71 protein-coding genes and 1 tRNA gene (1 of these 72 running past the window's edge) are annotated in these 52,043 nt (G+C 70.6%); 25 read left to right on the plus strand and 47 right to left on the minus strand.

Going from position 1 to position 52,043, the window contains the following annotated elements; genetic code table 11:
- Nucleotides 1-327 precede the first annotated feature (327 nt).
- From ACFOYY_RS32660 to ACFOYY_RS32820, 33 genes are all read right to left on the minus strand, one after another.
- Nucleotides 328-588, minus strand: a complete 261-nt coding sequence (locus tag ACFOYY_RS32660) for a hypothetical protein (protein ID WP_386194927.1) — start codon at nt 586-588, stop codon at nt 328-330.
- Nucleotides 585-863 (minus strand): hypothetical protein, encoded by a 279-nt coding sequence (locus ACFOYY_RS32665; protein WP_386194929.1) that lies wholly within the window; start codon nt 861-863, stop codon nt 585-587. The genes ACFOYY_RS32660 and ACFOYY_RS32665 overlap by 4 nt, the downstream gene beginning before the upstream one ends.
- Nucleotides 860-1,948: a DNA polymerase III subunit beta gene (gene dnaN / locus ACFOYY_RS32670; RefSeq protein WP_386194931.1), complete on the minus strand. Its 1,089-nt coding sequence runs from the start codon at nt 1,946-1,948 to the stop codon at nt 860-862. Before dnaN ends, ACFOYY_RS32665 begins: the two co-directional genes overlap by 4 nt.
- Nucleotides 1,926-2,057 (minus strand): hypothetical protein, encoded by a 132-nt coding sequence (locus ACFOYY_RS32675; protein ID WP_386194933.1) that lies wholly within the window; start codon nt 2,055-2,057, stop codon nt 1,926-1,928. Before ACFOYY_RS32675 ends, dnaN begins: the two co-directional genes overlap by 23 nt.
- Nucleotides 2,054-2,578 carry a WhiB family transcriptional regulator gene (locus ACFOYY_RS32680; protein WP_386194935.1) on the minus strand — a complete coding sequence of 175 codons (525 nt, stop codon included), beginning with the start codon at nt 2,576-2,578 and terminating at the stop codon, nt 2,054-2,056. The genes ACFOYY_RS32675 and ACFOYY_RS32680 overlap by 4 nt, the downstream gene beginning before the upstream one ends.
- Nucleotides 2,491-3,639 carry a ParB/RepB/Spo0J family partition protein gene (locus ACFOYY_RS32685; protein WP_386194937.1) on the minus strand — a complete coding sequence of 383 codons (1,149 nt, stop codon included), beginning with the start codon at nt 3,637-3,639 and terminating at the stop codon, nt 2,491-2,493. Before ACFOYY_RS32685 ends, ACFOYY_RS32680 begins: the two co-directional genes overlap by 88 nt.
- Entirely contained in the window at nt 3,636-3,950 is a 315-nt protein-coding gene (locus ACFOYY_RS32690) for a hypothetical protein (RefSeq protein ID WP_386194938.1), read from the minus strand. The genes ACFOYY_RS32685 and ACFOYY_RS32690 overlap by 4 nt, the downstream gene beginning before the upstream one ends.
- A complete protein-coding gene (locus ACFOYY_RS32695; RefSeq protein WP_386194940.1) occupies nt 3,950-4,399 on the minus strand; it encodes a hypothetical protein in 450 nt (149 codons plus the stop codon). The genes ACFOYY_RS32690 and ACFOYY_RS32695 overlap by 1 nt, the downstream gene beginning before the upstream one ends.
- Nucleotides 4,399-4,923, minus strand: coding sequence for a hypothetical protein (locus ACFOYY_RS32700; RefSeq protein ID WP_386194942.1), 525 nt, complete (start codon nt 4,921-4,923; stop codon nt 4,399-4,401). The genes ACFOYY_RS32695 and ACFOYY_RS32700 overlap by 1 nt, the downstream gene beginning before the upstream one ends.
- On the minus strand, nt 4,920-5,336 hold the full coding sequence (locus ACFOYY_RS32705; protein ID WP_386194944.1) for a DUF4326 domain-containing protein: 417 nt from the start codon (nt 5,334-5,336) through the stop codon (nt 4,920-4,922). The genes ACFOYY_RS32700 and ACFOYY_RS32705 overlap by 4 nt, the downstream gene beginning before the upstream one ends.
- A complete protein-coding gene (locus tag ACFOYY_RS32710; RefSeq protein ID WP_386194946.1) occupies nt 5,329-5,850 on the minus strand; it encodes a hypothetical protein in 522 nt (173 codons plus the stop codon). The genes ACFOYY_RS32705 and ACFOYY_RS32710 overlap by 8 nt, the downstream gene beginning before the upstream one ends.
- Nucleotides 5,850-6,047 (minus strand): hypothetical protein, encoded by a 198-nt coding sequence (locus ACFOYY_RS32715; RefSeq protein ID WP_386194947.1) that lies wholly within the window; start codon nt 6,045-6,047, stop codon nt 5,850-5,852. Before ACFOYY_RS32715 ends, ACFOYY_RS32710 begins: the two co-directional genes overlap by 1 nt.
- On the minus strand, nt 6,044-6,166 hold the full coding sequence (locus tag ACFOYY_RS32720; protein WP_352016026.1) for a hypothetical protein: 123 nt from the start codon (nt 6,164-6,166) through the stop codon (nt 6,044-6,046). Before ACFOYY_RS32720 ends, ACFOYY_RS32715 begins: the two co-directional genes overlap by 4 nt.
- Nucleotides 6,163-6,312 (minus strand): hypothetical protein, encoded by a 150-nt coding sequence (locus ACFOYY_RS32725; RefSeq protein WP_386194950.1) that lies wholly within the window; start codon nt 6,310-6,312, stop codon nt 6,163-6,165. The genes ACFOYY_RS32720 and ACFOYY_RS32725 overlap by 4 nt, the downstream gene beginning before the upstream one ends.
- Entirely contained in the window at nt 6,305-6,892 is a 588-nt protein-coding gene (locus ACFOYY_RS32730) for a hypothetical protein (protein WP_386194951.1), read from the minus strand. The genes ACFOYY_RS32725 and ACFOYY_RS32730 overlap by 8 nt, the downstream gene beginning before the upstream one ends.
- On the minus strand, nt 6,892-7,728 hold the full coding sequence (locus ACFOYY_RS32735) for a DNA adenine methylase (protein WP_386194953.1): 837 nt from the start codon (nt 7,726-7,728) through the stop codon (nt 6,892-6,894). The genes ACFOYY_RS32730 and ACFOYY_RS32735 overlap by 1 nt, the downstream gene beginning before the upstream one ends.
- On the minus strand, nt 7,728-7,967 hold the full coding sequence (locus tag ACFOYY_RS32740; protein WP_386194955.1) for a hypothetical protein: 240 nt from the start codon (nt 7,965-7,967) through the stop codon (nt 7,728-7,730). Before ACFOYY_RS32740 ends, ACFOYY_RS32735 begins: the two co-directional genes overlap by 1 nt.
- On the minus strand, nt 7,964-8,641 hold the full coding sequence (locus ACFOYY_RS32745; protein WP_386194957.1) for a hypothetical protein: 678 nt from the start codon (nt 8,639-8,641) through the stop codon (nt 7,964-7,966). Before ACFOYY_RS32745 ends, ACFOYY_RS32740 begins: the two co-directional genes overlap by 4 nt.
- Nucleotides 8,638-8,859 carry a hypothetical protein gene (locus ACFOYY_RS32750; RefSeq protein WP_386194958.1) on the minus strand — a complete coding sequence of 74 codons (222 nt, stop codon included), beginning with the start codon at nt 8,857-8,859 and terminating at the stop codon, nt 8,638-8,640. The genes ACFOYY_RS32745 and ACFOYY_RS32750 overlap by 4 nt, the downstream gene beginning before the upstream one ends.
- On the minus strand, nt 8,856-9,308 hold the full coding sequence (locus tag ACFOYY_RS32755) for a hypothetical protein (protein ID WP_386194960.1): 453 nt from the start codon (nt 9,306-9,308) through the stop codon (nt 8,856-8,858). The genes ACFOYY_RS32750 and ACFOYY_RS32755 overlap by 4 nt, the downstream gene beginning before the upstream one ends.
- The gene (locus tag ACFOYY_RS32760; protein ID WP_386194962.1) at nt 9,272-10,099 is read right to left on the minus strand and encodes an exonuclease domain-containing protein; all 828 of its coding nucleotides are present in this window, start codon (nt 10,097-10,099) and stop codon (nt 9,272-9,274) included. Before ACFOYY_RS32760 ends, ACFOYY_RS32755 begins: the two co-directional genes overlap by 37 nt.
- Nucleotides 10,096-10,350, minus strand: a complete 255-nt coding sequence (locus ACFOYY_RS32765; RefSeq protein ID WP_386194964.1) for a hypothetical protein — start codon at nt 10,348-10,350, stop codon at nt 10,096-10,098. Before ACFOYY_RS32765 ends, ACFOYY_RS32760 begins: the two co-directional genes overlap by 4 nt.
- Nucleotides 10,350-11,528, minus strand: a complete 1,179-nt coding sequence (locus ACFOYY_RS32770; RefSeq protein ID WP_386194966.1) for a recombination directionality factor — start codon at nt 11,526-11,528, stop codon at nt 10,350-10,352. Before ACFOYY_RS32770 ends, ACFOYY_RS32765 begins: the two co-directional genes overlap by 1 nt.
- A complete protein-coding gene (locus ACFOYY_RS32775; RefSeq protein ID WP_386194968.1) occupies nt 11,528-12,520 on the minus strand; it encodes a hypothetical protein in 993 nt (330 codons plus the stop codon). The genes ACFOYY_RS32770 and ACFOYY_RS32775 overlap by 1 nt, the downstream gene beginning before the upstream one ends.
- Nucleotides 12,517-12,651, minus strand: a complete 135-nt coding sequence (locus ACFOYY_RS32780) for a hypothetical protein (RefSeq protein ID WP_386194970.1) — start codon at nt 12,649-12,651, stop codon at nt 12,517-12,519. Before ACFOYY_RS32780 ends, ACFOYY_RS32775 begins: the two co-directional genes overlap by 4 nt.
- Nucleotides 12,648-12,797 carry a hypothetical protein gene (locus tag ACFOYY_RS32785; RefSeq protein WP_386194972.1) on the minus strand — a complete coding sequence of 50 codons (150 nt, stop codon included), beginning with the start codon at nt 12,795-12,797 and terminating at the stop codon, nt 12,648-12,650. The genes ACFOYY_RS32780 and ACFOYY_RS32785 overlap by 4 nt, the downstream gene beginning before the upstream one ends.
- Nucleotides 12,794-13,042 (minus strand): hypothetical protein, encoded by a 249-nt coding sequence (locus tag ACFOYY_RS32790; RefSeq protein ID WP_386194974.1) that lies wholly within the window; start codon nt 13,040-13,042, stop codon nt 12,794-12,796. Before ACFOYY_RS32790 ends, ACFOYY_RS32785 begins: the two co-directional genes overlap by 4 nt.
- Entirely contained in the window at nt 13,039-13,254 is a 216-nt protein-coding gene (locus ACFOYY_RS32795) for a hypothetical protein (RefSeq protein WP_386194976.1), read from the minus strand. The genes ACFOYY_RS32790 and ACFOYY_RS32795 overlap by 4 nt, the downstream gene beginning before the upstream one ends.
- Nucleotides 13,254-13,637 carry a hypothetical protein gene (locus ACFOYY_RS32800; protein ID WP_386194977.1) on the minus strand — a complete coding sequence of 128 codons (384 nt, stop codon included), beginning with the start codon at nt 13,635-13,637 and terminating at the stop codon, nt 13,254-13,256. Before ACFOYY_RS32800 ends, ACFOYY_RS32795 begins: the two co-directional genes overlap by 1 nt.
- Entirely contained in the window at nt 13,634-13,870 is a 237-nt protein-coding gene (locus ACFOYY_RS32805; protein ID WP_386194979.1) for a hypothetical protein, read from the minus strand. Before ACFOYY_RS32805 ends, ACFOYY_RS32800 begins: the two co-directional genes overlap by 4 nt.
- Entirely contained in the window at nt 13,867-14,241 is a 375-nt protein-coding gene (locus ACFOYY_RS32810) for a hypothetical protein (protein ID WP_386194981.1), read from the minus strand. Before ACFOYY_RS32810 ends, ACFOYY_RS32805 begins: the two co-directional genes overlap by 4 nt.
- A gap of 96 nt (nt 14,242-14,337) precedes the next feature.
- A complete protein-coding gene (locus ACFOYY_RS32815) occupies nt 14,338-14,553 on the minus strand; it encodes a helix-turn-helix domain-containing protein (protein WP_386194983.1) in 216 nt (71 codons plus the stop codon).
- A 1-nt stretch (nt 14,554) separates the two neighbouring features.
- Entirely contained in the window at nt 14,555-14,809 is a 255-nt protein-coding gene (locus ACFOYY_RS32820) for a hypothetical protein (protein ID WP_386194984.1), read from the minus strand.
- Nucleotides 14,810-15,103: 294 nt separating this feature from the next.
- Between ACFOYY_RS32820 and ACFOYY_RS32825 the strand changes: the two genes are divergently transcribed.
- The 3 genes from ACFOYY_RS32825 to ACFOYY_RS32835 all read left to right on the plus strand — a co-directional run bounded on the left by ACFOYY_RS32825 (nt 15,104) and on the right by ACFOYY_RS32835 (nt 17,224).
- Nucleotides 15,104-15,463: a hypothetical protein gene (locus ACFOYY_RS32825; protein ID WP_386194986.1), complete on the plus strand. Its 360-nt coding sequence runs from the start codon at nt 15,104-15,106 to the stop codon at nt 15,461-15,463.
- A gap of 124 nt (nt 15,464-15,587) precedes the next feature.
- Nucleotides 15,588-15,953 (plus strand): hypothetical protein, encoded by a 366-nt coding sequence (locus ACFOYY_RS32830; RefSeq protein ID WP_386194988.1) that lies wholly within the window; start codon nt 15,588-15,590, stop codon nt 15,951-15,953.
- Nucleotides 15,954-15,985: 32 nt separating this feature from the next.
- Nucleotides 15,986-17,224 (plus strand): tyrosine-type recombinase/integrase, encoded by a 1,239-nt coding sequence (locus ACFOYY_RS32835; RefSeq protein ID WP_386194990.1) that lies wholly within the window; start codon nt 15,986-15,988, stop codon nt 17,222-17,224.
- A gap of 80 nt (nt 17,225-17,304) precedes the next feature.
- Here ACFOYY_RS32835 and ACFOYY_RS32840 read toward each other — a convergent pair.
- Nucleotides 17,305-17,378, minus strand: a tRNA-Pro gene (locus tag ACFOYY_RS32840).
- A gap of 32 nt (nt 17,379-17,410) precedes the next feature.
- Nucleotides 17,411-18,334, minus strand: a complete 924-nt coding sequence (locus ACFOYY_RS32845) for a metallophosphoesterase (RefSeq protein ID WP_352011024.1) — start codon at nt 18,332-18,334, stop codon at nt 17,411-17,413.
- A gap of 80 nt (nt 18,335-18,414) precedes the next feature.
- Between ACFOYY_RS32845 and ACFOYY_RS32850 the strand changes: the two genes are divergently transcribed.
- The gene (locus tag ACFOYY_RS32850; protein ID WP_352011023.1) at nt 18,415-18,870 is read left to right on the plus strand and encodes a GatB/YqeY domain-containing protein; all 456 of its coding nucleotides are present in this window, start codon (nt 18,415-18,417) and stop codon (nt 18,868-18,870) included.
- 237 nt (nt 18,871-19,107) lie between these two features.
- On the opposite strand, the gene ACFOYY_RS32855 is transcribed toward ACFOYY_RS32850, so the two are convergent.
- Complete coding sequence (locus ACFOYY_RS32855; RefSeq protein WP_362912420.1) at nt 19,108-21,333, minus strand: transglycosylase domain-containing protein; 2,226 nt, start codon at nt 21,331-21,333, stop codon at nt 19,108-19,110.
- 308 nt (nt 21,334-21,641) lie between these two features.
- Between ACFOYY_RS32855 and ACFOYY_RS32860 the strand changes: the two genes are divergently transcribed.
- A complete protein-coding gene (locus ACFOYY_RS32860) occupies nt 21,642-21,938 on the plus strand; it encodes a WhiB family transcriptional regulator (protein ID WP_012887233.1) in 297 nt (98 codons plus the stop codon).
- Between the two features lie 158 nt (nt 21,939-22,096).
- Here ACFOYY_RS32860 and ACFOYY_RS32865 read toward each other — a convergent pair whose 3' ends face one another.
- Nucleotides 22,097-23,245 (minus strand): ArsA family ATPase, encoded by a 1,149-nt coding sequence (locus ACFOYY_RS32865; protein WP_352011021.1) that lies wholly within the window; start codon nt 23,243-23,245, stop codon nt 22,097-22,099.
- The gene (locus tag ACFOYY_RS32870; RefSeq protein WP_362777905.1) at nt 23,242-24,246 is read right to left on the minus strand and encodes an ArsA-related P-loop ATPase; all 1,005 of its coding nucleotides are present in this window, start codon (nt 24,244-24,246) and stop codon (nt 23,242-23,244) included. The genes ACFOYY_RS32865 and ACFOYY_RS32870 overlap by 4 nt, the downstream gene beginning before the upstream one ends.
- Nucleotides 24,247-24,404: 158 nt before the next feature.
- Between ACFOYY_RS32870 and ACFOYY_RS32875 the strand changes: the two genes are divergently transcribed.
- From ACFOYY_RS32875 to ACFOYY_RS32890, 4 genes are read left to right on the plus strand one after another with little or no spacing between them, the layout of a single operon-like run.
- On the plus strand, nt 24,405-24,560 hold the full coding sequence (locus ACFOYY_RS32875; protein WP_221460272.1) for a DUF4177 domain-containing protein: 156 nt from the start codon (nt 24,405-24,407) through the stop codon (nt 24,558-24,560).
- On the plus strand, nt 24,557-25,015 hold the full coding sequence (locus tag ACFOYY_RS32880; RefSeq protein ID WP_362777909.1) for a RidA family protein: 459 nt from the start codon (nt 24,557-24,559) through the stop codon (nt 25,013-25,015). Before ACFOYY_RS32875 ends, ACFOYY_RS32880 begins: the two co-directional genes overlap by 4 nt.
- 56 nt (nt 25,016-25,071) lie before the next feature.
- Complete coding sequence (locus tag ACFOYY_RS32885; RefSeq protein ID WP_386194993.1) at nt 25,072-25,911, plus strand: NUDIX hydrolase; 840 nt, start codon at nt 25,072-25,074, stop codon at nt 25,909-25,911.
- Nucleotides 25,908-26,705 (plus strand): MBL fold metallo-hydrolase, encoded by a 798-nt coding sequence (locus ACFOYY_RS32890; protein WP_386194994.1) that lies wholly within the window; start codon nt 25,908-25,910, stop codon nt 26,703-26,705. Before ACFOYY_RS32885 ends, ACFOYY_RS32890 begins: the two co-directional genes overlap by 4 nt.
- A gap of 3 nt (nt 26,706-26,708) precedes the next feature.
- Here the strand turns inward: ACFOYY_RS32890 and ACFOYY_RS32895 are convergent, their stop codons facing one another.
- Together ACFOYY_RS32895 and ACFOYY_RS32900 are read right to left on the minus strand one after the other, a co-directional pair.
- Nucleotides 26,709-27,389 (minus strand): Crp/Fnr family transcriptional regulator, encoded by a 681-nt coding sequence (locus ACFOYY_RS32895; protein ID WP_086567499.1) that lies wholly within the window; start codon nt 27,387-27,389, stop codon nt 26,709-26,711.
- Between the two features lie 277 nt (nt 27,390-27,666).
- The gene (locus ACFOYY_RS32900) at nt 27,667-29,091 is read right to left on the minus strand and encodes an APC family permease (RefSeq protein WP_352011016.1); all 1,425 of its coding nucleotides are present in this window, start codon (nt 29,089-29,091) and stop codon (nt 27,667-27,669) included.
- Nucleotides 29,092-29,227: 136 nt separating this feature from the next.
- Here ACFOYY_RS32900 and ACFOYY_RS32905 point away from each other — a divergent pair, with 136 nt between their 5' ends.
- The 6 genes from ACFOYY_RS32905 (at nt 29,228) to ACFOYY_RS32930 (ending at nt 34,194) form a co-directional block, all read left to right on the plus strand.
- The gene (locus tag ACFOYY_RS32905; protein ID WP_352011015.1) at nt 29,228-29,854 is read left to right on the plus strand and encodes a TetR/AcrR family transcriptional regulator; all 627 of its coding nucleotides are present in this window, start codon (nt 29,228-29,230) and stop codon (nt 29,852-29,854) included.
- Nucleotides 29,851-30,948, plus strand: a complete 1,098-nt coding sequence (locus ACFOYY_RS32910; protein WP_362912428.1) for a DmpA family aminopeptidase — start codon at nt 29,851-29,853, stop codon at nt 30,946-30,948. Before ACFOYY_RS32905 ends, ACFOYY_RS32910 begins: the two co-directional genes overlap by 4 nt.
- A 20-nt stretch (nt 30,949-30,968) precedes the next feature.
- Nucleotides 30,969-31,871, plus strand: coding sequence for a TrmH family RNA methyltransferase (locus tag ACFOYY_RS32915; RefSeq protein WP_386194997.1), 903 nt, complete (start codon nt 30,969-30,971; stop codon nt 31,869-31,871).
- Nucleotides 31,872-31,925: 54 nt separating this feature from the next.
- Nucleotides 31,926-32,666: an rRNA methyltransferase gene (locus ACFOYY_RS32920; protein ID WP_386194998.1), complete on the plus strand. Its 741-nt coding sequence runs from the start codon at nt 31,926-31,928 to the stop codon at nt 32,664-32,666.
- Between the two features lie 48 nt (nt 32,667-32,714).
- Entirely contained in the window at nt 32,715-33,479 is a 765-nt protein-coding gene (gene nth, locus ACFOYY_RS32925) for an endonuclease III (RefSeq protein ID WP_352011011.1), read from the plus strand.
- 73 nt (nt 33,480-33,552) lie between these two features.
- Nucleotides 33,553-34,194: an NUDIX hydrolase gene (locus ACFOYY_RS32930; RefSeq protein ID WP_352011010.1), complete on the plus strand. Its 642-nt coding sequence runs from the start codon at nt 33,553-33,555 to the stop codon at nt 34,192-34,194.
- On the opposite strand, the gene ACFOYY_RS32935 is transcribed toward ACFOYY_RS32930, so the two are convergent.
- A complete protein-coding gene (locus ACFOYY_RS32935; protein WP_352011009.1) occupies nt 34,144-34,734 on the minus strand; it encodes a HEAT repeat domain-containing protein in 591 nt (196 codons plus the stop codon). The two genes, ACFOYY_RS32930 and ACFOYY_RS32935, sit on opposite strands and share 51 nt — an antisense overlap.
- A gap of 73 nt (nt 34,735-34,807) precedes the next feature.
- On the opposite strand from ACFOYY_RS32935, the gene ACFOYY_RS32940 reads away from it, so the two are divergent.
- Nucleotides 34,808-36,007 carry a MarP family serine protease gene (locus ACFOYY_RS32940; protein WP_352011008.1) on the plus strand — a complete coding sequence of 400 codons (1,200 nt, stop codon included), beginning with the start codon at nt 34,808-34,810 and terminating at the stop codon, nt 36,005-36,007.
- Between the two features lie 331 nt (nt 36,008-36,338).
- Here ACFOYY_RS32940 and ACFOYY_RS32945 read toward each other — a convergent pair whose 3' ends face one another.
- From ACFOYY_RS32945 to acs, 5 genes are all read right to left on the minus strand, one after another.
- Nucleotides 36,339-36,797, minus strand: a complete 459-nt coding sequence (locus ACFOYY_RS32945) for a DUF309 domain-containing protein (RefSeq protein WP_386195001.1) — start codon at nt 36,795-36,797, stop codon at nt 36,339-36,341.
- Nucleotides 36,794-37,717 carry an alpha/beta fold hydrolase gene (locus ACFOYY_RS32950; RefSeq protein ID WP_352011006.1) on the minus strand — a complete coding sequence of 308 codons (924 nt, stop codon included), beginning with the start codon at nt 37,715-37,717 and terminating at the stop codon, nt 36,794-36,796. The genes ACFOYY_RS32945 and ACFOYY_RS32950 overlap by 4 nt, the downstream gene beginning before the upstream one ends.
- Nucleotides 37,714-38,202 carry a phage holin family protein gene (locus ACFOYY_RS32955; RefSeq protein WP_352011005.1) on the minus strand — a complete coding sequence of 163 codons (489 nt, stop codon included), beginning with the start codon at nt 38,200-38,202 and terminating at the stop codon, nt 37,714-37,716. Before ACFOYY_RS32955 ends, ACFOYY_RS32950 begins: the two co-directional genes overlap by 4 nt.
- A complete protein-coding gene (gene nhaA / locus ACFOYY_RS32960; protein WP_386195004.1) occupies nt 38,199-39,455 on the minus strand; it encodes a Na+/H+ antiporter NhaA in 1,257 nt (418 codons plus the stop codon). Before nhaA ends, ACFOYY_RS32955 begins: the two co-directional genes overlap by 4 nt.
- A gap of 274 nt (nt 39,456-39,729) precedes the next feature.
- Nucleotides 39,730-41,715: an acetate--CoA ligase gene (gene acs, locus ACFOYY_RS32965; RefSeq protein ID WP_352011003.1), complete on the minus strand. Its 1,986-nt coding sequence runs from the start codon at nt 41,713-41,715 to the stop codon at nt 39,730-39,732.
- Nucleotides 41,716-42,039: 324 nt separating this feature from the next.
- On the opposite strand from acs, the gene ACFOYY_RS32970 reads away from it, so the two are divergent.
- From ACFOYY_RS32970 to ACFOYY_RS33010, 9 genes are all read left to right on the plus strand, one after another.
- Nucleotides 42,040-42,813 carry an oxidoreductase gene (locus ACFOYY_RS32970; protein ID WP_386195007.1) on the plus strand — a complete coding sequence of 258 codons (774 nt, stop codon included), beginning with the start codon at nt 42,040-42,042 and terminating at the stop codon, nt 42,811-42,813.
- Nucleotides 42,814-43,802: 989 nt separating this feature from the next.
- On the plus strand, nt 43,803-44,849 hold the full coding sequence (gene ssd / locus ACFOYY_RS32975; protein ID WP_386195009.1) for a septum site-determining protein Ssd: 1,047 nt from the start codon (nt 43,803-43,805) through the stop codon (nt 44,847-44,849).
- Nucleotides 44,846-46,174, plus strand: a complete 1,329-nt coding sequence (locus tag ACFOYY_RS32980) for a TadA family conjugal transfer-associated ATPase (protein ID WP_386195011.1) — start codon at nt 44,846-44,848, stop codon at nt 46,172-46,174. The genes ssd and ACFOYY_RS32980 overlap by 4 nt, the downstream gene beginning before the upstream one ends.
- Nucleotides 46,171-46,890: a type II secretion system F family protein gene (locus ACFOYY_RS32985; protein ID WP_386195013.1), complete on the plus strand. Its 720-nt coding sequence runs from the start codon at nt 46,171-46,173 to the stop codon at nt 46,888-46,890. The genes ACFOYY_RS32980 and ACFOYY_RS32985 overlap by 4 nt, the downstream gene beginning before the upstream one ends.
- A 368-nt stretch (nt 46,891-47,258) precedes the next feature.
- The gene (locus tag ACFOYY_RS32990) at nt 47,259-47,843 is read left to right on the plus strand and encodes a type II secretion system F family protein (RefSeq protein ID WP_352010998.1); all 585 of its coding nucleotides are present in this window, start codon (nt 47,259-47,261) and stop codon (nt 47,841-47,843) included.
- A gap of 158 nt (nt 47,844-48,001) precedes the next feature.
- Nucleotides 48,002-48,250 carry a DUF4244 domain-containing protein gene (locus ACFOYY_RS32995; RefSeq protein WP_352010997.1) on the plus strand — a complete coding sequence of 83 codons (249 nt, stop codon included), beginning with the start codon at nt 48,002-48,004 and terminating at the stop codon, nt 48,248-48,250.
- 44 nt (nt 48,251-48,294) lie between these two features.
- Nucleotides 48,295-48,645 (plus strand): TadE family type IV pilus minor pilin, encoded by a 351-nt coding sequence (locus ACFOYY_RS33000; protein WP_352010996.1) that lies wholly within the window; start codon nt 48,295-48,297, stop codon nt 48,643-48,645.
- Nucleotides 48,646-48,771: 126 nt separating this feature from the next.
- Nucleotides 48,772-49,347, plus strand: coding sequence for an Rv3654c family TadE-like protein (locus ACFOYY_RS33005; protein ID WP_386195017.1), 576 nt, complete (start codon nt 48,772-48,774; stop codon nt 49,345-49,347).
- Between the two features lie 703 nt (nt 49,348-50,050).
- Nucleotides 50,051-50,707 carry a 3'-5' exonuclease gene (locus tag ACFOYY_RS33010; protein ID WP_352010994.1) on the plus strand — a complete coding sequence of 219 codons (657 nt, stop codon included), beginning with the start codon at nt 50,051-50,053 and terminating at the stop codon, nt 50,705-50,707.
- Nucleotides 50,708-51,620: 913 nt separating this feature from the next.
- Here ACFOYY_RS33010 and ACFOYY_RS33015 read toward each other — a convergent pair.
- Nucleotides 51,621-52,043, minus strand: the end of a protein-coding gene (locus tag ACFOYY_RS33015; RefSeq protein WP_386195018.1) for a DEAD/DEAH box helicase. 1,920 nt of this gene lie beyond the right edge of the window; 423 of the gene's 2,343 nt are visible here — the last part of the coding sequence; its start codon lies off the right edge, out of view — the gene reads right to left on this strand; the stop codon is at nt 51,621-51,623.

A 52,043-nucleotide genomic window follows, 5' to 3' on the forward strand; every position in this document is an offset into this window, starting at 1 on the left:
TATGGGGGTAAGTGGCCGGACGCCGAGGTTGGCGTACAGGCCTTCCGCCCGGCCTCGGCCGAGTCGTGAGCTGGTCATGTGGCCTCCTTGGGGGGCGAGGCGGCGTGCTCGAACGGGATGTCGTCTTGTTTTGCCGAAGCCGACGTCGTCGGCGAGAAGCCGGGCTCCGGCTGGCCCGCGAGCGCGGCGGGCGTGTGGCGGGGGCATCGGAGCCCGGCGATGAAGGGCCTCACGCCGTCCCTCGCGCCGCAGCGGCGCGCCTCCGTTGGGATCCAGTACCTGCAGGCCCGGCCGCGGGTGGCGGCCGGGCTGGAGGCGGTGGTCCGGTCAGGCACGCGGGTCCTTGCGGTCCCAGACGGCGTCGCAGGCGGTGTGCACGTCCTGCCACAGCTCGCGTCGTGCGGCGAGGTCGGCGTCGGCCCAGCGGTCGCGCATCCGGTCGACGGCGTGCACGAGCTGGCGGACCTCGGACGGAAGGTCGGCGAGCGGGTCGGTGAGCTGGTTGAGGGTGGAAGACCAGCCGTAGTCGACGCCGGGGTCGCCAGGTGCGGTCAGGTCGGCCCAGAGGGCGCGAAGGCGGCGAATCACAGCGTCGCCTCCCCGCCGTGGTTACGGATGGTGGTGCGGGCGAGGTCGTCGAGCGCCTCCGTCAGGCCGTCGGGGATGGGCCCGTCGACGGCGACGTGGGCGATGCCGCCGGTGACCGGCATGGTGGCGTGGTGCAGGGCGGTGGGCGGGGGCTGCTCGGCGCCGTTGTAGACGAGGTAAGGGGGGACCGTCGGGCGGGCGGCGTTGTCCGGCAGTGCCGCGAAGACGTTGGCCTGCTCTTCCAGCCAGGCGACGGCCGGGTCGAGGCCGCTCATGCGAGCCTCAATGCCATGACGAGGTAGCGGAAAGCCGGGTCGTCGTCGGCCTCGGTGAGCAGGGCGGGCTTCGCCGGTTTGGTCGTGTGGATGCGCACCTGCTCCCCGGCGATGCCGACCAGCCCGTCGAGGAGGAACTGCGACTGGAAGGCGATCTCGATGTCGCCGCCGGACAGCTCGGCCTCCAGCACCTCGGTGCCCCGGCCGGTATCGCCGCCGCCCGCTTCGACGAGCACCTGTCCCTGGCGGAAGGTGAGCCGGATCGCGGTGTTCTTGTCGGCGACCAGCGCGACCCGCTTGACGGCGGCGATCAGCGGGGCGACGGCGACGTCGGCGTGGATCGGCCAGTCGTCGGCCAGTCGTGCCCGGTAGTCGATGAACTGGTCGTCGAGCAGCCGGACGGTGGTGGTGCGGCCGACGCTTTCGAACCCGGCGACCCCGTCGCCCAGGCCGATGGTGACGTCGCCGGGCTGCAGACTTTTGGCGATGTCGGCGAGGACCCGGCCGGGGATCATCGCGCGGGTGGTCGTGTGCGGCGTCCAGGGCAGGGTGCGGGCGGCGATGCGGTACCGGTCGGTGGCGGCGAGGGCCAGCTGGTCGCCGGTGGCGTCGAAACGGATGCCGGTCAGCATCGGGACGGTCTCGTCGCGGCTGGTGGCGGGCGCCACCTGGGCAACGGCGGAGGAGAAGGCTGCGGCGTCGACGGTGCCGATCGCCGGTGGGGTGACGGGCAGGGTTGGGTAGTCCTCCACCGGCAGGGTGGGCAGCCTGAATTCGGCGGCCCCGCAGGTCAGCACCGCCTCCGACTCGTCGGCGACGAGTTCGACGGGCTTGCCTTTGGGGAGGGCTTTGGCCACCTCGACCAGGACTCGGCCAGGCAGGAGGAGCTGGCCGGGGTGGAGGACGTCGGCGGAGGTGCGGGCTTGCCGGGAGGTGTCGTAGTCGTAGGCGGACACGGTCAGGCCGCTGTCGCCTGCTTCGAGGAGGAGTCCGGACAGGACGGGGACGGCGGGGCGGGTTGTCAGGGCGTGGGCGGTCCAGGCGACGGCGTCGGCCAGGCTGTCACGGTTGAGGCTGGTCTTCACGGGTGTCCTCGGGGGTGATGTCGAAGATGGTGAGCTGGCCGGGGGTGTCAGGGCCGTCCAGAGGGGCGGGCAGGGGTGTGCCGCAGGTGGGGCAGGCGGGCGGTGTCATGCCGGCACCTCCGCGGTCTGGTCCTGCTCGACCGCCCACGCCCACGCGCGTGCCATGGCGTCGGGGTTCATGCGGCGGCCGGAGCCAAGCTTGCTGACGAGGGCCTCGGTGACGCCGAGGGCGTCGGCGACCTGACGCCACGTCCAGTCGAGCCGCTCACGGCAGGCGTTCAGGGCCTGACGGAGCTGGAGAGCACCAACGTCAGGAGCGGACGCGCGGGGGCCGCGGAGAAGTTCGGCGCGCTCAGCCGGGGTGAGGCCACCCCAGATCCCGTCGGGTTCGGCCGCTTCCAGGGCGTAGGTGCGGCATTCGTCCAGGATCGGGCAGCTGGAGCAGACCACCTTGGCTGCGTCCACCGCAGGGCGGATGGTGTAAGAGACCGGGAAGAACAGCTCAGCGTCAACCCGCCGGCACGCGGCCCGCTCGACGCCTTTCACGAGGCGCTCCCCTGGTGCTCGGCCTCGGTGGCGATGACGACACGCTCGTCGCCCCTGATGACGGTCTCCCAGCACTGGCCACACGCGACCTGCCCGATCCGGCGGCGGGCGGTGTGCTCGCGGGCCTGGCACAGCCGGGAGGCCTTCTTCGCGAGCGGGTGAGTGGTGGTCAGGTAGTCGGGCTCCCACGACCACGCCGGAACCGCGGAGGACCCGGCGGCGCGGGCTTCGCGGGCCTTCTTGCGCAGGCGGCGGACGGCGGCGACGGCGTCGGTGGCGGTCAGCTCGCCGGTACGGACCCTCTCCTTGGAGGCGTCGTCGAGCTCCAGGAGCGCCAGGAGGTAGGAGACGGTGCCGGAGGCTATGCCGGTGCGGGCGGTGATGAGGGCGCCGGAGTAGCCCTGGTCGCGCAGCGCGCCGAGGGCTTCGGCTTTCTCGATCGGGTTGAGGTCGCGGCGCTGGACGTTCTCGACCAGCATCACCTCGATCGCCTGGGTGTCGGTGACGTCGTGGCGGATGACGGCCGGGACGGTGGTGAGGCCTGCCTGGAGGGCGGCGGCGCGGCGTCGGTGGCCGGCGAGCAGTTCGTAGTGGCCGGGCTTGGCCGGGTGGGGGCGGACGGTGAGGGGCTGCAGGAGGCCTTGGGCGGCGATGCTGGCGGCGAGTTCGTCGAGGTCGCCGACGTCGTCGCGGATGTTTCCGGGGTGGTCGTGAATCTTGCTGAGGGGCAGGTCGACGGCGAGGGGGCCGTTGACGGCGGCGGCGCCCTTGACGGGGCGGGGGCTGCTGGCGGCGGGGGGCTTCGGGCGCGGTGCAGCGGCCGGGGTCGGCTTCGGCGGGGCGGCCGGTGTCGCGGGGGTGGGTGCCTGGAACTGGATGGTGCGGGGGGTTCCGTCGAGAAGGCTGCGCGCCCAGGTGAGGTCCTCGGTGGGTACGTCGTCGGGGACCTGGACTTTGTACTTCGGTTTGCTGGGGTCGTAGACGCGGCCGTTCTTGTCGATCATCCAGCCCTTTTGGCCGTTGGCGAGGCCGCGGACGGCGGAGATGGGCCAGCCGGTGTGTTCGGCGACGGCGTGGATGGTGTGGCCGGCGGCGAGGAGGGCGAGGGCCTTGCTCGTGTCGGGTCGCATGGCGGTTGCGGTCATGCGGCGGCGCTCCTTTCGGTGGTCTGGGTGTGGCGGTGGGCGGCGGCGTAGCGCTGGATCTGCCGCTCGCCGAGGGACAGCTCCCACCGGATGCGGGCCGGGGAGGCTTTCGCGGCGAGGAGCGCGGCGTACTGCGCCAGGAGGCGGCGGCCGCGGGCGCTGACGGGGGTCCAGGCGGCGGCGGCGCCGAGAGTGCGCGGGTATCGGTCCAGGGTGTGGTTGACACGGTGGCGGGTGTAGCAGGCGGTGGTGAGGCCACGGGCCTTGTGGTTTCCGGGCCTGCCGCAGCAGGCGCAGGTCACGGTCGGCATCACGACACCCCTGCCAGCAGTCCGGGGAGCTCGACGACCTCGTACCGAATCGGCCGCTTCGGCTGCCTCGGGTTGCGCTCGGGGGCGTGGGCGACGTCGCGGCGGTGGTCGCAGGGGCAGGTGCACTGCCAGCGGCACCGCCTGTCGGCGATCCACACCATCGCCAGGTGCGAGGGGTGCCAGCCGGTCGCGCTCGCGGTGGGGTGCCGGTACGGCGTCGGGAACGCGGCGACCGCCTGGCCTCCGCGGACCTCGATGACCGTCTCGTAGTAGGACATGGCGACGCCCATGTGGCATACCTCGTGCACGCCGGGACGGGCGTCGTTCAGGCAGGGGCCGTTCCACTGGCAGGAGCAGGTCAGGTAGAAGCCCGGGACTTCCTTGTAGGTCTTGCGCATGGCGCCGGTCCAGGCGTGGTCACGGACCCAGGTGGCTTCGGCCGTGGTCATCATCGGCCCACCGCCTCGGGATCGAGCGGCTGTCCGTATCCGATCCCACGCAGCAGGAGGCTGGCGTGGGCGAGCTGGACACGGACGGGGAAGTCGGGTCCGGCGGGGTGGACGGTCATGACGTGCTGGGCGCGGAGGTAGGCCCACCAGCGGTCGGCGTTCTTCGGGCCGACGCCGTGCCGCTGCAGGACAAGGACGCCGATGTCGGCGCCTGCGTTGCGCCGCTCGACCTCGGTTTCGGCCATCCAGGCGGCGATCTGCTCGTCGGACGGCGCCTTGGTCTGTCGTCCGCCCTTGACCTCCCAGACGATGCCGGGGGTGCCGGTGATGTCGCCCAGGTCGTAGGCGCCGGCCAGCGCACGGCGTTCGGCGTGGGGGAATCCGAGCTGGGTCAGGGTGCGGACGACGGCGGTTTCGGCGGCGGTGCCGATGTCCTTCGGTCTGCGCCGGGTGCGCGGGGTGGTGCCCGCCGCCGGGCCCTGGTGGGGTAGGGCTCCGGCGGCGGGGGTCGTGGGGGCGGTCACCGGACGGCTCCGTCGTTCGCGATCTGGAGCAGGACGGCGGCGTGGCAGTCGTCGGGCTGGCCGGGCTTAGTGGGTAGGGGGCACCAGCAGGCCAGGTCTCGGCCGCCGAGTTCGCGCCGGATGTCGTCCAGGGACGGGTAGGCGGCGCCGTAGCGGCCGTTGAGCAGGTCCCATTTGAAGAACTTCGCGGCGAAGTACCGGGCCGTCTCGACGAGGCAGTAGGAGGGGCCGCCGTTGCGGTCGGTGGGGCTGCCGTGTACCCGGTACGCGAGGCGGCGGTCGCGGTCGCTGGGCTCGGGGGTGATGCGGACTGGGTTGCCCCACTTGGTGGGGCGTCCGACGTAGACGGCGCCTTCGGGCATCGTCCAGCCCCTCGTGCGGCGGCGTTGGATGCGCTTCGGGGCGTCAGCCACGGTCGGCCACCTCCTCGGCGGCCTCGATGGCCTCCAGGGCGGCGTAGTACTCGGAGAGCTTCGTCTTCTCCCAGATGGTCAGATCGACCTGCTTCTCGGGGATCGGACGGGGCCAGGTGACGTACAGGGCGCCACCCATGGGCCGCATGCCGCACGTCATGAAGGCGCCTTCGGCTATGCAGTTCTTCGGCATGCCCGGCACCTGGTCGCGCGGGTCCGGCCGGGTGAGGGCGCCCAGGCGGACGGACAGGAGCTTGCCTTCCTTGGTGGTGAGGCGAGGCACGAGGTAGCCGTGGGTGCGGTGGACACGCCACCCGTGTGGCACGTCGCTGTCGTTGTGGCCGACACCGCAGGGGCGGCCGAAGGCGGTATCGATGAAGACGGAGCGGCCCGTGAGGCCGTGCTCGTCGAGGAATGCGTCGATCTGGTCGTGCCAATCCCGGACGTCGGAGTTGGCGTCGTCCCAGATCTTGAGGATGTCGGAGCTGCTGCTGCGATAGACGGTCGTGGTCATCAGGCTTCCAGGACGGTGCGGGGCGCCGGGGCGGGCTCGGCGGCCGGGGCCAGGGTGAGGGCGGTGCAGGCTGCGGCGACGACGCAGACGGTGAGGGCGACTGCGGTGCCGCACAGGGTGCGGGCGCGGGTGGCCCAGATGGCGGTGGCGGCTGCGGAGACGGTGAGGGCGCTGTAGAAGGCGGTGGCGAGGCTCACTGGGTCCTCCGGCGGATGTCGTCGAGCGCGTCGGGGACGGGGATGCGGTCGGCAAGGTCGCGCATCTCGATGAGCGCGAGCTCGGCGTTGAGCTCGTCGAGGCGGGGCTGCTCGGTCACCGCCGCCTCCCCTCGCGGGCGAGCCGCCGCCGGGCGCGGTGGTTGATGACGGCCACGTGGAGGGCGACCAGGCCGAGGCCGGTGACGGTGAGGGCACAGATGACGGCGAAGGCCCACAGGAGGATCTGAAGGAGGAGGTCACGCACCGGGAGCCTCCTCGGTGTCGTCTGCGGCGACGTTCAGGAGGTCGACCGGGTCGAGGTGGTAGCCGTGGCGGTGGCTGCGCTCGATGAGGGGTTCGATGCGCCTCCAGCGGGCGGCGTCCTGGCGGGCGGCCTCCAGCTCGGCCAGGGCCTCGTCCCGTTCGGCTTCGGCCTGGCATGAAGGTGCGCAGTGGCCGACCTTGCCGAGCGCCCGATGGAGAGCCCCGGCTGTGACCAGGTAGATGCCGACGTAGCCGGGGTCGTCGGGGATGTCGCCGTAGGGGGTGGCGTGGGCGTCGATGTCGAGGATGTGAGCACGGAGCCGCTCGACCTCGGCCACCAGGTCGGGGATGTCTCGGTGGGCGTGGACCGCGAAGGCCAGGTCCTTCTCGCCGCGCGGGTTGTCGAGAGCCGGGACCAGGACGGCGGTGCGCTCCTCGCCTGCGCTGATGACGCTGGACATGTGCGGGTCGTCGCTCATGTCGAACGGCCAGCAGTACGGCCCGTCGAGCCGCCAGGGGCCGGGGGTGGTGGCGGTGTGGCGGGCGCGGATCTCCGCCAGGCGGGCGTCGGTGAGGGCCATCAGCCGGTCACCTCCTCGTCGAACAGGCTCGGCGCGACCGCCTCGAAGGGCCGGTTGGACCACAGGACCTCGACCCGCGTCGACCGGGCACCGGCCTGGGTGTTGACCATGCGGAACTCGTGGACGTGCCATCCGGCGTACAGCTCGCTGTAGAGCGGGCTGTGGTAGCCGGACAGGAGCACCGCCGCGGCGGTGGCGTTGAGCGTCGCAGCCAGTTCGCGGTGCTGGTCGTCGGTCTTCATCTCGTGCAGGTAGTGGCTGCTGTTGCGGGTGCCGAGCACGTATGGCGGATCGACGTAGAAGACCACCGAGGGGTCTGCGCCGTACCGGGCGATGATGTCGAGGGCGGGCAGGCATTCCAGGGAAACGCCGACCAGACGTTCGGCCGCGGGGATGAGCCGGTCGCGGTAGGCGTCGAGGTAGCCGGGCAGCGACAGGCCGTTCTCGGCGACCTGGTACCGCCAGCCGGTGCGGCAGTACAGGGCGTTGGAGCGGCCCTGGGCGAGCCGGATCCAGACGCGCCGGGCGATCTCCAGTTCGTCGCCGTCAGCCACGGGGGCGAAGGCGGCGTCGTGCTCGGCGCGCGAGTGCGGGGTGAGGGCGCAAGCTCGGGCCAGGTCCGCGGGGCGGTCGCGCAGGACGCGCCAGAAGGTCATGAGTTCCCGGGACAGGTCGTTGACGGTCTCCTGGGCGCTGGGGCGCTTGGCGAGCAGGACGGCGAGGCTTCCGCCGTAGGGCTCGATGTAGTGCTGGTGCTCGGGCAGCAGGGCGGCGATGGCCGGACCGAGGGTCTGCTTGGAGCCGTAGTACGGCATGGGAGGGGCGAGGCGGGCCATCACGCGCCTCCGGTCGTGTCGACGAGACGGAGCCCGTGCCGGGACGGCCTCGGCGGCAGCGTCTCTGCGGGCTCGGCAACGGCGCGCTCGGCCGCCGCGCGGAGCTGCCGTGCGCCGAGGAGGGCATCGACAGCGTCCAGCGGGGTTTCGATGCCGGCCAGGACGATGCGGCCGTCGATGATCTGGATGTCGAAGGGGCCGTGCTCGGCCGGGTCGGGCGGGGCGGGGGTGCGGGTCACAGGGCACCGTCCTGGGGCTCCTCGTCGAGGAGGTCGAACCAGCCGTCGAGCGGATTGGGCTGGGGCGCCTCACCGGTTCTGAGGATCGGCATGATGAGGGCGAGGAAGTGCTCGCCGAGGGTCGCGACGATGGCCTTCTTGTGTTCGCCGTGCATCCGGATTGCCATCGGCGCGCCTTCGTCGAGACGCCTGGCGGGTGCCAGGCGGGCGAGGTAGTCCGCGTTGATCAGGATGGGGTCGGCCGGGGTGGCCGTCGGCGTCAGGAATCGAGCGAGGACCTTCCGCCACTGGAGGTCCGAGTCGTGGCCCAGGATGACGGTGCGGTGGTCGCCTTCGCTGACGATCAGCCGGTCGATCTCGAAGGAGAGGGTCACGTCGGCGCGGCCCTTGAGGCCTTCGGCGAGGCGCTTGGCGTCCTGGCCGGGGATGGCGAGGGCGAAGTCCTCGGTGGCCGAGGTCAGCGCGGTTCGGGTGACGGCCATGGTGTAGCGGTCGGAGCAGATGAGGCGCAGCTCACCCGCGTGGATCTCGACATGGAGACGGGTGAGGTCGGGCAGTTCTTCGGCGTCCGGGCCGTCGGTGGCGAGGTGCGGCAGGACGGCGCCGAGGAGGTTCTTGATGTCGCGGCCGGATGCGTGGAGGAGTGCGGAGGGGCGGGTGACGGTGATGGTCATCGCGTGGTCCTTCCGGGTGCGTGGTGTGGCTGGCGGGGGTGGAGGGTGATGCCGCGGGCGACGGCGGCGAGGGTGGCGCGGGCCGTTCGGGCCCGGCGGGTGGCCAGCGCGGTGATGCGGTGGCGGAGGGCGGGCCGGTGGCGCAAGCTCTGGGTCGCCAGGGCGACGGTCAGCAGGGCGGCCAGCAGCCAGCCCGCGCCGGGCAGGAGGGCGATCACTGGTCGGCCCCCGGGTTCAGGACGGGGTGGACGCCGGTCGGGGTCGGGTCGATGTACGGCGGGTGACCGACCGCAGCGGCGCGGAGACCGAGCGGCTCCTCCTCGACCGGCGTGGCCGGCTCCTCGGCGGGCGGCATCGGCGACTGCTCAGCCTCCAGGGCGTGAGCGGTGGCGAGCGCCGCGGTGGCCAGTTCCCGCCACCAGGCGGGGTCCTGCGAGATGAGTTCTTCGGCCCATCCGAAGGTGACCAGGCCGAACAGGCCGCCGCCGTCGGCGGGGCGGACGAGGTCGCCCGCGACGGGGCGGGGCAGCTCTGCCCAGGTGCGGCGCACGAGGCGGCCGGTGGGGTTGTCGTGCACGTCGTTCTCCAGGTGTGAGGGGCCCCGCCCGGACGCGGCGGGGCCCGGGTCGTTCAGGAGGCGGGGGTCGGCGCGGCCTGGATCGGCCACTCGCCTGAGATCACCGCGGTGGGGTTGCGCTTCTCGCCCGCCTTCGGCGAGTGCAGCCACTCCTGGTAGCTGGCGGCCTGCTCCGCCGCCCACCGCTGCTGAGCCGCGTACAGGTCCGGCAGGCCCACCGCCAGGTCGTCGAACAGGTGCCGGTTGTCGGAGCGGCCGGACAGGCGGGGCCGCTGCTCGCGCGGCAGGTGCGCGAGCGCCCCGGTCCGCCACGCCACCCGGGCCGCGACCAGGGCGTCGTAGCGGGCGCCGTGCGCGTCCTCGTCCGCCCAGCCGACCTTGAACACCTGGGCGCAGGTCTTCAGGGTGTGCGGGCCCTGCTCGTCGCTGACCCGGCGGCGCCAGGGGTCGACGTGCTTGCTGAGGAGGTAGGTGTCGATGACCGCGCCCGCCAGGCCGCCGGTGTGGGCGGTCATCTCCTCCAGGGAGGGCAGGTCGTGGCGGGCCAGTTCGCGGGACAGGACGGTCAGGTCGTAGCTGATGCGGTGGCCGACCAAGGGGATGCGTTCGTTGACGGCGTCGGCGACTGCGGTGGCGATGATCCAGACGGCGGCGTCGGCCGGGGTGCCGTGCTTCCGCAGGTGCTCGGTGGTGTACCCGTGGATCGCGGCGGCTTCGGCGGGCACCTCGACGCCGGGGTCGACGAGCAGCGGGTCACGGTCGATGGGGTTGAGGCCGCCGCCGACGTAGCCGACGTAGGCCTCGACGATCCGGGCCTCCTGTGGGTCCTGGCCGGTGGTCTCGAGGTCGAACGGGGCGAGCCTCCCGAGGTGCCAGGTCATCGGCCCTCCTCACCTTCGCCGAGGGCGTGGCGCATCTCGGCCACGTCGGCGGGCAGGAGGACACCGCGGCGCTCCCACATCTCCAGCAGGGCCAGGGCAGCGGCCCGCTCGGCGTGGAGCTGCTGGTAGCCGTGGCCGATGAGCGCCAGGTGCAGGACGGGCATGGTGACCGCCTCGCCACCGGCCTCCCGTACGGCCTGGACGACTCTGGCCCAGTTGGCGGCGGTGCGGTCGTAGGTCGCGCGGCTCATCAGAACGGCACTTCCTCGGTGGCGGCGCCGATCTCGCCCGCGCGGAGCTTCTTCAGGAAGGCGTCGAGGTCGGCCGGGGCCGCGTCCTCGGGGGCGACACCGCCGGTGAACCGGGTGATGGCGTCGGCGAGGGCGGTCATGCCGCCGGGCCAGGTGGCGATGATCTGCTGCCACAGCAGGTCCACGTCCGCGCCGGGCGCCTCCGGGGCCGGGGCGGGCGGTGCGACGGCGGGCGGCTGCGGGTTGAGCAGCTGGTCGCGGCGGCGCATGAACGCGGCCGCGACCGGGTCGCCGGGGTTCTGCAACTCGTGGGCGAACCCGGCGCGCTGGGCGGCCTGCAGGTTGGTGCTGAGGTCCTCCAGCGTCGCCGACCCGGTGGCGGCGGCGATGAAGTCCTCCGCCGCCGGAGAGGCCGGGGCGGCTTCGATCGCCGTACGGGACCCGCCTTCCACCGCAGCCGCCTTCGGCGCCGGTTCGACCGACCCGGTGCCCACTGGCACGATCTGAGCCGCACCCGCCAGCACCTGACCGGCCGTCGACCCGCGCAGCTCCACCGCGACCACCGGGAAGTGCTTCGTCTTGCCCTGGGTGACGCGGGTGCGCTGCTCGATCCGCAGCCGGACCGGGATCATCGCCTGCTCCCCGATCGACCCCTTGAGCACGTCGACCGCGGCCGCCATCTCGTTGGCCGAGTAGAAGGAGTGCGTCTCGACGCGCCAGGCGCCGATGTCGGGCATCTCCGGCAGGATCACGTTGAGGCGGGTCGTCATCTTGCAGGCGGCGTCGCGGGGGGCGTTCTCCCAGAACTGGTCGCCCCACTGGGCGCGGCACACGCACGGCGAGTCCGTCAGCGCCTCGGTCATGCCGTCGCAGCGGCGCTGCACGCCGCCCCGCGACCAGGACTCGTACGCCTGCGACAGCGGGTCGCCGGGCGGCATGATCGCGTCCAGGCTGTCGGCGGCGGTAATGACGCGCCACTGGGGGGCGCCGTTGCCGAGCGGCTGCCACTTCTCGACCTGGCCGCCCCAGGCGTCGGCGGCGGCCTGCACGTAGTGCTCGGCGTGGCTGGTGACGATCCACGTCTTGCAGCGGACCGGCGCCTTGCCGTTGAAGAACCCGGTGCGCAGGCGGCCGAGCTCGCGGGCCTGGCGCTGCAGGGTGATGATGCGGGAACCCATCAGGCGGCTGCCTTTCTGCTGGTGGTGGGCGGGGTGAGGGCGGGGCCGACGATGGTTTTGGCCGGGCCGGTCTGGAACTCGGCCACCCGGCGGATGAAGGTGAACGTCTCGAACACCTCGTCGCCGCACCGGACCGGGTAGAGCCGGTATCCCTCGGGGCGCAGGTGCAGGACGACGCCGATGTCGTGGCGGGGCGGCATCTCGACCCGGGTGCCGTCGCGCAGCCACCCGAACCGGGCCTTCCGGTACGCGGACATCTGGACACCGGCCTCGGGGTAGACGCCCTTGACGCCTCCGTCGTAGGTGGTCTCGTCGAGTTCGCCGCCGGTCTTGGTGTCGCCGGGGATGTCCATGTCGGGCGGGCAGCCGAGCACCTGGGCGAGGAGGGGGGACTGCAGGAGGTAGTCGAGGGTTCCGGCGAACTTGTGGTGGTAGTCGGCGACGACCATCTCGGAGGCGGTGAAGGTGATGTGCCAGTCGGCGACGAACGCCTCGAAGTTCGCGATGTAGGGGGCCATCTCCGGGTTGGTGAGGATCGCCTCGGGCATCGGCTCGTTGAGGACCTTCGCCTCGATGATCTGGTGGACGGCGGTGCCGAGGTCGGCCCGCTCGTCCTTCTTCCTGGTGTGGGCGCGGCGCAGCCAGTCGTAGGCGTCCTTGGCGGCCTGCGGGTTGCGGCTGGCGCGCACGAGCTGGGGCAGGTGTTCCATGGCGGTTTCGGCGACGAGGTTCCCGGCCCAGTGGATGAGGGCTTCCTTCGGGGATCCCTGGGTGAGGATCGTGGTGACCGAGCGGAGAAGCTCGCCGGTGGCGGGGTCCTTGTAGAAGCCGGCCGTTGAACGGCGGGGGATGCGGGCGGTGCCGACGGGCTGGCCGGAGCCGGTGCAGGTGAGGACGCCTTGCTTGTGTTTGCGGAGGGCGCCGTCCTTGTTGACCTGCTGGTCGGTGCCGCAGTCGGGGCAGGTGGTCCGCGCGGCCAGGTCGGTGGTCACTCGTCGTCTCCGTCCTGCTCGTCGCGCTCGTCGTCGGTGGTGTCGAGGTGGCCGTCGTAGTCGGCCTGTTCGCCCCACCGGTAGGCGTCTTCTTCGTCGGGGGTGAGCTGCGGCTCGTCGGGGTGGCTCATCCGTTGCTCCCGTCGGCGTAGGGCTGGCGGGTGTCGGTGGGCCTGATCGCCGCGAGGTGCTCCGCGGCCTCGACCTCGACGGCGGTGTGGCGGGTGCGCCAGCGGGCGAGGTAGGCGAGAAGGGCCTGGGTCGTCCACGCCTTCACTGGGGGCCGCCCTTCTCCTGGGCGATGCGCTCCAGCTCGGCCCGCAGCGCGTCGAGGCGGCGCTGGCCGAGTCCGGGGAGAGCGAGCAGGCTGTCGTCGGTCTCCTCGGCGAGGCGGCCCAAGGTCGTGATCTCGGCGTCGGCCAGCGGCTTGCGGACGTGCCAGGTCAGGCCGGTCAGCGTGGCCCGGATGAGCACGTCGGGGTCGAGGCGGGTCTGGGCGATGAGATCGCGGATGCCGGTCACCGGATCCTCCCGGCCTGGCAGCTGCCAATGAGGTCGAGCTCGAACCCGGGCTCCACGGAGGTGATGTGGGCGGGGTGGTGGGCGCGGGCGTCCTGGTAGCGGACCGCCACCTGACCCTGGCCGGTGTGGGCGGACAGGATAAGGACCGGCTGACCGTCCTCCCAGGTGGGGCAGGAGACGACGAGACCGGCGTGCAGGTCGTGGGCGACCATCACTCACCTGCCTTGTGCAGCAGGGCGGTCAGCGGGGCGATCGCCACCTCGGCCGCCGTCTCGTCGCCGGACACCACGCCGTACAGCTCCAGCAGCTCGTCGCCGTCGCTGGCCGGGTACCAGTTCCACTGGTCCACTTCGATACCGCCGAGGGAGGCGCGTCCCATGTCCCTGGCGAAGTGCCCGGCGTCCACTTCGTAGCCGCAGACCTGGACGAGGTGCCAGCTGGTGACGGTGGGGGCGTACACCGGCCGCCCGTCGTGAGTGCCGACCTGCTCGCGGTCGCCCACCAGGACGGCCCACGCCAGCGGGAGGGTCGATCCGTCAGGGACGAGCAGGTCGAGCATGTTCAGCGGCAGGGTCGGGGTGATGGGGGCGTTCACTGCGCCACCGCCTGAACCTCGCGGGGACTGGCCTTCACCGGCTCGGTCGCGGAGTAGGTGCGCCACCACCCCAGCGACCGCACCTCGCGGGCGCCGTACTCCAGCGCCTCCTCACGGGTGGCCGGGATCAGGTGGGTGACCAGCATCTCCGTGCCGTCACGCAAGTCCAGCCAGTCACCGACCTCCAGGTCAGCGGCGGTCTTGATGGTCCGCAGAGCGGTCGTGGCGGTCACTTCTGGTCCCCGTCCTGGGCGTCGGCCGCCTCATGACCGAGCCCCGTGGCGATTCGCTCGATCGAGATGCCGGCACTGCCGAGGCAGGCTGCGGCGTCGGAAACGTCGTAGGCCAGATCCGGCATGCAAGGAGAGGTGGACTCGTCGTCGATGGAGATGACCTGGTCGTTCATCATGCGGGCGCAGGCCTGAGCAGCCTCGCCGATCGCGCCGAGCACTGCGGCGCGCTCCTCCGGAGCGATCGGGAGGGTCTTCAGCCGTGCGGCCTGAGCAGCGATTTCGCGGGCGGCGGTCACCGCTGCGCTCGGCGGAGCGGGGGTCTGGCGGTCGAGGTGGGCCGCCAGGCCGAAGTCGGGGATGATGGTGGTCACGATCTCCGTCCCTTCAGGATCGGGATTCGGTAGGGATGTGGGGTCGAGGGGGCCTGGCCGGGGCACGGCTGGGCCCCTGCGCATGTCAGGCGCAGGTCACGCGCTCAGCGCCTCGGGGATGACCCGCGGGCGGCTGGCGATGTAGGCGCGGAGCGCCTCCTCGGGGACTCGGAGACGAATCCGCTTCGCACCGGTGCGGGCGATGTCGACCGCCACAAGGTCGCCATCCGAGATGTAGTCGTAGACGGTGGTGCGGTGGACGCCGAGGCGTTTGGCCACCTCGGGGATCGACAGCAAAGTTGTGTCGTTCATCTCACTCTTTCGATGATTCATCAGAAACAGGGGGCCAGAAAAGGTCGGCGACGGCGACGTCGAACACGGCGGCGAGCCGCTCGGCGGTCTCCGCGTTGCACGTCTCCCTCCGGCCGTAGGCCAGGTGGGCAACGAGCTGCTTGGACCTGCCGATGGCCGGGCCGATCGTGGCGCAGGTTTCGCCGCGCCGCTCCATGAGGAGTCGTAGCAACAGGGGGCTACGCAGGTGGTAGCCGCGAGGAACAGGGGGTTGCACCTCCCCGCCTCCCTATGTAGTGGTGTGTCGGAGGGTGTGTTCTTATGATTCATCATAAGGCCGGTGGGGTCAAGTTTTGTTGTCCGGCGCCATGGGATGCCTCTGACATCCCTGGTGACAAGGCACCTGTGATTTGATTCTCCCAATGTTGTCCGCCCAGGGAGGGGGGACAACAGGAAGTGCTAGGTCCGGTGATTCATCACAGACCTGGAGCGCCGAGAGGCGAGGGCGACCACGAGAGGCGACTACGACATGCCGCCGCAACACGACAGCGAGGCAAGGCCTCGAACACCCTTGAGCGATCGGGTCAAGGGGTACCTGGAGCGCACCGGGATCAGCAAAAACCGCTTCGTGCGGGCCTGCGTAGACCCCATGCACCCCGAAAGGTCCGTGTACATCCAATGGCTCGACGCCCTCCTGGAAGGGCGCGGGCCGATGCCGGAGCTGTGGCGCCTGCGGGCGCTCGCCACAGGCCTCGGCGCCGACGTGGAGGAGGTGAAGCGGCTGGCCGCGATCCAGTGGCTGGACTACGACGTGGAACAGGTCAAGGTCGGCGACGACGTGATCATGGTGCCGCTTCGACGGCCGGTCAGCGACGCGACGAGGCGCCGCATCCAGAAGATCGCGGAAGCGCTTGCTGAGGAAGAGCTGTGAAAAATGTTGTCTGATTCATCGAAAACTCCTTCGACATGAGGCAGACTCAACAAATCTGAATGAACGTTGGATTAACGGGGCGGCGGTGAACGTGGGTATGCCCGGACCGGTCCACTACGAACGAATGGCCGACCCAGGACGCTTCGACGCCGCCGCCGCGCCAGCCCTGGTCAGATACAGGCCCGGCCGGATCATCGTCCAGGTGGACGCCCGCGAGATGCAGGACTCCCCGGACCTCCTCCACGCGCTCGACCAGCTGTCGGACGACCTGATCGCCCCGTACCGCATGCTGACCGCCGAACTGCCCGAAGCCACCCTCGGCTGTCAGATCCACCGGGTGCGGCGGGTCGCCGGCGGGCGCCTGCTCGCCAGCGAGCTCGTGGACGGCATCGCCCACGTGGAGCTCCCCGGGGCGATAATCAGCGACGACCTTGCCGCCGCCCTCGGTGCGTTAGGCAACAGCGTGGGGCACTACCTCGGCCCCCGCTGACCCGCCCACCTGATCCATCACCTGGAGGCCTGATGGCCTATATTCGCCGCCTGCCGAGCGGCCTGTACCAAGCGACCGTGCGGATGCCGAACGGCAAGCGCACCACCAAGACCAACAAGCTGAAGTCCGTCGTCGAAAAGTGGGCCAAGGCCACCGAGGCGAAGTTCGACCAGGGAGACATCCGCGACCCGCGTGCCGGGAAAATCCTGGTGTCGGCCTGGCACGAGCGCTGGGCGAAAGCCCGCGTCATAGAGAAGCCCACCAGGGCCAAGAACGAGTCGCTGTGGCGCACCCACTGTGAGCCGAAGTGGGGCGACTGGCCGATGCAGGCCATCGCCCGCGTGGACGCCCAGGCGTGGGTCGGCGACCTGCAGGAGACCCGCCGGGCCCGACACAAGGGCAGGCCGGCCGCAGCCTTCGAGGACCCTGACGAGATCCCAACCCTCTCGGCGGCGACGATCCACGACGTCGTGCACCTGATGACGAGCATGTACAAGGCGGCCATGAAGGAACATCCACCGCTCGTCCTGGTCAACCCCTTCCTGGACCTGGAGCTGCCGAAGCGGAGCGCCTCGGCGATCGAGTTCTACGAGCACGCCGAAGCCGAAGCGCTGTACCAGGCCCTGGAGCGGCTCTCCGGGGCGCGGTGGCGGACGCTGGTCGAGCTCGGCATGGACGTGGGCCTGCGGCCGGGGGAGATCTACGGCCTTCACGGACACCGGGTGGACTGGATCCGTGGACAGCTGTCCGTGGTCGACGTCGCGACCCGCCAGGGGTTGCGCGAGTACCCGAAGAGCATGAAGTCGAACAGGGTCGTGCCGATCCCGCCCGCGACGCTGGAGGGTATGAGCAGGCTCATGGTCGGCCGGCCGCGCGGGGAGCTGGTTTTCACGGCACCCGACGGCGGCACCGTCGACGACGGAGACTTCCGGAACAGGATGTGGTACCCGGCCGTCGACGCGGCCCGGCTGTGCGGAGGCATCTCGCCCGGCGAGATCGACAAGGCCGAGGGTAGGCGGCTGCTGCGGCGAGGGCGGTGCGGGGAGGTGTGTGACGATCCCACGCACCGGATCCGGCGCTACCCGCCGCGGGTGATGCGGCACACGGCGGCGAGCTGGCTCGTGCAGGACGGGGTACCGCTGTACGACGTCCAGGCGCTCCTCGGACACGAAAGCTTCGAGACCACACAACGCTACGCGCACCTCGCCCCGGACGCGCATGACAAGGTCATCAAGTCGTGGGAGCGGCGACGCATGGAAAAGGCCAATTAATGATCTTGACGCACCTGCGACGCACGACCATGCAAGAGGCCCTTCCTGGATCTCTCCAGAAAGGGCCTCTGACCAGCTAGTCGGGGTGGCGGGATTTGAACCCACGACCTCTTCGTCCCGAACGAAGCGCGCTGCCAAGCTGCGCTACACCCCGGTGCACGCCGTTTTGCTCGTGCTTCAGAAAGTCTAGCGGACTTCGCGCGTGCTTGCGTCACCTCTGGGGCGGGGCACCAGGGTCAGCAGGCTGGCCTCGGGGAAACAGGAGAAACGCACGGGGGAGAAGGGGCTGGTGCCCAGTCCCGCCGAGACGTGGAGGAAGGCGGACTCGTGCCTGCTCAGCCCCTTGACCCGGGCCCTGTCGATGCCGCAGTTGGTGACCAGGGCGCCGTAGAACGGCACGCAGACCTGGCCGCCGTGGGTGTGGCCCGCGAGCAGCAGCTGGTAGCCGTCGTCGGCGAAGCGGGACATGTTGCGGGGCTCGGGGGAGTGCATCACGCCAAGACGGAGATCGGCCTCCGCCGGGGCGGGTCCGGCGATCTCGTCGTAGCGGTCGAGGTTGATGTGGGAGTCGTTGATGCCGCCGACGGCCACGTCGAGGTCACCGACCTTGAGACGGGCGGTGGTGTTGTTCATGTTCAGCCAGCCCTCGTCGGACATGGCGGTGCCCAGTTCCTCCCAGGGCAGGGAGGGGATCTTCCTGCCGTGGTCGCCCTTCGAGGTACGCCACAGGTAGCGCACGGGGTTCTTGAAGATCGGCGCGTACATGTCGTTGGAGCCGTAGACGAACAGGCCTGGGCGTGACAGCAGTGGTTCGAGGGCGTGCATGAGGGGGCCGACGGCGTCGGGGTGCGCGATGGAGTCGCCGGTGTTGACCACCAGGTCGGGCTTGAGGGTGCCCAGCGAGCGGACCCAGTTGATGAGCATCCGCCTGCCAGGGGTGAGGTGCAGGTCGGACAGGTGCAGGACACGCACGGGCCGCTGGCCGGGTTCGAGAACGGGCACGTCGAAACGCCGCAGGCGGAAGGTGTTGCGCTCGACGACCGAGGCGTAGGCGAGGCCGGTCAGGCCGAGACCGATCAGGGACAGGGGCACCGCGGCTGCTTTCCTCACCTTCTCATCATGCCCGACGAACGACCCCCCGCAGGAAACCTGCGATACAACGAGGCGGTTAAGACGGCAAGATGGACCGCATGAGCGCATTGAAGGACAAGTTGAAGGCCGACCTCACGGCCTCCATGAAGAGCAGGGATGAGGTCCGCACCCGTACGATCCGCATGGCCCTGGCGGCCGTGAACGTCGAGGAGGTCTCGGGCAAGGCCGCCCGCGAGCTCTCCGACGAGGAGATCGTCAAGGTGCTGACCAAGGAGGCCAAGAAGCGCCGTGAGGCGGCGGAGGCGTTCAGCGGCGCCGGCCGTACCGAGCAGGCCCAGGCCGAGGTGGACGAGCAGGCCGTCCTTGAGGAGTACCTCCCCGCCCAGCTGTCCGACGAGGAGCTCGCGGCGCTGGTCGAGGAGGCCGTCACGGAGAGCGGGGCCTCGGGGCCGCAGGCCATGGGGCAGGTCATGAAGGTCCTGACCCCCAAGGTCGCGGGCCGGGCCGAGGGCGGCAGGGTCGCGCAGGCCGTACGGAGCCGTCTGGCGCGCTGAGAGCACGGGCCGGGAGCACGCGCTGGGAGCGCGGGCTGAAGAGCACGGGCTGAGAGCACGCGCTGAGCGTCGGCCCTGTACGGGAGTCGTCCCGGTGGGCGGTGCCCACCCCGTACAGAGCCGTCGGCGGGCCTGGGGGCGTCGCCAGTACGGAAGCTGTACGGCGGGCTTGGAAGTCCACGACATGGCCGGAGCCCCTCCCCGATCGGGGAGGGGCTCCGGCCATGTGCGGGCCGCTCAGCGGCCGATGGGACGGTTGGAGTCGCCCTTCTTGTTCTTGCCCCGGCCGCCGAACCAGCCGCCGTTGCCGTCGTTCTCGATGGTGCCGTTGTCGTCGGGGCGGTCGCCGCCGCCACGGCCCCGGTCGGGGCCGCCGTCACCGGGCTTGTCCGGCTTCGGCGGCGGCTTGGGGGCGCACCTGGTGCAACCGCCGAAGCGGTCCTTGTCCACCGCGGTGAAGGGTGTCGGGTCGACGCCCTTCAGCGCGTCGATCATGGAGTACTTCCAGATCCGTCCCGAGATCGTGGCGCCGTACACGTAGGGGTAGTAGGTGCCGCCGATGGTCACCCCGGTCAGGTCGTGCTGGAAGGCGCCGCGCGGGTCGCCGAGGCTGACGGAGGAGGCGAGGTCGGGGGTGAACCCGGCGAACCAGGCGGCGGTGTAGCCGTCGGTGGTGCCGGTCTTGCCGGCCGCGGGACGACCGATGCCGCCGTACTGGCTCATCGTGCCCTTGGTGAACACCCCGGACATGATGTGCGCGGCGGCGTCGGCGACCTTCTCGTCCAGGACCTGCTGGCACTTCGGCTTGTACTGCGTGGCCTTGTTGTTGCGGTCACGGATCTCGGTGATGGCCATCGGCTTGCAGTAGGCGCCGCGCGCGGCGATGCCCGCGTAGGCCGCGGCGACCGTCACCGGGTCCATCTCGTTGACGCCGAGGGTGAAGGTCTCGACCTCCTTGAGCTTGTCTCCGTCGGCCCGCTTGATGCCGAGGCTCTTGGCGGTCTTGACCACGTCGCAGAGGCCGACCTCCTCCTCAAGACGCATGAAGAAGGTGTTGACCGAGTTCCGGGTGCCGGTGAGCAGCGTGTTGAAGCCGCCCTCGCCCTCGCTGGAGTTCTGCACGGTGTGGCTGGGGATGCCGACCGGGTTGCCCTTGCAGTCGCGGAAGGAGCCATAGCCTGAGGCGCTGTAACCGGCGCCGGTGCTGAAACCGTCGTTGATCTTGAAGCCCTTGTTCAGCGCCGTGAGCAGGGTGAAGACCTTGAACGTCGAACCCGCCTGGAACCCGGTGCCGCCACCGTGCTGGCTGTCGCCCGCCAGGTTGTAGCTCATCTGGTTCTTCTTCTTGTTGCGCCCGAAGTCGCGGCTGGCGGCCATCGCCTTGATGGCGCCGGTGCCGGGCACGACCATCGCCTGCGCGGCGACCGGCTTGTCGCTGGCCTTGACGAACTTCCTGATGGCCTTCTCGGACGCGGACTGCATCTTCGGGTCGAGCGTCGTCTTGATCGTCAGACCGCCCCGCTGGAGCAGCCTCTTGCGCTCCTCGGGGGTCTTGCCGAAGGACTCGTCGTTGAGCAGCTCGTTCTGGGCGTAGAGGCAGAAGTAGGGGTAGGAGCTCACGTCGCAGCCGCCGGGGACCGGGGTGTCCTTGAAGCCCAGCTTCTTGGCCTTGGCCTCCGCGGCCTCCTGCGTCGTGATCTTGCCGAGCTCGGCCATCCGGTTCAGGACGATGTTGCGCCGTTCGAGCAGCCGCTCACGGCTCGCCTTGCCCACGTTCGGGTCGGTCCTGTTGGGATTCTGCACGGCCCCGGCCAGCGTCGCCGCCTCGACGAGGTTCAGCTTGGAGGCGTCCTTGCCGAAGAAACGCTTGGCCGCGGCCTGGATGCCGTGGGCTCCGGCACCGAAGTAGGCGATGTTGAGGTAGCGCTCAAGGATCTCCGACTTGGTGTACTTCTCCTCGATGGCCAGCGCGTAGCGAAGCTCGTTCAGCTTGCGTTCGAGGGTCTGCTCGATCGCGGCGTTCTGCTCCTCGGGAGTCTCGGCCGCGTTGAGCAGCACGAGCTTGACGTACTGCTGGGTGATCGAGGAACCACCCTGGACGCTGCCCCCGCTGAAGTTCTTCATGGCCGCGCGAAGTGTGCCCTCGGGGTCGATCGCGCCGTGCTCGTAGAACCGGAAGTCCTCGATCGCGACGATCGCGGTCTTCATGATGTCGGAGACCTCGTCGAGCTTCACCGACTCGCGGTTCTCGTAGTAGAACTGGGCGAACTGCTTGCCGTTCGCGTCGAGCAGGGTGGTCTTCTCCGCGAGCGGAGGTTCCTTCAGCTCCTCGGGGAGCAGGTGCAACTCCTCCGTGGCCGACTTGACCGTCAGCCCCGCCCCGCCGACCGCGGGGAACGCCACGGCGGCGACCAGCACGCCAGTGACGGTGGCCGCGGCGAGCAACCGCACCACGTTGCCCATGCCACGGAGCACTGACCTGTGAGCTTTGCCTTGAGCTTGCACGACACCAAGGGTACGTCGGACGGATAGCCCAAACGGTAACGGAACACCACTTCGCTGTGCCTCACTCCCGTATCGGACGCAGGTGACTAGTCATTACCGGCCAGATGGCCGCCGATGACCATGCGGGAAATTGGTCCCGCCGGGGTCTGTCGGCCCGAACGTCTGATTGCGTACGTTCTCCTTCTGCGGCAACTGAATACGGAGGCTCGACGCCCGCGCCCGTCGGCCCCAAGTCACGACTGACCACCTAAGGGGAGTGGGGTCGAATGTGGATCACGGATTGGACCTCCCGTGCGGCCTGTAAGGGTGCGGATCCTGACGCGCTTTTCGTTCAGGGCGCTGCCCAGAACCGGGCGAAGCTGATCTGCCGGGGATGCCCGGTCCGGACCGAGTGCCTCGCCGATGCGCTGGACAATCGCATCGAGTTCGGGGTGTGGGGCGGGATGACCGAGCGCGAACGCCGGGCGTTGCTACGCCGGCGACCGGACGTCGACTCCTGGCGTGACCTGCTGGAGTTGGCCAAGGAGGAGTACGAGCGGACGAACGAGCTGATCGCCGGCTGAGTTCGCGCAGATCCCGTACGGCTGGCGCACCGCGCCGGCCGTACCCGCGCGTCCGCGGGACGTCGGTTCCCGGAGACGGGATGCCAGGTTCCCGAAGACCGCGGGGTGTCAGGCTCTCGGAGGCCCGAAAGAGGCCTCCGAGAGCCTGAGAACCCTCGCTACTGGGCCGTCAGCAGTTCACCGACCCTGCGCAGGCCCGCCAGGTCGTGCACGTCCTGCGACATCGCCGGGACCCGGGCCACGGGCACCGTGGGATGCGCCGACAGGAAGTGCTCCTGTTCACGGTCCTCACGCGCGGCCAGTTGCATCCGGCCCGCGTGCAGGCGCAGGACGGCGGCGGTGAGGTCGTGTTCGCCCCGCGTCTCCAGATCCTCGGCCGCGGCGGTGCTGCGCGCGGCCGACAGCACGGCGGCGGGCGCCCGGTGCACCCGGTTCACCACCAGACCGGCCAGCGGCATGCGCTCCTCGGCCAGCCGCTCCACGAAGTAGGAGGCCTCCCGCATGGCGTCGCGCTCCGGCGCGGCCACCACGACGAAGGCCGTCCCCGGGGCCTGTAGGAGCTTGTAGGTCTGCTCGGCCCTGGCCCTGAAGCCGCCGAAGACGGCGTCGAGGGCCGAGACGAACGTCTGCAGGTCCTTGAGCACCTGCGCGCCAAGCAGCTTGGTCAGGGCGCCCGCCACGATGCCGAACCCGGCGTTGAGCAGCTTGAACGCGCTGCGCCCGCCCGCCTTCGCGGGAGCCATGAGCAGCCTGATGAGCCTGCCGTCGAGGAAGCGGCCGAGCCGTTCCGGGGCGTCGAGGAAGTCGAGCGCCGAGCGCGACGGCGGGGTGTCGACGATGATCAGGTCCCAGTCGCCGGAGCGGCGGAGCTGCCCGAGCTTCTCCATCGCCATGTACTCCTGGGTGCCGGAGAAACTCGACGAGAGAGACTGGTAGAAGGGGTTCGTCAGGATCTGCCGGGCCCGTTCCGGGTCGGCGTGCGCCTCGATGATCTCGTCGAAGGTGCGCTTCATGTCGAGCATCATGGCGTGCAGCCTGCCCTCGCCCTTCACCCCGGCGACGGGCCGCGGGGTGTTGTCGAGCTCGGTCAGGCCCATGGACTGGGCCAGCCGCCTGGCGGGGTCGACGGTGAGCACGACGGCGGATCGGCCGCGTTCGGCGGCGCGCAGCCCGAGCGCCGCGGCTGTCGTGGTCTTGCCGACGCCGCCGGAGCCGCAGCAGACCACGATCCTGGTGCCCGGGTCGTCGATGATCGCGTCGAGGTCGAGGACCGGGACCGCCCTGAGCCTGCCGGACCGCTCGTTCATGCCGCTCCCTGCGCGTGGATCGACTCGGCCAGTTCGTAGAGTCCCGCCAGGTCGACCCCGTCGGACAGCAGCGGCAGCTCGTAGCGGGGCCTGCCCGAGGTGTCCAGCGAGCGCCGTTCACGGCGTTCGAGCCTGGTGCGGTGGGCGTGCTCGGCGATCTCCTCGGCCAGGGCGTCGGCCACCGCGGCGGCGTCCGCGCCGCCCTCGGCGAGCCCGGCGGCCTTCAGCCCGAGCGCCAGTTCGGCCGGGTCGAAGCGGCCCTTGGCCGCGGCGTCGAGGACCGAGGCGGGCAGCAGCGACTCCCTGACCATGTTCGTGAAGATCCCTCCGGGCGGCAGGCCCGCCTCCCGCAGCTCGTCGAGCCCGTCCAGGGTCTCCTGGACCGGCATCTCCTCAAGAAGTGTGACGAAGTGCACCGCGGTCTCCGGCGAGGAGACGACGCCGTTGACCAGGTCGGCGTGGTTCTTGATCGGCCCGACCCTCGCGAGCCCGGCGACCTCGCTGGTGACGTTGAGGAAGCGGGCGACCCGCCCCGTCGGCGGGGCGTCGAGCACGACGGCGTCGTAGATCCGCCTGCCGTCCTTGCCCTTGCGCCGTACGGCCTCGGTGGTCTTGCCGGTGACCAGGACGTCGCGGAAACCGGGGGCGATGGTGGTCGCGAAGTCGACGACGCCCATCTTGGTGAGAGCCTTGCCCGCCCTGCGCATCCCGTAGAACATCTCCAGGTAGTCGAGCATGGCCTCCTCGGGGTCGATGGCCAGCGCGTGCACGTCACCGCCTCCCGGCGCGACGGCGATCTTCCGCTCCTCGTACGGCAGCGGCGGCAGGTCGAAGACCTGTGCGATTCCCTGACGGCCCTCGACCTCGACCAGCAGGACCCTGCGCCCGCCCGAGGCGAGCGCGAGGGCGAGGGCGGCGGCGACGGTGGTCTTGCCGGTCCCGCCCTTACCGGTGACGACATGGAGGCGTACGCCGTCCCAGTCGGTGTCACGAGCTCTCACGCTTCGAAGGCTACCCAACGGCCCCCTGCCGATTCGCCCGGACCGTCCACCCACGAATATGCCGATTCTCACTGGCGATCCATCCGAAAAGGGACACGGACGTGGTGGGAGCCGGTGGACGGCCGTCCACCGGGGCGGCTGTCGCTAATGTGTCCCCCATGACGCAATGGGAGTACTCGACGGTGCCGCTGCTGGTGCACGCGACCAAGCAGATCCTCGACAACTGGGGCCAGGACGGCTGGGAGCTCGTCCAGGTCGTGCCGGGGCCCAACCCCGAGCAGCTTGTCGCCTACCTGAAGCGGCCGAAGCAGTGACGCCGGAGGAGCGGCTGAGCGAGCTCGGTCTGACGCTGCCCAAGGTCGTCGCGCCGCTGGCGGCCTACGTCCCCGCGGTCCGCTCGGGAAACCACGTCTACACCTCGGGCCAGCTCCCGGTGGTGGACGGCAAGCTTCTGGCGACCGGCAAGGTCGGCGCCGAGGTGAGCCCGGAGGACGCCTACCAGCTCGCCAGGACCTGCGCGCTCAACGCCCTGGCCGCTGTCGGGTCGGTGGTCGGCGACCTGTCGAACATCGTCAGGATCGTCAAGGTCGTCGGCTTCGTGGCCAGCGACCCGGCCTTCTCCGGCCAGCCGCAGGTGGTCAACGGCGCCAGTGAGCTGCTCGCCGAGATCCTCGGGGACGCGGGCAAGCACGCCCGCAGCGCGGTCGGCGTCGCCGTACTGCCGCTGGACGCCCCGGTCGAGGTCGAACTGGTCGCCGAGGTCGTCTGACCGGGTGACGGGGCGGAAGCCGTACCGGATGACAGGGCCGAAACCGGAGGGATCTGATGGGCGGGATTCCGCTCCGCGGTGAGCTGGGCGAGCGGGCACGGGACATCCTGGCCGGGCGGGCCGAGCCCGTCCCGGCCCGGGACGCCGCGACCGTGGTCCTCCTGCGCGAGGACCCACGCCAGGGCGTCGAGGTCTACCTGCTGAGACGTACGGCGAGCATGGCCTTCGCCGCGGGCGCCTGCGTCTTCCCCGGCGGTTCCGTCGATCCCCGGGACGCCGACCAGGCGCTCGCCTGGGCCGGTCCGCCGCCCGCCGAGTGGGCGCGGGCCTTCCGCACGTCGGAGGGCACCGCGCGCGGCCTGGTGTGCGCGGCGGTCAGGGAGACGTTCGAGGAGTCGGGCGTGCTGCTCGCCGGTCCCTCGGCGCGGGAGGTGGTGGCCGACACCACCGGGGACGACTGGGAGACCGACCGGCTCGCCCTGATCGACAGGAGTCTGCCCTTCACCGACTTCCTGGCCAGGCGGTCCCTGGTGCTGCGCGCCGACCTGCTGCGCCCCTGGGGGCACTGGATCACCCCCGTGGCCGAGCCGAGGCGCTTCGACACCCGCTTCTTCGTCGCCGCGCTCCCGCCGGGCCAGCGCACCCGCGACGTCGGCGGCGAGGCCGACAAGGTCATCTGGGTACGGCCGGCCGACGCGCTGGACCAGGCGCGGCGGGGGCTGATCAGGCTGATGCCCCCGACCTACCGCACGCTGCGGGAGGTCTCCGCGCACCCGGCCGTGGCCGGCGTCCTGGCGGCCGAACGTGAGATCGTGAGCTACATGCCCGGTATCGCCGAGGTCGACGGGGAGATGCGGATCGTGCTCGACGACGACTACGGACCCGGTGTGGGATGAGCGGGCTGCGGATCCCCCTGGACGGCCCCGACGGGTCGGGAACCGCCAACGCGTTCGCGATCCTGGCCCCCAACCCCTCCGCGATGACCCTGGAGGGCACCAACACCTGGGTGGTCGGCGTCGGGGAGGAGGCACTCGTCGTCGATCCCGGCCCCGAGGACGAGGCCCATCTGCGGCGGGTCGCCGCCCACCTCGGGGAGCGCCGGGTGCGGGCGGTCCTGCTGACCCACGGTCACGACGACCACAGCGGCGGTGCCAGGAGGTTCGCCGAGCTGGTCGGAGCCCCGGTCAGGGCCCTCGACCCCCGGCACCGTCTCGGCACGGAGGGGCTCGGCGACGGAGACGTGATCACGGTCGGCGACCTCGAACTGCACGTCGTCGGCACTCCGGGCCACTCGTTCGACTCGCTGTGCTTCTGGCTGCCGCAGGACGGGGCCGTGCTCACCGGGGACACCGTGCTGGGCAGGGGGACGACCGTGATCGCCCCGGACGGGGACCTCGGAGACTATCTGCGCTCCCTCGACCATCTGCGGGCGACGGTCGAGAAGGTCGGGGCGCGGGCGCTGCTGCCGGGACACGGCCCGGTGCTGCCCGACCCGGTCGGCGCGCTCGACGGCTACGTCGCGCACCGCAGGCGGCGGCTCGACCAGATCAGGCGGGCCAGGCGGCAGGGGGCGACGACGGCGAGGGAGATCGTCGAGGTCGTCTACGCGGAGGTCGACAGGTCGCTGTGGCCGGCCGCGGAGATGTCGGTCCGCGCCCAGCTCTCCTATCTGGACGGCCTCGGCGAGTGAGGGTCAGCGCGAGCGGTTGTGCAGGCGCTCCAGGTCCATGATGACCACGGCCTTGGCCTCGATGCGCAGCCAGCCGCGCTGGGCGAAGTCGGCCAGGGCCTTGTTCACGGTCTCGCGGGAGGCGCCGACCAGCTGGGCCAGCTCCTCCTGGGTGAGGTCGTGGTGGACCCGGACACCGTCGTCGATCCGCTGCCCGAAGCGCTCGGCCAGGTCGAGCAGGGCCTTGGCGACCCGGCCGGGGACGTCGGTGAAGACCAGGTCGGCCAGCACGTCGTTGGTACGGCGCAGCCGCTGGGCCAGGGCGCGCAGCAGGTGCAGGGCGACCTCGGGGCGGCCGGTCAGCCACGGGCGCAGGTCGTCGTGGCCCAGACCGGCGAGGCGGACGTCGGTCAGCGCCGTCGCCGAGGCCGTACGGGGCCGGGGGTCGAACAGCGAGAGCTCGCCGAACATCTCACCGGGGCCGAGCACGCTGAGCAGGTTCTCCCGCCCGTCGGGGGCGGTCCTGGACAGCTTGATCTTGCCTTCGAGGACCACGTAGAGGCGGTCTCCGGTCTCGTTCTCGCTGAAGAGGGTCTGTCCCTTGGACAGCTCGACCTCCGAGACACTCGTACGCAGCGCGGCGGCGCCCTCACGGTCGAGCGCCGAGAACAGAGGCGCCTTGGCCAGCACGTCGTCGGTGTTCACAGTGCCTCCTGTTTCACGGCTCACGCAGTTATTGTGACCTATCACACCGAGTCGTTCTCAAGGGGCCCGGCGTGAAGGCCGCCGGGACTCCACGGCGGTGGTTCCGCTGGGTTGGACCCGGCTCGCGGTGGTCCGCCGTGTTCGACGGCTGGATCACGCTCATCCGGAAATCTACCCATATAGATGGGCGAACCCGACGTCGGTCCCTCCTCCCGCGTCCCCGACCGTCTCTCAGACCCCGCACCCGCGGGCACGGGGTCCCCTAACAGAGGCGTTGTCAGTCGTCGGCCGCGCCGCGCAGCTCCCACGCGCCGCGTCTGCGCAGGACCAGCAGGTAGTAGGCGGCGAAGACGATCCCGATGCCGACGGTGATGAGGAGGCTCGGCCGCCCGACCTCGGGGTCGAGGAGGTTGCGGTAGGCGACGTACCCGATGGCCAGCAGGGCGAGCACCGGCGCCACCGGGAACCACGGCATCCGGTAGGCGGCGTGCGAGGTCGAGCCGTTGCGGCGCCCGGTGAGGGTCGCGACGCACAGCGCCGCGTAGATCGCGATGATCGTGGTCGCGGTCACGACCAGCAGGAACCGTTCGTCGGCGTAGCAGAACCCGGCGCCGATGAGCCCGGCCCCGATGGTGGCGATCCACGGGCTGCCGAAGCGGGGGTGGATCGAGGCCAGCGCCCTGCTGACCGGGGACGGCCAGGTGGTGTCCCGGCCGGTGCTGAAGATCATGCGGGCGGTGACGAGGATGATCGCCAGGACCGCGTTGAAGATGGCCAGGGCGACGGCGAGGCTGAGGACGTTGTTCAGCGTCGTCCCGGCGCGGGCGGTGATGAAGTACTCCATCATGTTGTCCGCGCCGAAGAGACCGGGGAGCGAGGGCGCGCCCATGAGCACCGCGGTCACCGGGATCAGCTCGGCGGCGACGGTGATGCCCAGGGCCCACAGGACCGTCTTGGCGATGCCCCGGTGGGCGTCCTGGGTCTCCTCGCCCAGATAGACGGCGGCGCCGTAGCCGTTGTAGGCGAACAGGGCCACGGCGGTGGCGGCGCCGATCACCCCGGCCGAGGCCGCGACGACCGTGCCGTCCTGGCCCGCGGCCACCGGGTGCAGCACCAGGTCGGCCAGGGAGCGCTCGGGGTTGAGGAAGCCCAGCGCGCTCACCACGACCAGGGCGAGCATCTCGATGGCCAGGAAGACACCGGTCACCCAGGCGTTGAGCTTGATGTCGAACACGGCGAGCACGGTGGCGACGACCGTGGTCACGGCCGCGACGGTCGGGGCGTGCAGGCCGGGGAAGATGACCGCCAGGTAGGTGCCGACGCCGAGCGCGATCACCGCGATGATCAGCAGCTGGGTGACCATGAACAGGCCGAGCACCACGAAACCGGGCAGCCGCCCGAAGGTACGGGCCACGATCGCGTACTCGCCGCCGCTGAGCGGGTAGGCCGAGCCGAGTTCGGCGTAGACGAAGGCCATGAAGATCCCCACGACACCCGCGACCAGGAAGGCCGTGAAGGCTCCCGAGCCCGCCTGGCCGATGACACCCGGGGCGATGATGAACACCGAGGACGCCGGCGAGATCGCCGACAGGGTGATGAACAGGGTGCCCAGCAGTTTCAGGCCCCGGTGCAGGTGGGGGTGGGAGCCGGTCGGGGCGGGTGGCGGTGTGGGGGTGGACGGGCTCGTGTCGTGGGGGGTCACGGCGCCTCCTCAGGCGTGGTTCTTTGAACATGCATCAAAGAACTCTGTGAGATGTACGTCAATACACCTCCGTGTAAAAGCTCCGTGTCACCTTCCCCGGTTGCGTTCTTTGACCGATGTCTAGAGAATCACCGGCATGGCACGACCCAGCCGAGCACACGAGAAGCGCGCCGAGCTCGTCGCCGCCGCCCGCCGGGCGGTGCTGCGGCACGGCGTCGTCGACCTGCGTCTGCGGGACGTCGCCGAGCAGGCGGACATGTCGGCGGGATCGGTCCTGTACTACTTCCCGGCGCTGACCGACCTGCTGAAGGAGGTGCAGCACGAGGCGGTCGAGCGTTTCTGCGTCGAGCGGGAACGGGCGGCCTCCGAGGAACCCGACCCCAGACGCAGGCTGCTCGGCATGATCCGCGCGGGCCTGCCGGCCGGCAGCGACGACGAACTGTGCGTCCTGCTGTACGAGCTGGGCACCTACGCCCGCAGGGACCCCGCCTACTCCGCCCAGCACATCCGCCTGTGCGAACGGCAGGTCACCCTGTACGCCTCCATCCTGGAGGCCGGGGCCGCGACGGGGGTCTTCACGCTGACCCGTGACGCCGTCACCCTCGCCCGCAACCTCGTCATGCTTGAGGACGGCCTCGGCCTGCACGTCACGCAGGCCGTACCCACCCTCGACGCCGGGCAGGCCGAGCGCCTGCTGCTGACCTACGCCGCCGACGTCACCGGCTGCGACCTGGAGAACCTGGAAGGACCTGAAGAACGATGACACGGGCGCGCGAACTCGGCCTGCCGCTGCCGGGCCGTACGGGGCCGGACAACGCGATCACCGACGTTCCCGGGGTCGAGGTCGGCCACACCACGCTGATCGAGGGGGAGTCGGTCCGCACCGGCGTGACCGCGCTGCTGCCACGCGGGCGCGCGGACTTCGAGGTGCCGTGCGCGGCGGGGTGGTTCTCGCTCAACGGCAACGGCGAGATGACGGGCACCTCCTGGCTCAGCGAGACCGGCTCCCTTCGGCTGCCCGTGCTCATCACCAACACCCACGCCGTCGGCACCTGCCACCGCGGGGTCATCGACTGGGTGGCCCGTGAGAAGCCCGAGGTCGCCGCCGAGTGGCTGCTGCCCGTGGTCGCCGAGACCTGGGACGGCTACCTCAACGACATCAACGGCCCCCACGTACGGCCCGAGCACGCCGTGGCCGCCATCGACGCGGCCCGCCCGGGACCGGTCGCCGAGGGCTCGGTCGGCGGCGGCACCGGGATGAACTGCTACGGCTTCAAGGGCGGCAACGGCACCTCCTCCCGGCTGGTCGACTACGGGGCCGACACCTACACGGTCGGGGCGTTCCTCCAGGCCAACTTCGGCGCCCGCAAGGAGCTGACCGTCTGCGGCGTGCCCGTCGGCAGGTCGCTCACGGACGACGACCCCATGGACGGGCACGACTCCCCGGCGGGGGCGGGCTCCGTCATCGTCGTCGTCGCCACGGACGCGCCGCTGCTGCCGCTGCAGTGCACCGCGCTGGCCCGCAGGGTCCCGCTGGGCCTCGCCCGTACCGGGACCACCGGCTCGCACTTCTCCGGAGACATCTTCCTGGCCTTCTCGACCGGCAACCCCGGCGCGCTGACCTCGGGCTTCCCCGGGGAGGAACCGGTCTACGAGAGCATGCGGTTCATCCCGTGGAGCCGGCTCGACGTCTTCTACGAGGCCGTCGTCGAGGCCGTCGAGGAGGCCGTGCTCAACGCCCTCCTGGGCGCCGAGACCATGATCGGCCGTGAGGGTCGCCGCTCACCCGCCATCCCCGTCGCCCGGCTTCTCGACCTGCTCGGCACCCAGGTGTCGTCCGCGAACCGCGTGGAGTGAGGGCCGGTAGGCTCCTGCCCATGCCGGGTGACAGACAACGTGACGGATCGCGCAACCACGGTGCCCGCGCGGGCCGGGGCACGCGTCCGGCGAGCGGCGCCGTGGGGGTGCACAGCCGCGGCGACCGGTTCCAGACGTGGCAGGCGTTGCTGACCAACCGGAACAAGCGGCAGAAGCTCGGCGAGTTCCTCATCCACGGGGTCCGCCCGATCACGCTCGCGGTCGAGCACGGCTGGCCGCTGCGCTGTCTGCTCTACCCACACGGTCAGCACCTGTCGGCGTGGGCGGAGGGCCTCATCCGTGACAGCGGGGTCCGTTCGGTGCCGGTGGCCCCGGAACTGCTGCTCGAACTCGGAGAACGAGAGTCGGCGGCGCCGGAGCTCGTGGCCGTCGGCGCGCTGCGGCCGGACGACCTGGGACGCCTGCCCCAGGGGCACGACCTGCTGGGAGTTGCCTTCGACCGTCCGACGAGCCCGGGCAACATCGGGACGCTGACCCGTTCAGCGGACGCGTTCGGCGCCTCGGGGATGATCATCACCGGCCACGCCGCGGACGTCTACGACCCGAAGACCGTGCGCGCCAGCACAGGATCGATCTTCAGGCTGCCGGTGGTCAGGGCTCCCGGCGTCAACGAGGTGCTCGAATGGGTGGAGTCCCTGCGCGGGCGGGGCACCCCGGTCAAGATCGTCGGGACCGACGAGACCGGCGGGACCTCCGTACAGGACTGTGACCTGACGGGCCCGGTCCTGCTGGTGGTGGGCAACGAGACCGTCGGGATGAGCGCCCGCTGGCGCGAGGCCTGCGACGAGATCGTCAGGATTCCGATCGGGGGTGCCGCCAGCTCACTCAACGCGGCCTCCGCGGGGACCCTGATGCTCTACGAGGCCGCCCGGCAGCGCGGGTTCCCCGCGGCCAGGGACTGACGTGAGACCGCCTGTGCTCTCAGCGGAAAAGGCGTCGGCGAAGGAGGCGGCGGGGTGACGGGCTACCGTCATGTGGTCGCCAAGGACGACTACACGGATCTCGCGAGCGGCACCGTCCTGCGCTCGGCCCCGGGGTTCCCGGCCTTTCCCGTCAGGTTGGTCTCGGAGATCTTCCTTCGCGCCCTGGAGCTGCGCGGCGGTGACGCCCCGGCGGTGATCTGGGACCCCTGCTGCGGGAGCGGCTATCTGCTCACCGTTCTCGGGCTGCTGCACCGGCGTGAGGTCTCCTCGCTGGTCGCCTCGGACGTCGCGGAGAACGCGCTGGTGCTCGCCCGGGAGAACCTGGCCCTGGTCGATCCTGAGGCCATGGAACGCCGGGCGAGGGTGCTTGAGGAGCGAGCCGGACGCTTCGGCAAGCCCGGCTACCTGGACGCGGCGGCGAGCGCGCGCCGCCTGGGCGGACGGCTCACCAGGCAGGGTGGGGCGCTGCCCACCACGGTCAGCCGGGCGGACGTGTTCCGGCCGGCCGAGCTCGCTGCCGTCGTCTCCACGGCCGCGCCCGACATCGTGATCACCGACGTCCCCTACGAGGAGCAGACCAGCTGGATCGGCGGCACCGGGGTGCCGGAGATGCTGGGCTCCCTGGCCTCCGTCCTCGGCGGCGGATCGGTCATCGCGGTCACGGCCAAGGGGCGCCGGGTCCCGGTCGGGGACGTCGCGCGCCCACGGGTCTCCTTCCGTGTCGGCAACCGCTCAACCGTGCTCCTGAAGGCGGCCGACCTCTCCGCCGGTTAACGGGAATCTCCGAGGCCGCAGGGCCGGACACCACCTACGCTTGAGGCCATGGCGACGCAGTTGACCCCTGGGCAGAGGACGAGACGATTCAAGAACGAGACCCGGCTCGGCCTGGTGCGCAGGGCCCGGCGGATGGACCGGGTGCTCATGGAGACCTACCCCGACGCCCACTGTGAGCTCGACTTCAACAGCCCGTTCGAGCTCCTGATCGCCACGGTCATGTCGGCGCAGACGACCGACGTCCGCGTGAACATGGTGACGCCCACGCTCTTCGCGAAGTATCCGACCCCCGAGGACCTCGCGGCGGCCGACCCGGAGGACGTCGAGGAGATCATCAAGTCCACCGGGTTCTTCCGGGCCAAGACGAAGTCGATCATCGGACTGTCGATCGCGCTGCGCGACGAATTCGGCGGCGAGGTGCCCAGGACCCTCGAACAGATGGTCACCCTGCCCGGTGTGGGCCGCAAAACGGCCAACGTGGTCCTCGGGAACGCGCGTGACCCCAAGACGGGAGAACCGTTCGGGGTGACGGGCCTGACCGTGGACACCCACTTCCAGCGGCTCGTGCGGCGCTTCGGATGGACCGAGGAGACCGACCCCGTCAAGATCGAGCACATCGTCGGCGAGCTCATCCCGAAGCGGGAGTGGACGATGGCCTCCCACCGCCTGATCTGGCACGGCCGCCGCGTCTGCCACGCCCGCAAACCCGCCTGCGGCGCCTGTCCCCTGGTCGCCCTCTGCCCCTCGTACGGCACCGGCCCGACCGACCCCGTCGAGGCCGCGAAACTGGTCCGTTCCGGCCCTCTTCCCTGACATGACCGGATCGTCGGGAAGCACGAGGCCGTACGGCGTGTTGCAGAGACCGGAACAGACCGGAGGTGTGCCCGTGGAAGTGCCCGGCTGGTTGGAGACGCTCGCCGAACGGGTCGCGAGGAAACCGGTTCCCCTGGCCATGCGCCCGCCGGAGACCGGCGGCCGTCACGCCGCGGTGCTCATGCTGTTCGGTGAGGGGCCGCTCGGCCCCGACGTGCTCCTGATCCAGCGCAGCTCACGCGGGCGCAGACACGCGGGACAGCCCGCCTTCCCCGGCGGCGGGATCGACCCGGACGACGGCGGTCCGGTCGCCGCGGCGCTGCGTGAGGCCCGCGAGGAGACCGGGCTCGACCCGGCGGGCGTCCACGTCGTCGGCACCATGCCCGAGCTGTACATCTGGCGCAGCGACAACCGGGTCACCCCCGTCGTCGGCTGGTGGCACACCCCCTCCGTGGTGCACGCGGCCTCGCCGAACGAGGTCGAGTCGGTGGAACGGGTCCCGCTGTCCGAACTGACCGACCCGGCCAACCGCGTCACCCTGCGTCACCCGAGCGGCTTCGCCGGCCCGGCCTTCCGGGTCCGCGGGCTGCTGGTGTGGGGCTTCACCGCCGGGGTGCTCGACGGGGTGCTCGCCGGCTCCGCCTTCGAACGCCCCTGGGACAGGTCACGGGTCGAGGACATGCCTCCCGACGTCGTCAACCTCGCCGCCCGCTGACCCCTCCCAGCCGCCCCCCTCGATCTCACGCCCGGTGGACAGGGCCAGCCCGAGACGCGCCCACTCGGCCACGTCCTCGCAGGGGTCCCCGGTCAACCGTTCGAGTACGGCCAGGCCCGCCGGGTCCGGCGGAGCACCGATGATCTTCGGGAGCGCGTGGGCGACGCCGTACCTGACCCTGGAGTCCTCGTGCTCGCTCAGCGTGACCACCGAGGGCAGCGCGCGGCCGTCCTGTAGGTGACCGAAGGCGATCAGCACCGAGTAGAGCACCATGCAGTCGTCCTCGGCGGCGGCCAGGAAGCGCAGAACCGGCAGACTTCGGTCGACGAACGGCAATCTGCCGAGGATGTCCACCCCGAGCATCCGCTCGGTGGCCGTGTTGCCCGCGCACAGTCGTCTGGCCGCGGTGAAGGTCTCCAGATCGCCCCGTTCGTGCAGCATGGCGATGGCTTTCCAGCGGATCGTGCCGTCCTGGTCCCTGTCCCGCAGCGCGGTCTCGATGAGCGTTTCCACAGCCGGCGACCCCCCGATCGTTGCCATACGGCCCACGATAACGGCCGGGACCTCCGGCAAGGGGTGCACGCGCGGGCCAAGGGCTGGATACCGTTAAGGGGTGCGTGGTGATCTCCTCGACCTTATCCTGATCGCCCTTATGGTGGCCTTCGCGGTGTCGGGGTACCGTCAGGGGTTCATCATCGGGTCCCTCAGCTTCATCGGATTCGTCGGCGGTGCCCTGCTGGGCATGTTCATCGCCCCTCCCATCGCCGGGGCCATAGTCGACGGCGACACCGAGCGGGCGCTGCTCGCCATCGTCATCGTCTTCCTCGCCGCGACGATCGGGCAGTTCGCCTCCTCCACGATCGGCGCGGTGGTCCGCAGCCACGTCACCTGGGAACCGGCCAAGGTGGTCGACGCGGTCGGCGGCACCTTCGCCAGCGCCTTCTCCGTGCTGGTCATCGCCTGGCTGATCGGCTCACTGATCGCCTCCTCGCCGTTCACGCTGCTCAGCGAGCAGATCAACGGCTCTCTGCTGATCAGTACGGTCGACCAGGCGTTGCCCCCCGCGGCCAAGGACTTCCAGAAGCCGTTCAAGCGCTTCATCGACACCTCGGGCTTCCCGAAGGTGTTCGGCGCCATCGGCGGCAACCAGCTCGTCGAGGTCCCGCCCCCGGACCAGAGCGTGGCCAAGGGAGTCCAGCTCAAGCGGGCCCGCCGGGGCATCGTCAAGGTCCAGGGCGTGGCCACCAGCTGCCGCAGGCACATCGAGGGCACCGGGTTCGTCTTCTCGCAGAACAGGGTGATGACCAACGCCCACGTGGTCGCCGGGGTCGACCAGGAGCTGGAGGTCACCGACTACCTCAACAACAACCACCCGGCCAGGGTCGTGCTCTACAACCCCGACCGGGACATCGCCGTCCTGTACGTCCCCGGCCTCAACATGCCGGTACTGCGCTTCGACGGCACCGCGACGATGGGCGACGACGCCATCATCGCGGGCTTCCCCCACGGCCAGGGCTTCACCCTCGCCGAGGCCCGCATCCGGGTGAAACAGCGTGCCAAGGGCCCCGACATCTACGAGCGCAAGACCGTCGTCCGCGACATCTACTCCATCCGCGGCTCGGTCATCCAGGGCAACTCGGGCGGCCCGCTGCTCACCCCCGACGGCCGGGTGTACGGGGTTGTCTTCGCGGCGGCCCTCGACCAGCAGGAGACCGGCTTCGCACTGACGGCGGCCGAGGTCTCCCCGGACGCCGAGGACGGCTCCAAGCTGTTCAACCAGGTAAGCACCCAGGAGTGCGACCGTAACGGCTGAGTCTCTTTGCTCCGCCTGGCTGGGTCTCTTTGCGCCGCCTGGCGGCGTCGCGGGCTTGGGCGCTTCGGGCCGGTGTCTTCCCTCGTCTCTGCGTCGCTTCGCTCCTGCGTTCCTCAGTCCAAGCACCGACGCGCCCAAGCCCTGTCTCTTTGCTCCGCCTGGCGGCGTCGCGGGTTCGGGCGCCTCAGGCCAACGCTTTCCCTCGTCGTTCGTCCGCTTCGCTCCCTCACTCCTCAGTCCAAGCGTCGGCGCGCCCGAACCGAAACCCCTCACACTTGGCGCCGGTACCCCGAACCCTTCACTCCTGGCACCGAGAGTTTCCTAAGCCGGGTCAGAGAAGGTGCTTGATGGTGCTTATGGCCTCTTCTGGGGTTTTTGGGGTTTCTGCTAGGGATTGGGCTGCTTGGGCTAGTTTTTCGTATGGCGGGCCGTACGGGGAGATTCTGGTGGCTCCACGGGTGAACAGGGCGGCGGCGCCGCGGGGGTTGCCTCGCTGGAGGTGGGTAAGCCCGACGCAGATCTGCGCCAGGCCCTGCCACAGCTCGCGTTCCTCCTGAGGGGAGGTCTTCCAACGGCCTTCGAGCACCTCGTGCGCGTGGAAGGGCCTGCCCTCGCTGAGCAGCCTGCGTGCCTCATGGAGCGCCTCGGCGGCGTCCGGCGCGTAGTCGTCGGGGACACGCTCCACACCCTGCGCGTCGTGCGGCAGGGGACGGCCGAAGGCGTCCCTGGGGCGGCGGTTGCGCGGCCTGCCCTCGGGGTCGCGGTCTCTGGGGATCGGATGGTCCGTCATCGGTCGAGATCCGCGTCCGCGAGCCAGGACAGGAGTTCGGCGTCGAACTCCTCTGGCCGTTCCTCGTGCGGAAAGTGCCCGGCCCCCTCGATCAGCCGCCACCGGTAGGACCCGGTCACGTGGCGGCTCGATCCCTGGGCGGTACGCGGCAGGGTGTGCGGGTCGAGCGCGCCGTGGACCTGGAGCGTGGGCGCGTGGACCTCACCGCGCATGATCCTGGCGTAGCGCAGGCCGTCGGGACGGAGCTGGGAGCGGGCGAACCACCGGTGGTACTCCAGCGCGCAGTGCGCCACGGTCGGGATGCGGAACGCCTCGCGGTAGGTCCGTGCGACCTCGGCCTCCGGCCAGCCGGGCCCCGACCACTCGTCGAGCATCCGTCCGACCAGCGCGCCGTCCTTCGCGGTGAGCCGCCACTCCGGCAGGAAGGGCAGCTGGAAGCCCAGCGCGTAGGCGCTCGCCCTGATCTGGCGGAGGGAACCGGTCAGCAGGGCGGAGCGGAGCCTGAGCGGGTGCGGCGCCGCGACCGGGACCAGCCGCAGGACCGACTTCGGGTCCCGGACGGCCATGGTCCAGCCCAGCAGCCCGCCCCAGTCGTGACCGACGACGGTCGCGCCGCTCTCGCCGAGAGCCCTGATCAGCCCGGCCGCGTCACCGGCCAGGGTCGGCAGGTCGTAGCCACGCGGCGGCTTGTCGCTGGCGCCGTACCCCCGCAGGTCGACGGCGACGGCGCGGTAGCCCGCGGCGGGCAGTGAGACGAGCTGGTGGCGCCAGGTCCACCAGAACTGCGGGAAACCGTGCAGCAGCAGGACGAGTGGGCCCTCACCGGCCTCGACCACGTGGAAGCGGGTGCCCCCCGCGTGGACCGAGCGATGGGTCCACGGGCCCTCGATCCTGACCAGGGACTCGTCCGGCTCGTTCACTGGTCCGGACTCACCGGTTCGCGGTGGGAACCGACCTGCCCGGCGCCCTGCGGGGCGGGGGCGGCGGCGAGGCCGGTCTCCGGCTCGCCTCCCTTGAGGTTCTTGAGCGAGCGCATGGTCCGGCGCATTCCGGTCAGGCCCTTGAGCCTGCGCACCCCGAACAGGACCAGCAGGGCCGCGACGACCAGGTAGAACACCGTGACGATGGTGAAGGCGAGCCAGTCCCACACGCCCAGGGCGACCAGGCCGTACGCGATGGCGAAGGAGGCCAGGATCAGGCACAGGTGGGCCATGAACGCGGCGGCGCCGAAGAGTCCGGCGGCCGTGCCCACCCGCTTGGCGTCGAACCTCAGCTCGGCCTTGGCCAGTTCGATCTCGGCGCGGACCAGGGTGGAGATGTGGTCGGTCGCGTTGGCGACGAGCAGGCCGAGCGACTCCTCCTGTGGTTCTGCGGACAGTGGCTCCGCGGCCGGGTTGTGTGTCATGAAGGATCTCCTATCGAGCGCCGGTGTCCATCATCATCCTGTGCGCCGGCGCGCTTGCGCACGCGTAGCCGGAGCAGGATCGCCGCCAGGACCGACGAGATGAGGCTCGCCGCGAGCACACCTGTGGTCACCGCGTTCACCCGTCCCGGATCGTCCCCGTATGCCAGGCCGCCGATGAGCAGCGACACGGTGAAGCCGATCCCGGCCAGTGTCGAGACGGCCGCCATGTCCCGCCAGTGCAGCTCCTCGGACAGTCTCGCCAGGCCGAGCCGTACGGCCAGCCACGCCCCGCCGAAGACGCCGAGGAACTTACCGACGACCAGCCCCGCGATCACGCCGAGCACCACGCGGTCGGTGAACATCGTGCCCAGCGCCTCCGGGGCGAGCGTCACCCCGGCGGACATGAACGCGAACACGGGCACGACGAACCCGGCCGACAGGGGGCGCAGGCGGTGGGCGGCCAGTTCGGCGGGGGAGTTCTCCTCGCCGGGATCGTTACGCACACGGGTCATCAGACCGAGGGCTACCCCGGCGACGGTCGCGTGAACACCGCTGATCTCCACGAGGTACCAGGCGGCCAGGGCGAGGGGGAGATAGATCCACGGGCCGCGGACCCGCTTGGCCTGGAGCAGGCCGTACAGGGCGACGACGGCGATTCCGGCGGCGAGGGCGAGGAGGTTGAGGTGGTTGGTGAAGAAGACGGCGATCACGGCGATGGCACCGAGGTCGTCGACCACCGCGCAGGTCAGCAGGAAGGCGCGTAGCGCCGGGGGCATCGCGCTGGCCGTCACGGCGAGCACCGCGAGCGCGAAGGCGATGTCGGTCGCGGTGGGTATGGCCCAGCCCTGTCCGGCCCCGGGAGCCCCCCAGCTCACCGCCAGGTAGACCAGCACGGGGACGACCATCCCGGCGATCGACGCGAGGATGGGCAACGCGGCCTTGCGGAGGTTGGACAACTCGCCGTGGACGAACTCCTCCTTGACCTCGATGCCGGCCACGAAGAAGAAGATCGTGAGCAGGCCGTTCTGGACCCATTCGCGGAGGTTGAGGTCCAGGTGGAGAGAGGCGGGGCCGAACGTCGTCTCGCGCAGCGCCTCATACGAGCCGGTGGACACATTCGCCCAGATCAGCGCGACGACCGTGGCGGCCAGCATGATGACGCCGCCGACCGTCTCCGTCCTCAGCGCCTCGGCGAGCGTGCGGGAGTGGTGGATGGTGGGCCTGAACGGCCAGATTTCGGCAACGCGACGCATGCGACCTCCGGGGAGTACAGGCAGGGCCGGTTCCCTCCCTGGCCGACCAGACTTCCCGGCACACCTGATCGCCAGCCTACAGAAGGCCGACGAATGGGATTCGCAGTACCTCAGTGTCGCATATCACTCATGATGGGCGGTCGCGCCCTCGGTCGCCCTCGCCTTGTGGGCGGCGACATCGAGGGGCGCGAACCGGGAGCCATCATCTGTCTCGCTCTTCATCCGCGCGCCGCGCCTGTGGCGGGGTGACCGCCCACGGCGCCCGAGATGGTCCTCAGTCCTCGCTCTTGGCGCTGGGCAGCTTCTCGGAGATGAGGTTCATCACCGTGCTGTCGGCCAGCGTGGTGACGTCACCGATGCTGCGGTTCTCCGCGACGTCACGCAGCAGACGCCGCATGATCTTGCCGGAACGGGTCTTCGGCAGTTCGGGGACGACCAGGATCTGGCGCGGCTTGGCGATCGGGCCCAGCGTCTTGGCCACGTGGTTGCGCAGCTCGGCCGCGATGTCCGCGCTCTCCTCCACGCTGCCGCGCAGGATCACGAACGAGACGATCGCCTGGCCGGTGACCGGGTCGGTCGCGCCGACGACCGCGGCCTCGGCGACCTTCGGGTGCGAGACCAGGGCCGACTCGACCTCGGTGGTCGAGATGTTGTGACCGGAGACGAGCATGACGTCGTCGACCCGGCCGAGGAGCCAGATGTCGCCGTCGGCGTCCCTCTTGGCGCCGTCGCCCGCGAAGTACATGCCCTCGAAGCGGGACCAGTAGGTGTCGATGTAGCGCTGGTCGTCGCCCCAGATCGTACGGAGCATGGAGGGCCACGGGTCACGGATGGCCAGGTAGCCGCCTCCGCCGTTGCCGACGCTGTTGCCCTGGTCGTCGACCACGTCGGCGGTGATGCCCGGCAGCGGGCGCATGGCCGCACCCGGCTTGGCGCTGGTCACACCGGGCAGCGGGCTGATCATGATCGCGCCGGTCTCGGTCTGCCACCAGGTGTCCACGACCGGGGTGCGGTTGCCGCCGATGTGCTCGCGGTACCAGACGTAGGCCTCGGGGTTGATCGGCTCACCGACGCTGCCCAGGACGCGCAGGGACGACATGTCGAACTTGGCGGGGATGTCGTCGCCCCACTTCATGAACGTGCGGATCGCGGTGGGCGCGGTGTAGAGGATCGTGACGCCGTACTTCTGCACGACCTCCCAGAACCGGCCCCGGTGCGGGGTGTCGGGGGTGCCCTCGTAGATGACGCTGGTGGCGCCGTTGGCGAGCGGGCCGTACACGATGTAGGAGTGGCCGGTCACCCAGCCGATGTCGGCGGTGCACCAGTAGACGTCGGTCTCCGGCTTGAGGTCGAAGACGGAGTAGTGGGTGTAGGCCGTCTGGGTGAGGTAGCCGCCCGTGGTGTGCAGGATGCCCTTGGGCCTGCCGGTGGTGCCGCTGGTGTAGAGGATGTAGAGCGGGTGCTCGGCGTCGTGCGGCTGCGCCTCGTGGGTCTCGGACTGGCGCTCGACGAGGTCGTGCCACCAGATGTCCTTGTCCGTCTGCTCGACCTCCTGGCCGGTCCGGCGGACGACCACGACGTGCTCGATGCCGGGGCACTCCTTGACGGCCTCGTCGACGGTCGGCTTCAGGGCGCTGGGCGCGCCACGGCGGTAGCCGCCGTCGGCGGTGACCACGACCTTGGCGTCGGCGTCCTTGATCCTGCCGCTGAGGGCGGTGGCGGAGAAGCCGCCGAACACCACGGAGTGGATGGCGCCGATGCGGGCGCAGGCGAGCATCGTGATCGGCAGCTCGGGGATCATCGGCAGGTAGACGGCCACCCGGTCACCCTTGCCGACCCCCAGCTCCTGCAGGGCGTTGGCCGTCTTGGCGACCTCCCGCTGCAGGTCGGCATAGGTGATCGTACGGCTGTCGCCCTCGGGCTCGCCCTCCCAGTGGTAGGCGATCTTGTCGCCGTTGCCCGCCTCGACGTGCCGGTCCACACAGTTGTAGGCGACGTTCAGCTCCCCGCCGACGAACCACTTGGCGAAGGGCGCGTTCCACTCAAGGGTGTTGTCCCAGCGCTTGGACCAGGTCAGCCGGTCGGCCTGCTTGTCCCAGAACGCCAGACGGTCACGCGCGGCCTCCTCGTAAGCCTCTGCGGTCACGTTCGCGGACGCGGCCAGCTCGGCAGGAGGGGCGAACCGCCGGGTCTCGTTCAGCAGGTTTGACAGCGTCTCCTGGGTCTCACGCGACTCGGAACCAGGGGTCTCCGGGGCCACTGCACACTCCTTATACGTACTGCTCGTCTACTGTTCGTGTTCCACTTCACCAGGCCAGAGGTGCCCGCCACAAGAGGTCTAGACTGGTCTGTACCAATCGGTGATAGCGGTCCGTACGGTTCACAGGCGCCTTAACACCGGATAACAACCGCAGCGGAAACGTTGCTCTTTTGTCATCGTAAGAATGTAGATGACGCTATTCGGCAGCCTTTAGCGGGGGGCCGTACTGAGCGCCTCCCGCCCCCGGAGGTCCCGTACTTACGGGCTGTCCGTAAGGACGGGGCGTGTCCGCCTCCCGGCACCCGGCCGCTATGGTCGGGGAGCGTGAGCGACCCATTGGCTGTCATCGCGGAGATGCCGGGCGTACCCGAGGCCGTCGCCGAGGCGCGCAAGGCCGTCGACCGGCTCTACGGCCACCGTGTGCTGCGGCGCAAGAGTCCCGAGGTCTCCGCCAGGTCGGCGCTGCGCGGCGCCCGCGCGTCCGCCGCCCTCGACGGCGCCGACGTCCCGCTGGAAGCCGTCCCCGAGACCGCCGACCCGGTCGTCCAGGGCGCGCTACGCGTCTCGGCCGAGCTGGGACGACTCGGCGCGACCTGGCGTACGGCACCCCGCCAGGTGCTGGCGAGGCTGCACACCCTCGCCGCGTCGGGACAGGGCGAGGACCTGGGCCGCCCCCGGTCCTCCACGACGGCGCCCGACCCGCTCGGCCTGGGCGCCGCTCCCGGGCCCGAGGAGACAGTGGCCCGGGTGGACGGCCTGGTCGGCCTCCTGACCGGCCCGACCTCGGCGCCCGCCCTGGTGCTGGCCGCCGTCGTCCACGCGGAGCTGGCGGTGCTGCGGCCGTTCGGATCGGCCGACGGGGTGATCGCCAGAGCGGCGGAGCGTCTGACGCTGGTCGAGTACGGCCTCGACCCCAAGTCGCTGGCGGTCGTGGAGGTCGGTCACCTCGAACTCGGAGCCGCCTACCCGCGGGGCCTGCGGGCCTACCTGAGCGGGACGCCGGACGGGATGGCGACGTGGGTACGGCACTGCGCGGACGCGGTCGTCCTCGGGGTGCGTGAGACCACGGCGATCTGTGAGGCCATGCAGCGCGGTTGAGGTGTCCTTGCGGCCTTTCGCCGACGCGCCTTTCGGACACAGCAGACGGCGCCCCTGGTCATGGGGCGCCGTCGCTAACACGACGCCACCGGGTTACCAAGCGTGCACCTGTCTATCGTCGGAACGGGTCGAGACCCGTACTCGACGTGCCTCCCGCGGCTCGGCGGCACGTGGGTACCCGGCGGTTCGTGCTCGGACAACTCGGACAAGTGGTCCGTGCACCCTTTGTATGACGGATTCGGGCTGTTGGGAACCCCTTGGGGTGGGTCCTTTACCGAACATGGGACATTTATGGACAAATCGCCCATGTAGGGTGCCTGGTGTGCCGGGTGATCTTCGTGACCTCTGGTGGCCGGTCACGCTGTGTGATCGAAAACGGGCCTATTAGGGACGCGCCCGATTGGCCGCTATGCCTATGCGAGATCGTTACATTGAAAAAAACTAGCGGAAACTGCAGATTGCTCCTCGACGAAACTCAACTTGATCGGGCAGCATGAGGTGGTATCTCCACAAAGTGGAGAGACCACGCACGCTTGGGCATGCAATGTCCTTGCCATGCCCTGGTCAACCGTTGAGGCTTTCTTCTGAAACGGGACCGGCTCTACCCCCCCAGAGCCGGACCGGTTGGCGGCCCCCGCTCTCCCCCCCCCGGCGGGGGTCGCCACTTTTTCTCCCCACCCCGCGTACGGCGGTACGCGGAGGACGGCCGGGACGTTCCTTCGTGAGGCCCCGACCGGATCGACGAGGGCCGGGTCCCTGGGCTCTTCTCGTCTCGCGACCTGACCGCGCCCCGCCTTCCGGCTGTGTCTCACCGCCTGCTCCTGTCCCGTCCTTGTTCCCTGCCGTATCTCACCGTCTGGTCGCGCCCTGTCGGCGGTTGTCCACAGGCGGGACCGTCCCTCCCGGGTTTTCCACAGAACGGCGTTCGGCGCCGTCGAGGGGAGGGCGTTTGGCGGAAAGTGGGCTTCCCACATCCCAGGGAGGCACCATTGGACCGTCCGTTGGTCATCACCGAGGACCACGATCTGCTCGACGACCTTCTCCGGGTCGCCGCCGCGGCGGGCGCCGAGCTCGACGTCGCCCACGCGCCCACGCACGCCAGGCCGTACTGGAACCGGGCCCCGCTCGTCGTGGTCGGCGGTGACATGGCCGACACGCTGGCGGCGACCGGGCCACCGCCCAGAGACCGCGTTCTGCTGGTCACCCGCGCTCCCGGCGATCCCGACGCGTGGCGCAGGTGCGTCGCCGTCGGTGCCCAGACGGTCCTGGAACTGCCCTCGGCCGAGCGGCGGCTGGTCGAGGAGTTCGCCGACGCCGTCGAGCCGGTTTCCAGGGCGGGGCCCGTGGTCTGCGTGGCGGGCGGGCGCGGCGGAGCCGGGGCCAGCGTCCTGGCGGCCTCCCTGGCGCTGACCGCCTCCCGGCGGCGCCTGCGCACCCTGCTCGTCGACGCCGACCCACTCGGTGGCGGACTCGACCTGCTCCTCGGTCAGGAGGAGGCGAAGGGCGCCCGCTGGCCGGACCTGGTTGCCCGCGAGGGCAGGATCAACGCCGCAGCGCTCCAGGCCGCCCTTCCCACGTTCGCGGAGCTCACCCTGCTCTCTTTCGGCAGGGGAGAGGTCGAAACCATCCCCGCGGAGGCGATGCGCTCGGTCCTTGAGGCGGGAATGCGCGGTTTCGACCTGGTCGTGGTCGATCTGCCGCGCCACTGCGATCACGCCGCCGCACAGGCGCTCGCCAGGGCGGCGGCGACCCTGCTGGTCGTCACCGCCGACGTGCGCGGTGTGCTGGCCGCGGCGCAGGCGCTGGCCCGGTTGCGTGAGCACACCACCGAGATACGGGCCGTCGTGCGGAGCGGCGTCCTGGACGACGACGTCGTCACCTCCTCCCTCCGCCTGCCGTCCGCCGGAGGCCTTCCCGACCAGCCCAGGCTCACCGCCGCCCTCAACCGGGGCGATCCGCCCCCGCTCGGCGGGCGGACCCCACTGGGGCGTTTCTGCGCGTCGTTCCTGAACTCGCTGCCCGAGGCCGAACGATGATCCGGGAGGTCACGGTCTCACCCGAGGTGGTCGAGGCTGTCCGGATACGCCTGGCCCGCGCCGGGACCGAGCCGAGCGCCGCCCACGTCGCGGCCGCCCTCAGGGCCGAGCGCGCGGTGCTCGGCGACGCGGAGATCCTGGCGGTGACCCGTGCCCTGTGCGCCGACCTGATCGGCGCCGGGCCCCTCGAACCGCTGCTGGCCGAGCCCGACGTGACCGACGTGCTGGTGAACGGCCCGGAGGAGGTGTGGGTCGACGACGGCAGGGGCCTGCGCCGTACATCCGTCGTCTTCCCCGACGAGGAGACGCTCCGGCGGCTCGCCCAGCGGCTGGCGGCGGCCGCGGGCAGGCGTCTCGACGACGCCTGCCCCTACGCCGACGCCCGTCTCGCCGGGGGCGTGCGGCTGCACGCGGTCCTGCCGCCCGTCGCCGCGGGAGGCACCTGCCTGTCCCTACGGCTTCCGCCACGCCGTACGTTCACCCTGCCCGACCTGGTCAGGGCGGGCACCATCAGGGCCGAAGCCGTGCCCGTGCTCAGCGCCGTGGTCCGATCGAGACTCGCCTTCCTCGTCACGGGCGGGACGGGCACGGGAAAGACCACGCTGCTGTCGGCGTTGCTGTCCCTGGCCGATCCGGGAGACCGGCTGATGCTGGTCGAGGACTCGGCCGAGCTGCGTCCCCTCCACCCGCACGTCGTGCGGCTGGAGAGCCGCCCCGCCAACCTCGAAGGGGCCGGTGGCGTGTGCCTGCGCGATCTCGTGCGCCAGGCCCTGCGCATGCGTCCCGACCGTCTGGTCGTCGGCGAGGTCCGCGGTGCCGAGGTGGTCGACCTCCTCAGCGCCCTCAACACCGGCCACGAAGGCGGATGCGGCACACTGCACGCCAACACGGCGGCCGACGTCCCGCCCCGCCTCGAAGCCCTGGCCTGTGCCGCCGGCCTCAGCAGGGAGGCCGTCCACAGTCAGCTCGCCGCCGCGCTGGACGTCGTCGTCCACCTCGTCCGAGACCACACCGACGGGCGCCGCCGGGTGGCCGAGATATGCGTGATGGTCCGGCGTCCCTCCGGGCTGGTCGAGGTCGAGCCCGCCCTCACCTTCTCTTCCGACGGCCGGACGACCACGGGGCCGGGGCTGCCCGTCCTCACGGCCCGTGCTCCCGGTGTGCCCCACTCGCCCGTCCTGGCTCTGACGCGGGGAGAGACCCGGCCGCCGGAGGCGAGCCGCCGGTCGCGCGAAGAGCCTCCCGAGGCCGTGGGCGGCCGAGCCGGTCCTCCATCCGCCGTACGGATCGGTGGAAGAGCCCGTGCGCATGGGGTGCCGCCATGACGGTGGCGGCCGTGCTGCTGGCCGCTCTGTCGGGGTGGCTGTGGACCGGCGCAGATCAGGCGACCGCCCGCCTGCTCCGGGCGGGGAGCGATCGGCGTCGTCCGGCCGGGCGTTCGCGCCGACCGGGTTCGCCGCTCGGTCTTCTCCTGGGCTCTCTGCCGTCGAGACGCGCGAGGGCCTGGCGGATCGCGTCGATCGAACTGTGCCGTGGCCTCGCCGCCGAACTGGCGGCGGGGCGGACCGCCGGAGAGGCGCTGGCCCGCGCCGTGTCGGCCACCGATCTTCCCGATCCCGCGGTGGCGCGTCCTCTGGCCTCGGTCGCGAGAGACGGCGGCGACGTTCCCTCCACCCTGCTGGCCGTCGCTCCCGAACAGGGCGGAGAGGCATTCCACGACCTGGCGGCCTGCTGGCGGGTGAGCACGACGACCGGGGCGGCCCTGTCCGTCCTGGTCGACCGTGTGGCCGCCTCGCTCGGGGAGGCACGGTCCCACCGCCAGGATCTCGCCGCCCAACTCGCCGGTGCCCGGGCCACCGCCCGCCTGCTGGCCTTCCTGCCCGCGCTCGGGTTGCTGATGGCGACCGGGCTCGGCATGGATCCTCTGGGCTTCCTGTTCGGAGGTCCCGCCGGTGCGGGGTGCCTCCTGGGCGGTCTGGCCCTCGACGGTTGCGGCCTGTGGTGGACGAACCGCCTCGTCGCCCGTGCCCAGCGTTTCTGATCCCGAGGCTGTCGCAGGGCCTCGGCCTCGGTGCCGGTTCGTCGCCTGTGTCCGGCGTTCCTGATCCCTGCCGCGTTTTGGAGGTGTCCTTTGTTCCCTGTCTCTTCCGCCTTCGCCGGACGACCACGGCGGCCGGGGTGATCCTTGTGCTGGCCGTCGTCCTCGCCGGGACCGCCGGATGGCTGTGGACGTCGCCCGAGGGTCCCGCGGATCGGGTCCACCGGGCCCTGCGAGCTCCTTCGAGTCCGTCCTCTCCGCCGCCTTTCTCTTCACGGCCCGCCGTACGGGGCTCACCCGTCACGGAGCGGGTCTGGACGCCGTCCTCGGCCCCCGCCTCAGGAGGACGGCGACGGCCGGAGCGTAGAGAGGTGGTGCTCTGCGCGATCGTCGGCCTGACGGCGTTCCTCGCGCTCGGGGGCGCCACCGGGCTCGTCGCCGGCGTGACCGGTTCCGCGATCGCGCTGGAGGCCGCGCGAAGGCGGCAGCCGTCCTGGCTCCGTCAGGAGCGCGACCGCGTGATGACCGACCTGCCCCTCGCGGTCGACCTCATGGTCGCCTGCCTGCGCGCCGGACAGCCGATCGCCGGTGCCGTCGACATGACGGCCGGAGCGCTCGGTGGGCCGCTCGGTGACCGGTTGGCGTGGGTGGGCGGGCAACTGAGGCTGGGAGCCGCTCCTGAGGAGGCCTGGCGGGCGATGTCGGCCGAGGGACCGCTGGCCGCGCTGGCGCGGACGATGAGCCGCGCCACGCTCAGCGGCGCGCCCGTGGCCGACGTTCTCACCAGGCTGGCCGACGACGCCCGCGAGGAGGCCCGTTCCGCCGCCTCGGCCGCTGCCAGGAGGGTCGGTGTTCAGGTCGTCGCCCCGCTGGGGCTCTGCTTCCTGCCCGCCTTCGTCTGCCTGGGCATCGTTCCCGTCGTGGCGGGCCTCGCCGGTGACGTGCTGTTTCCCTGAATCCCCCGATGTTTTCCACAGGGCGCGCTCGCGTCCCCGAGTTATCCACAGAACGCTGTTCGCGGCCCCGGAGCCCGGTCCTCATCGAGAAAGCTGACCTTGACCGGCGCCGGGTGCCCGCCCGGCGACAACCCCGACGACCCTCCCAGGAGGAAACGATGTCCCCGATGGTGTCCCCACCGTCCACCGGCTGTGGCCGCCCCAGGCTGAGGCGGTGGCTTCACGACCGTTGGGCCCGGCTGACCATGCTCACCGGCCGCGACAGAGGCATGTCCACCGCCGAGTACGCCGTCGGCACGATCGCCGCCTGCGCCTTCGCGATGCTCCTTTTCAAGGTGGTGACCAGCCCCGAGGTCCGGCAGATGATCAGCAATCTGATCAAGCGAGCGCTCAACGTGGCCGGATGACCCCCGTGAGATCCGCTGCGTCCCTCCGCCGATCGAGGGGGTCGGTGACCGCGGAGACCGCGGTCGCGCTTCCCGCCCTGGTCATTGTCCTGGCGGTCGCGCTGTGGGCGGTGACGACGGTGGGGGCGCGGCTTGAGTGCGTGGACGCGGCTCGGGCGGGTGCCAGGGCCGCGTCGCGAGGCGAGCCCCTGGAGCGGGTGCGAAGCGTCGTCCTGGCCGCGGCTCCGGCGGGGGCGCGGGTGACGGTGACCCGAGGAGCGGAGACCACCCGGGTGGAGGTGTCCGTGAACGTCGTTCCCGGCTGGGGCGCGTCGCTGCCCGGCGTCACCGTTCACGCGACCGCCGTCTCCATCACCGAGCCGGGTGTGGAACAGCCAGGTGGAACGCCGGAGTGAGGGGGCCGAGCCCCGCGAGGCGAAGCCGGGGCGGGTCGCACGGACGAGACGGCCACACGGTGAAGAAATCGTGGAAGACGGCGACCAAGCCACGGAGGAAGCACGAAGGAAGGACGGGGGACAGGCATGAGACGACGTGGGCCAGACGGGCGACAGACGAGAAAAGCGACAAGAAACGCTGAAACAGCAGCGGGCCCGACAGGCGGCTCGATAGGCACAACAAGCAGAACAGCAGGAAGACGGCGGGGAGCTGACCGGGGAGGGGCGACGATCTGGATGGCCGGGTTCATGACGTTGGTTCTCATGGCGATGGCCGTGATCATGCTCGCCGGAACGGTCAGGGTCGCCCGGCACCGCGCCATGAGCGCCGCGGATCTGAGCGCCCTCGCCGCCGCACGCCTGGCCTTCGCCGATCCACGACGCGCGTGCGCCCAGGCGGCCTCACTGGCCGAGGGCAACGGGGTGCGGCTCACCCGGTGCTCTGTCAACGGTCACGGGGTCGCCGACGTCCAGGTGACAGTACGGCTCCACCTGCCCACGTTGGGCCCCCAAACGGTCACAGCCGTCGCCCGTGCCGGACCCGTCCAGCTCACCGTCCCCACAGGAGAGGCCGACGAAGCGGTGAGAGGCCCACCCCCGGAAAGACCCTCCCCTTCGCGAAGATCGGCTGCGCCCGTTCCGGCGGTGGATTCCGGGTCCTGACCGACCAGGTGGCTGCACGCGCCGGCCAGGTGCCGCGGTCGTCGGCTACGTGCCGGTGGCGGAGATCCCAGGGGGGTGGTCACCGTCGGCCGACGACGTGAATTTCCCGGTGACCTGCCAAGACGTGCCCGCTCTTCACGCTAGGGTCTGTTCCTTGGATCTTCGCCGTGGTGAGGACCGGCCGGTCGTGCGTGTCGCGAGGGAAGGAGTCCGTAACGGTGCTGTGGGCGGTAAGGGCCTTCCCGGCGTTCACGGCAGGCGCGGAACCGGCGGAACGTCACCGTGGGTGAACCGGCATGGCGGTCGGCGTCTGGCCGACCACGATGGGCGCGAAGATCCGTGAAGCGAACCTGGGGCGACCCAGGGTGACCGCGGTGAACAGCCGGTCAGTAAGGAGAAGGCCCATGTGGTGTCGAATGATTGCGAATGCCATGGCGGTTTGATCCTGATGTGTGACGCCGGATGCCCTGGCCAGACGGGCAGGGCATCGGTTACACCAAAAAACAGCGGAACCTCCCCTCCGGCCCCTCCTCTCCGATTCACCCGGCAGAAGGCGAAACGACTGCGCGGATCGCCTGTCTCCTCTCGGGAGCTGTCGCTGAACACCAACCTCATATCGCGGCCGGAGTGAAGAGCTGCCGACAGGGCGCTCCCCACACCACGGTTCGCCACGACGACTGACCCGAACCGGGGAGAGAACACCATGCATGATCAGCCGTGGACCGCTGTGCCCCGTCTGGTGGCCTTTGATCTGGAGGGGACCGGTGGCCAGGACAGGGAGCGGGAAGCGGTCCTGGAAGTGGCCGTCGTCCCGCTGGACGACGGGTGCCCTGACCTTTCGGGCGCCTACCACTCCGTGGTGAACCCCGGCCGCTACATCCCGCCCCACCGGTGGATCTCGCCCGGACTGACCAACGACCTGCTCGGGCTCGCCCCACCGCTGGAGCACATCCGCCCGGAGCTGGCGACCCGTTTGGGCGGTGCCGTCGTCGTCGGCCACAACGTACGTGTCGACGCGCGGCTGTTGGAGTTGTGCTGCCCCGGCATCCGCCTGGCCGGATTGATCGACACGCTCAAGCTCGCCCGGTTTGTCCACCCCCACAACCGGCGGCTGGGGCTGACGGCGCTGTTGGATCACTATGGGCTCACCGAGGAGGTGAACGGGCTGACCGGCAGTGTGCCGCACCGGGCGCTGTGGGACGCGGTGGGAGCCGCCCTGTTGCTGGGAAGTCTGCTGCGAGACATCCCAGGAGGCGTCGACTACACCTTCGCCCAACTGAACACGGCGGCAGGTTTGCCCGACGCGACCGGTGCCGAGGAGAGCAGGTCGCATGAGGACGACCGGTCACAGTTGTTCTAGGGAGCGTTCTTGTTCCGGGGAGCGTCCCGACACGCTCTGGCGATGGTCCCATGAGGTATCGACGGGTGACCTGCCTCGGGCGTCGGCCTCCTGGCCGTTCTCGACCCGGCACGCATGGACCGTCGGCCGTACGGCCCGTGGCGGCCTTCTCCGGCGGGCGGAGAACCTCACGCGGCGCGGGAACGGGAGAGGCGAAGCTTCCTCGGGAAGTAATTCACATAAAAACGGTTATGTCGGAAATTTGATTTTATGAAGGGGTTTTTGTCGGGAACGCATTGACCTTCTCGCCTCGGCCTTCCCGAACTTCCCCTGCCCTCCACCGGGACTCGCGGTGGATCTCCATCTCGCCGGGCTTAGCGGGACTTCGTCAGGCTTCGCGGAGCTTCATGAGGTTTTGCGGAGCTTCATGAGGTTTTGCGGAGCTTCATGAGGCTTGCGGGGCTCGGGTCTCATCATCACCTCAGCGGGTGCTCCTCGTCGATCACCATGTACACCCCGGAACCGTCTGCCGGGCCGAAACGAAGGCCAGAACGACGCCCAGAACGACGGACGGAAAGCCCTCGGAGAAGACAGGAGGACACCAGATGACGAGAGCGCCGGTAGTGGAGGTTCGCGAAGCAGTAGGGAAGCGCCGGTTGGATGATTGGCCACCATGGAGATGGAACGTGTTCCCCGGAGTATGCGAAGTCGGCTCTCCGTAGTTCCATTGCCCGAAGAAAAATCCCGCACCCCATGAGCCGTTCTCTCACGTGGTTGAGCCCTCATGTCGATTCCTGGCATCAGGCCCCCGTACCAGACCCCGTTACCGATCTCCATGCCGAGATCTCGTACGCGATTTCATGTGGAGCGACAGTGGAGGGATATACGGAACAGACCTTCCGGCAGGCCCTCGGTTGACGGCCGGGAAACGGAATCAGGAGCCGACCGAGAGCAGAACGGCGAGCATGCGCAGGGCTCCCGCCTTGTCGAGAGGGTCGTTGCCGTTGCCGCACTTGGGAGACTGGATGCACGACGGGCAGCCCCGCTCGCACTCGCACGCCAGGATGGCCTCCCGAGTGGCCGTGAGCCAGTCGACGGCACGGGCGTAGCCACGTTCGGCGAAGCCCGCGCCCCCCTCGTGGCCGTCGTAGACGAAGACGGTGAGCAGGCCGGTGTCGGGGTGCAGTTCGGTCGAGACGCCGCCGATGTCCCAGCGGTCACAGGTCGCGAAGAGCGGCAGCAGGCCGATGGAGGCGTGTTCGGCCGCGTGCGCCGCCCCACCCAGGTCCAGGCCCTCCTGGGCCAGGGAGGCGGTCGTGGAGGCGGGCAGGGTCCACCAGACGGCCCGGGTGCGCAG

It is taken from the genome of Streptosporangium jomthongense (assembly GCF_042650425.1).
Classification (GTDB): Bacteria; Actinomycetota; Actinomycetes; order Streptosporangiales; family Streptosporangiaceae; genus Streptosporangium.

Excerpts from the sequence above, each read along its gene's own strand:
- ACFOYY_RS32855 (WP_362912420.1), bottom strand. The coding sequence starts at position 21,333 with ATGGGCAACGTGGTGCGGTTGCTCGCCGCGGCCACCGTCACTGGCGTG.
- ACFOYY_RS32795 (WP_386194976.1), bottom strand. The coding sequence starts at position 13,254 with ATGGTCGCCCACGACCTGCACGCCGGTCTCGTCGTCTCCTGCCCCACC.
- ACFOYY_RS32770 (WP_386194966.1), bottom strand. The coding sequence starts at position 11,528 with ATGGGTTCCCGCATCATCACCCTGCAGCGCCAGGCCCGCGAGCTCGGC.
- ACFOYY_RS32890 (WP_386194994.1), top strand. The coding sequence starts at position 25,908 with ATGAGCGGGCTGCGGATCCCCCTGGACGGCCCCGACGGGTCGGGAACC.
- ACFOYY_RS32905 (WP_352011015.1), top strand. The coding sequence starts at position 29,228 with ATGGCACGACCCAGCCGAGCACACGAGAAGCGCGCCGAGCTCGTCGCC.
- ACFOYY_RS32830 (WP_386194988.1), top strand. The coding sequence starts at position 15,588 with ATGGCCGACCCAGGACGCTTCGACGCCGCCGCCGCGCCAGCCCTGGTC.
- ACFOYY_RS32860 (WP_012887233.1), top strand. The coding sequence starts at position 21,642 with ATGTGGATCACGGATTGGACCTCCCGTGCGGCCTGTAAGGGTGCGGAT.
- ACFOYY_RS32915 (WP_386194997.1), top strand. The coding sequence starts at position 30,969 with ATGCCGGGTGACAGACAACGTGACGGATCGCGCAACCACGGTGCCCGC.
- ACFOYY_RS32835 (WP_386194990.1), top strand. The coding sequence starts at position 15,986 with ATGGCCTATATTCGCCGCCTGCCGAGCGGCCTGTACCAAGCGACCGTG.
- ACFOYY_RS32735 (WP_386194953.1), bottom strand. The coding sequence starts at position 7,728 with ATGGCCCGCCTCGCCCCTCCCATGCCGTACTACGGCTCCAAGCAGACC.
- ACFOYY_RS32850 (WP_352011023.1), top strand. The coding sequence starts at position 18,415 with ATGAGCGCATTGAAGGACAAGTTGAAGGCCGACCTCACGGCCTCCATG.
- ACFOYY_RS32815 (WP_386194983.1), bottom strand. The coding sequence starts at position 14,553 with ATGAACGACACAACTTTGCTGTCGATCCCCGAGGTGGCCAAACGCCTC.
- nhaA (WP_386195004.1), bottom strand. The coding sequence starts at position 39,455 with ATGCGTCGCGTTGCCGAAATCTGGCCGTTCAGGCCCACCATCCACCAC.
- ACFOYY_RS32695 (WP_386194940.1), bottom strand. The coding sequence starts at position 4,399 with ATGACCACGGCCGAAGCCACCTGGGTCCGTGACCACGCCTGGACCGGC.
- ACFOYY_RS32780 (WP_386194970.1), bottom strand. The coding sequence starts at position 12,651 with ATGAGCCACCCCGACGAGCCGCAGCTCACCCCCGACGAAGAAGACGCC.
- nth (WP_352011011.1), top strand. The coding sequence starts at position 32,715 with ATGGCGACGCAGTTGACCCCTGGGCAGAGGACGAGACGATTCAAGAAC.
- ACFOYY_RS32980 (WP_386195011.1), top strand. The coding sequence starts at position 44,846 with ATGATCCGGGAGGTCACGGTCTCACCCGAGGTGGTCGAGGCTGTCCGG.
- ACFOYY_RS33010 (WP_352010994.1), top strand. The coding sequence starts at position 50,051 with ATGCATGATCAGCCGTGGACCGCTGTGCCCCGTCTGGTGGCCTTTGAT.
- ACFOYY_RS32675 (WP_386194933.1), bottom strand. The coding sequence starts at position 2,057 with ATGACACCGCCCGCCTGCCCCACCTGCGGCACACCCCTGCCCGCCCCT.
- ACFOYY_RS33005 (WP_386195017.1), top strand. The coding sequence starts at position 48,772 with ATGAGACGACGTGGGCCAGACGGGCGACAGACGAGAAAAGCGACAAGA.
- ACFOYY_RS32665 (WP_386194929.1), bottom strand. The coding sequence starts at position 863 with ATGAGCGGCCTCGACCCGGCCGTCGCCTGGCTGGAAGAGCAGGCCAAC.
- ACFOYY_RS32760 (WP_386194962.1), bottom strand. The coding sequence starts at position 10,099 with ATGACCTGGCACCTCGGGAGGCTCGCCCCGTTCGACCTCGAGACCACC.
- ACFOYY_RS32710 (WP_386194946.1), bottom strand. The coding sequence starts at position 5,850 with ATGACCACGACCGTCTATCGCAGCAGCAGCTCCGACATCCTCAAGATC.
- ACFOYY_RS32730 (WP_386194951.1), bottom strand. The coding sequence starts at position 6,892 with ATGGCCCTCACCGACGCCCGCCTGGCGGAGATCCGCGCCCGCCACACC.
- ACFOYY_RS32875 (WP_221460272.1), top strand. The coding sequence starts at position 24,405 with ATGACGCAATGGGAGTACTCGACGGTGCCGCTGCTGGTGCACGCGACC.
- ACFOYY_RS32995 (WP_352010997.1), top strand. The coding sequence starts at position 48,002 with ATGTCCCCGATGGTGTCCCCACCGTCCACCGGCTGTGGCCGCCCCAGG.
- ACFOYY_RS32745 (WP_386194957.1), bottom strand. The coding sequence starts at position 8,641 with ATGACCATCACCGTCACCCGCCCCTCCGCACTCCTCCACGCATCCGGC.
- ACFOYY_RS32945 (WP_386195001.1), bottom strand. The coding sequence starts at position 36,797 with ATGACGGACCATCCGATCCCCAGAGACCGCGACCCCGAGGGCAGGCCG.
- ACFOYY_RS32685 (WP_386194937.1), bottom strand. The coding sequence starts at position 3,639 with ATGACCGCAACCGCCATGCGACCCGACACGAGCAAGGCCCTCGCCCTC.
- ACFOYY_RS32955 (WP_352011005.1), bottom strand. The coding sequence starts at position 38,202 with ATGACACACAACCCGGCCGCGGAGCCACTGTCCGCAGAACCACAGGAG.
- ACFOYY_RS32885 (WP_386194993.1), top strand. The coding sequence starts at position 25,072 with ATGGGCGGGATTCCGCTCCGCGGTGAGCTGGGCGAGCGGGCACGGGAC.
- ACFOYY_RS32865 (WP_352011021.1), bottom strand. The coding sequence starts at position 23,245 with ATGAACGAGCGGTCCGGCAGGCTCAGGGCGGTCCCGGTCCTCGACCTC.
- ACFOYY_RS32910 (WP_362912428.1), top strand. The coding sequence starts at position 29,851 with ATGACACGGGCGCGCGAACTCGGCCTGCCGCTGCCGGGCCGTACGGGG.
- ACFOYY_RS32935 (WP_352011009.1), bottom strand. The coding sequence starts at position 34,734 with ATGGCAACGATCGGGGGGTCGCCGGCTGTGGAAACGCTCATCGAGACC.
- ACFOYY_RS32985 (WP_386195013.1), top strand. The coding sequence starts at position 46,171 with ATGACGGTGGCGGCCGTGCTGCTGGCCGCTCTGTCGGGGTGGCTGTGG.
- ACFOYY_RS32690 (WP_386194938.1), bottom strand. The coding sequence starts at position 3,950 with ATGCCGACCGTGACCTGCGCCTGCTGCGGCAGGCCCGGAAACCACAAG.
- ACFOYY_RS32765 (WP_386194964.1), bottom strand. The coding sequence starts at position 10,350 with ATGAGCCGCGCGACCTACGACCGCACCGCCGCCAACTGGGCCAGAGTC.